The organism is Streptomyces sp. SID5464, from assembly GCF_009862985.1.
In the GTDB taxonomy this organism is placed as follows: domain Bacteria; phylum Actinomycetota; class Actinomycetes; order Streptomycetales; family Streptomycetaceae; genus Streptomyces; species Streptomyces chartreusis_D.
The window spans coordinates 78508-123367 of the sequence record NZ_WWIQ01000044.1; the positions used below are offsets into that span (position 1 = coordinate 78508).

Here is a 44860-nt window from a genome sequence, read left to right on the forward strand (position 1 = left end):
CGCCGAAGGGGCCGGCTGCGGAGACCGCGTCGTCGAAGGGGACGTCCGCGAAAGGGTCCGGTTCGTCGTACGGAGGTTCGTCGTCCTCCGGAGGCGGCGGCCACTCCGGGTCGTCGGCCCTGTCCGGGTCATGCACGGCCGTGGAGTGCCCGTCCTCGTGGGACGCGAGGGCCTCCAGGTGCGCCAGGACGGTCGCGGCGGCCGCGCGGCGGCGGGCCAGGGCCGTCTCGTCCAGGGGCAGGGGCCAGACCTGGTCGGCGGTGGCCTGGTGCAGGGCCGGGTTCTCCTCGTCCTCGGCGGGTTCGTCCGCCCAGGCCTCGATCTCGCCGTAACCGGCCGCGCAGTGGTCGTAGAGCGCCTGGAGGAACGCGGACGGTCCGCGGCGCTTCTTCTGGGTGGGTCCCCACCAGTGGCCGGAGCCCAGGAGCAGGGAGCGCGGGCGCGTGAAGGTGACGTAGCCGAGGCGGAGTTCCTCGGTGTGCTGGTGGTCCTTCATGGCCTCGTGGAAGGCTCTCAGGCCCCTGGCGTCCCAGGACTCCACGTCGGGCAGGGTGTCGGCGTCGCCGCGCAGCCCGTGCGGCAGGACCTTGCCCTGGGAGGTCCACTTCTCGCGGCCCTGGCTGCTGGGGAAGGTGCCGGTGACCAGCCCGGGGACGACCACGACGTCCCATTCCAGGCCCTTGGACTTGTGGGCGGTGAGCACCTTGACGGTGTTCTCGCCGCCGGGGAGGGCGTTGTCGAGGCCCTTCTCGTACTGGGCGGCGGTGCGCAGGAAGCCGAGGAAGGCGAGCAGGCTGGCCTCGTTGTCGCCGGCGGCGAACGAGGCGGCGACGTCCAGGAAGTTGGAGAGGGTCTCGCGGCGGCGCGCGGCCAGGGCGTGCGGGGACGCCGACAGCTCGACCTCCAGGCCGGTGACGGCGAGGACGCGGTGCAGGACGTCCATCAGCGGGTCGGCCAGGGAGCGGCGCAGCTCGCGCAGCTCGGTGGCCAGGCGGGCGAAGCGCACGCGCGCGTCGGAGGAGAAGGGCAGCCCGTCGTCGTCCCCGTGGCCGTCCAGCGGCGTCTCCAGGAACGTGTCGAGGGCGTCCGCGAGCGAGATCACCTCGGCCGGGTCGACTCCCTCGACGGCCTCGGCGAGGCGGCGGTCCGGGTCGTCGCCGCCCTCCACGCGCGCGTGCGACACGAGGAGCCGGGCACGCCGCCCCAGCAGGGCGAGGTCGCGCGGGCCGATACGCCAGCGGGGACCGGTCAGCAGGCGCACCAGGGAGGCGTTGGCGCCGGGGTCCTGGAGGACCTCGCAGACGGCGACGAGGTCGGCGATCTCGGGCAGGTGCAGCAGTCCGGACAGGCCGACGACCTCGACCGGGATGTCCCGGGCGACCAGGGCGCCCTGGATCTCGGCGAAATCGGTCGCCGTGCGGCACAGGACGGCGATCTCGCCGGGTGCCGTCCCGGTCCGTACGAGGTGGGCGACGGAGTCGGCGGCCCAGTCGATCTCCTCGGCGTGGGTGCGCAGCAGGGCGCAGCGGACCATGCCGTCGCGTTCGGCGCCGGGGGCCGGGCGCAGGGCCTCCACGCCCGCGTGCAGGGCCCGCAGGGGCTCCGCGAGGCCGTTCGCGAGGTCGAGGAGACGGCCGCCGCTGCGGCGGTTCTCGCTGAGCGCCTGCCGGGTCGCCGGGCGGCCGTCGGCGTGGGCGAAGTGCTCGGGGAAGTCGTCCAGGTTGGCGACTGAGGCGCCGCGCCAGCCGTAGATGGCCTGGCAGGGGTCGCCGACGGCGGTGACGGGGTGACCGGTGCCCTCGCCGAACAGGCCGGCCAGGAGGACGCGTTGGGCGACCGACGTGTCCTGGTACTCGTCGAGCAGGACCACCCGGAACTCGTCGCGCAGCGCGCGGCCCACTTCGGGGATCTTCGCGAGCCGGGCCGACAGGGCGATCTGGTCGCCGAAGTCGAGCAGGTCCCGCTCGCGCTTGGCGGCCCGGTACCGGGTGACCAGTTCGGCCAGTTCGCGGCGGGCGGCGGCCGCTTCGGGCACCTTGCGCAGATCGGCGTTGGTGAGCTTGGCGCCGCGCAGGGTCAGCAGCAGTTCGGCGTCGTAGGCGCGCAGCGCTTCCGGGCGGACGAGGTGCTCGGCGAGCTCGGCGTCGAGGGCGAGGAGGTCGCCGACCAGATCCGGGAAGGACCGGGTCAGGGCCGGGTAGCTGCCCGGGGCCTCCCGCAGCACGCGCGCGGCGAGCTGGAACCGGGTCGCGTCGGCGAGCAGCCGGGACGTGGGCTCCAGACCGATGCGCAGGCCGTGGTCGGTGAGCAGGCGGCCCGCGAAGGCGTGGTACGTGGAGATCACCGGCTCGCCCGGCGGGTTGTCCGGGTCGATGGCGTCCGGGTCGGTGACGCCGGCCTTGACCAGCGCCTTGCGGACGCGCTCGGCGAGTTCGGCGGCGGCCTTGTTGGTGAAGGTGAGGCCGAGCACCTGCTCGGGGGCGACCTGGCCGGTGCCGACCAGCCACACCACGCGTGCCGCCATCACCGTCGTCTTGCCCGAGCCGGCTCCCGCCACGATCACCTGCGGGGCGGGCGGCGCGGTGATGCAGGCCGTCTGCTCAGGGGTGAACGGGATGCCGAGGAGCTCCTTGAGCTGCTCGGGATCAGTGATACGGGCGGGCACGTCAGAGAGGCTAGCGGCGGCCACTGACAGCGGCGGCCGGATCGGCTGCCCGGGCGAAGGAAGCGCAGGTCAGCGCACCTGGTGCGATAGATCACTCGACGACATGGCGGCCCTCCTGCCGCGCGCTGCACGAGGCCCGGAACGCGCAGTGCGCGCAGTGCTGGCCGGCGGTCGGTGTGAAGCGCTCGTCGAGGACCTTGCCGGCCGCGGTGGCCAGCAGGTCACCGACCCACTCCCCCTCCAGCGGCTCCTGGGCCTGCACCTTGGGCAGGGTCTCGCCGCCGTCGCGCTGGGCGGCGCCCTGGCGCAGATGGACCAGTTCCGCGCCGCCCGGCTGGGGGCGCACACCGTCGAACAGGTCGTCGACGGCGCCTTCGCGGACGGCCAGCTGGTAGACGGCGAGCTGCGGGTGGCGCTCCACCTCCTTGCCGGTGGGTGCCTGTTTGCCGGTCTTGAAGTCGACCACGTAGGCACGGCCCTCGCCGTCCGCCTCCACCCGGTCCATCTGGCCGCGGATGCGCACCTGGTAGTCGCCCGCTTCGAGGGTGACGTCGAAGTCGTGCTCGCTGGCCACCGGGGTGCGCCCGGTGCGGTCCATGACGTGCCACTTCAGGAACCGTTCGAGCGCCACGCGCGCGTTGTCCTTCTCCTGGTCCGACTTCCACGGCGCGTCGAAGGCCAGGGCGTTCCACACGGAGTCGAGGCGTTCCATGAGGACGGAGAGATCGGCCGGGGTGTGCCCGGAGGCGACCTCGTCGGCGAGAACGTGCACGACGTTGCCGAAGCCCTGGGCGGCGGTCGCGGGCGCGTCGGCCTTCACCTCGCGGCCCAGGAACCACTGCAGGGCGCAGGTGTTGGCGAGCTGGTCGAGGGCGCTGCCGGAGAGCACGACGGGCTGGTCGCGGTCGCGCAGCGGCACCTTGGACTCGGTCGGCTCGAACATGCCCCACCAGCGGTAGGGGTGCGCGGAGGGCACCAAGGGGCGGCCGTCCTCGTCGGCGAGGGCGGCGAGCCGGGCGAGGCGGTGGGCGGCGGCCTCCCGGAGGGCGTCGGAGACGCGCGGGTCGACGGTCGTGGCACGCAGTTCGGCGACGAGGGCGGCGACGGACAGCGGGCGGCGCGGGCGCCCGGTGACGTCCTTGGGTTCGACGCCGAGTTCGGTCAGGAAGCGGGAGGGCTGGTCGCCGTCGTCCGCCGGGGCCTTGACCGCGGTCACGACGAGGCGTTCACGCGCGCGCGTGGCGGCCACGTAGAACAGGCGGCGCTCCTCGGCGAGCAGCGCGCCGGGGGTGAGGGGTTCGGCGAGTCCGTCGCGGCCGATGCGGTCGGCCTCCAGCAGGGAGCCGCGGCGGCGCAGATCCGGCCACAGGCCCTCCTGGACGCCCGCCACGACCACGAGGCGCCACTCCAGGCCCTTGGAGCGGTGCGCGGTCATCAGGCGGACGGCGTCGGGGCGTACGGCACGGCGCGTGAGGGTGTCGGCGGCGATGTCCTCTGCCTCGATCTCCTCAAGGAAGTTGAGGGCGCCCCGGCCGCCGGTGCGCTCCTCGGCACGGGCCGCGGTCGCGAAGAGTGCGCAGACGGCGTCCAGATCGCGGTCGGCGTTGCGCCCGGCCGCGCCGCCGCGGCGAGCGGCCCGCTCCAGCCGGGTGGGCCACGGCGTGCCCTCCCACAGGTCCCACAGCGCCTCCTCGGCACTGCCGCCGCCCGCCAGCCGCTCCCGCGCCTTGCGCAGCAGCGCGCCGAGGCGCTGGGCGCCACGCGCGTACGCGGGGTCGTGCACGGCGAGGCGCTCCGGCTCGGCGAGTGCCCGCGCGAGCAGCACGTCGGAGGGAGGCGGCAGCGGGTTGCCCGCGGCCCGCTCCTCGTCGCGCAGGGCACGGCCGAGGCGGCGCAGATCGGCGGCGTCCATGCTCGCGAGCGGTGAGGTGAGGAGAGTGAGGGCGGTCTCGGTGTCGAGCCAGGAACTCTCCTCGGATTCCCCGGAAGCCGGCTCTCCTCCGGCGGCCTCGGCCTCCCCCGAAGCCGCCTCCCCATCGGTCCCCGTCGCCTCCCCATCGGTCCCCGTCGCCTCCCCATCGGTCCCCGTCGCCTCCCCATCGGTCCCCGTCGCCTCCGCGGCGGCCACCGCCCGCAGCGCCGTCAGCAGCGGTGCCACCGCCGGTTCGTGACGCAGGGGCACGTCGTCCCCGTCCACGTCCACGGGTACGCCCGCCGCCGTGAGGGCGCGGCGGACCGTCGGGATGGTGCGGGATCCGGCGCGCACCAGGACGGCCATCTCGCTCCAGGGGACGCCGTCCTCCAGGTGGGCCCTGCGGAGGATGTCGGCGATGTTGTCCAGCTCCGTCCCGGGCGTCGGGTACGTGTACGCCTCGACGCGGCCGCCGTCCCGTACGGGCGCGAGTTCTCGGTGGGCGCGCACCTTCTCGGCGGGCAGGCGGGTCAGCGGCATGCGCTGGGTCAGCAGCCGGGTGGCGGCCAGCAGGGCGGCGCCGGAGCGGCGGGAGGTGCGCAGCACCGCGACGGGGGCCGGGCGGCCGTCCGCGCGCGGGAAGGCGTGCGGGAAGTCGAGGATGCCGTTCACGTCCGCCCCGCGGAACGCGTAGATCGACTGGTCGGGGTCACCGAACGCGACGAGCGTGCGACCGCCGCCGGCCAGGGCGTGCAGGAGTCGTACCTGAGCGGGATCGGTGTCCTGGTACTCGTCGACGTAGACGGCGTCGTAGCGGGCGGCGAGCGCCGCGGCGACCTCGGGCCGGCGGGCGAGGAGCACCGCGCGGTGGACGAGTTCCGCGTAGTCGATCACGCCCTGGAGGTCGAGCACGTCGAGGTACTCGGCGAGGAAGGCGGCGGCGGCGCGCCAGTCGGGGCGTCCCGAGCGGCGGGCGAAGGCGTCCAGGGCGTCCGGACCGAGACCCAGTTCACGCGTGCGGGCGAGGACCGCGCGGACCTCGTCGGCGAAACCACGGGTGGTCAGGCAGGCGCGCAGGTCGTCCGGCCAGCGCACGTGCGAGAGCCCGAGCCGCTCCAGGTCCACCTGGCCGGCGAGCAGTTCCCGGACCGAGACGTCCTGCTCGGGACCGGACAGCAGCCGCAGCGGCTCCACGAACAGGTCGTTCTCCTGGTGGGCGCGGACCAGGGCGTAGCAGAACGAGTGGAAGGTGGTCGCCTGGGGGGCGTGGGCCGCGCCGCTCCGCAGGGCCATGCGGTCGCGCAGTTCTACGGCCGCCCTACGGCTGAAGGTGAGCACGAGGACGCGCTCGGGGTCTGCGCCCCGGGCGATGCGCTCGGCCACGGACTCGACGAGCGTGGTGGTCTTGCCGGTGCCCGGACCTGCGAGAACGAGCAGCGGGCCGGTGGTGTGGTCAACCACGGAGCGCTGCGAGGCGTCCAAACGAGGGGGGTCCAGCCGGTCAGGAGGGGTACGTACCAGTCGGTAAGCGCCACGGCTCCCCCGCCGCACCCGGGGGTGCGACAGGCCGTTGGTGGAGAAAGAGGAGCTCACGTGGTTCGCCGGTCCTGGTGGAAGTGCTGGTTGGCGGGCCACCGCGCGTGGCGGGCGGTGACCGCGGGGGTGACGGGGACGGGTGCAGCCGACGCTACGCCGACGGACGAGGCGGAAGCAGGGCTTCCTCTTCTTCCCGCCAGCCACTCAGGTCGCCCACGGCAACCGCGGCCCCAACGGCACCCGGGCCGCACATTGCTCTCCTGGCGCTCAAGGCACTCCAGACGCTCCTGGCACTCATGTCCCTCACCTCACGAACGTACGTCATGCCGGCGGAGTGTCCCGATTCCCCCGTCCGGATCAGGGGTCACACGGGAGGGCGTCCGATGCCGGAAGCTGTCAGGTGTGACCCTCCGCGCGTTCACCGCCGTCCCAGCGCGCCCGTCTCATGTCGAGGCGCGGCAGGTGGCCCTCGGCGGCCCGGCTCGCCTCCTTCAGGGGCGTGCCCTCCGCGCGGTAGTGGCCGAGCGCCCGCTGCTCGTGCCCCGGCAGGAGGACGCCGTCCGCACGGACGACCCGCCACCACGGAACGGCTCCGCCGTAGAGAGCCATCACACGGCCGACCTGCCGTGGACCGCCCTCCTCCAGCCACTCGGCGACGTCCCCGTATGTCATGACACGGCCCGGCGGGATCAGTTCGGCGACGTCCAGGACCCGCTCGGCGTACGCGGGCAGCGCTTCCCCGGGGTCCTCACGGGTGTCGTCGTACCCCGTGCGGGCGTCCCGCGCGCCGGCGTCCTGCGGAAGGCTCTCCTCGCTCATCCGTCCCATCCTGCCCCACCCCACCGACAACGGGACGGGCGTGCTCCGGAGCGTTTCCCTCACCCGGCGGGAGCGAGTCGGGCAGACTGTGCGCCCCCGCATGTGCACCCTGATGCCCCCGTGTGTCGGTGCGGCATGCCACCATCGTGCGGGCGGTGACCGGTGATACGAGACCAAGAAGAGACGATGAAGCAGCAGGGTGCGCACCCCGAGGACCCGGAGGGCACCTCTGACGCTTCGTCGCGCCCGGGCACTCCGGACGACAGCCCGAAACCGGCCGGTGAGCAGAACGGGGCGGCTGCGGACAAGTCCGGCGACAAGGCTCCGACGGCCGCTGATGACTCCGGCGCCAAGGGCCCGACGGCCGCCGAGCAGTCCGGCACCCAGGGCCCGGCGGCCGCCGAGAAGTCCCGCAGGAAGGCCCCGGCGTCCGCCGAGGACGAGGAGACCGTGCACATCGACGAGGTGGAGGGCGACGAACCGCTGCTCCCCGCGCGCGTGCACCGCCCGTCCGACCTGATGCGGCTCCTGGTGGGCATGCTCGCCGTCGCGCTGCTGATCGGAATCGCCGCGTTCGCGCACGGCACGACCTCGGGCCTCGAACAGGACATCAACAAGGGCACGGGCCAGGCGCCCGATCTGCTCATCAAGATCGCGGGGCTGGCCTCCAGCATCGCGATCCTGCTGGTGCCGGTCGCCTTCGCCATCGAGCGGCTGATCAAGCGGGACGGGCTCAGAATCGCCGACGGCGTGCTCGCGGCAGTCCTCGCCCACGGTGTGACCCTCGCCACCGACCTGTGGGTCGCCCGCGCCGCCCCCGACTCGATCCAGGAGGCGCTCACCCAGCCCTCCCCCGGAGACGTCCACGCACTGACCGACCCGGTGCACGGCTATCTGGCGCCGGTCATCGCGTACATGACCGCCGTGGGCATGTCGCGCAGACCCCGATGGCGCGCGGTGCTGTGGGTCGTGCTGCTCCTCGACGCCTTCTCGATGCTCGTCACCGGGTACACGACACCGTTCTCGATCATCCTGACGGTGCTGATCGGCTGGACCGTGGCCTACGGCACGCTCTACGCGGTGGGCTCGCCCAACGTCCGGCCCACCGGGCAGACCCTGATGGCGGGCCTGCGGACCGTCGGCTTCCGCCCGGTCAGCGCGTCCCGCGAGGACACCTCGGACAACCCGGACACCGGCGACCGGGGCCGCCGCTACTTCGTCACACTTGAGGACGGCCCGCCGCTGGACGTGACGGTGGTCGACCGGGAGCAGCAGGCCCAGGGCTTCTTCTACCGCGCGTGGCGCAACCTGACCCTGCGCGGCTTCGCCACCCGCAGCAGCCTCCAGTCGCTGCGCCAGGCCCTGGAGCAGGAGGCACTGCTGGCGTACGCGGCGATCGCGGCCGGTGCCAACGCGCCCAAGCTGATCGCCACGTCCGAGCTGGGTCCCGACGCGGTGATGCTCGTCTACGAGCACAGCGGCGGCCGCACTCTGGACTCCCTGCCGGACGAGGAGATCACCGACGACCTGCTGAGCGACACCTGGCACCAGGTGAAGGCTCTTCAGTCCCGGCGCATCGCGCACCGCAGGCTGGTCGGCGACGCGATTCTGGTGGATCGTTCCGGCACGGTGATCCTCACCGACCTGCGCGTCGGCGAGATCGCGGCCGGCGACCTGCTGCTGCGCATGGACACGTCCCAGCTGCTGGTGACCCTCGGCCTCCGGGTGGGCGCCGAGCGGGCGGTCGCCTCGGCGGTGGAGGTGCTCGGACCCGACGCGGTGGCGGACTGTCTGCCGATGCTCCAGCCCATCGCGCTCAGCCGCTCCACGCGCGCGACGCTGCGCAGGCTGGCCCGGGAGCGGGCACAGCGCGAGCGCGAGGCGGTCCTGGAGGCGTCCCGGCAGGCCAAGCAGGCACGCCTGGAGGACGCCTCGGACGAGGCCGTGCCGGTCCTGGAGAAACCCGACAAGAAGGCCGTACGGGCGGAACAGCGGGCCGAGAAACGGGCCATCGACGAGGCCCTGGACGAGGCGCGCGAAGAGGACCTGCTCACCCAGATCCGGCACCAGGTGCTGCGCATCAGGCCGCAGGCGCCCGTCGAGCCGGCCCGGCTGGAGCGGGTGCGGCCGCGCACGCTGATCAGTTTCATGGCCGGCGCGATCGGCGCGTACTTCCTGCTGACGCAGCTCACGCACATCGAGTTCGGGCCGCTCATCGCGAACGCCGAGTGGGGCTGGGTCGCCGCGGCCGTGCTGTTCTCCATGGGCAGCTACATCGCGGCGGCGATGGCTCTGCTGGGGTTCGTGCCCGAGCGGGTGCCGTTCGTGCGGACCGTGGCGGCGCAGGTCGCCGGGTCCTTCGTGAAGATCGTCGCCCCGGCGGCGGTGGGCGGTGTGGCCCTCAACACGCGCTTCCTCCAGCGCGCGGGGGTGCGGCCGGGGCTCGCGGTGGCGAGCGTCGGAGCGTCGCAGCTGTTCGGGCTCGGCTGTCACATCCTGATGCTGCTGTCGTTCGGCTATCTGACCGGCACCGAGAAGACGCCGTCGCTGTCGCCGTCCCGGACGGTCATCGCCGGTCTGCTGACGGTGGCGGTGCTCGTGCTCGTGGTGACCTCGGTGCCGTTCCTCCGGAAGTTCGTCGTCACGCGCGTGAGGTCGCTGTTCGCGGGCGTCGTGCCGCGCATGCTGGACGTGCTCCAGCGGCCGCAGAAGCTGGTCACCGGCATCGGCGGCATGCTGCTGCTGACCGCCTGCTTCGTGATGTGCCTGGACGCGTCGATCCGCGCGTTCGGCGACGAGTCGACCTCGATCAGCATCGCCAGCGTCGCCGTCGTCTTCCTCGCGGGCAACGCCCTGGGGTCCGCGGCGCCGACCCCGGGCGGTGTGGGCGCGGTCGAGGCGACCCTGACGGTCGGTCTGATCGCCGTCGGACTGCCGAAGGAGGTCGCGGCACCGGCGGTCCTGCTGTTCCGCCTGCTGACGCTGTGGCTGCCGGTGCTGCCGGGCTGGCTGGCCTTCAACCACCTCACACGCAAGCAGGCCCTCTGACCCGGCCGACCGGCCGGCCCTTCGGAGGACCAGCTGAGCACTCCAGCCCCTCTTACCTCATACGGCACGCGTCCCGCGCGCCCCGCTCCGTGCCGCCGCAGGATGGAACCATGCCGTCCCTCCTCCGGCTGCGCGCCGCCGCCCTGACCGCCACCGCCGTGCTGCTGTCCGCCGTGCTTGCCGGCTGTGGCGACGACGCCGAGGACCAGGACCTGACGCAGCAGGAGCTGAGCTGGAAGGACTGCCCGACCCCGTCCGACGCACAGGGAGGAGGCGCCGCGCCCTCACCGCTGCCGGACGGTGGCGCATGGCAGTGCGCCACGATGAAGGCGCCTCTCGACTGGGACGCCCCCCAGGGCGACACGATCAGCCTCGAGCTGATCCGAGCCCGGACCACCGGTGACGCCGGCGAACGCATCGGCTCGCTCATCTTCAACTTCGGCGGCCCCGGCCTCTCGGGCGTCACCACCCTGCCCGGCTTCGGGGACGCGTTCGAAACCCTGCGCACCCGCTACGACCTGGTCAGCTTCGACCCGCGCGGAGTCGGCCGCAGCAACCCCGTGCTCTGCGAGAACGACCAGCAGCTCGACGCGTACTTCCAGCAGGACGCCACGCCCGACGACGGCGCCGAACGCACCGAACTCCTGGAGAGCACCACGGAATTCAACGACGCCTGCGAGCAGAACTCCAAGAAGATACTGCCGCATGTGCGCACCACCGACGCGGCCCGTGACCTGGACCTGATGCGCCAGGTCCTCGGCGACGGCAAGCTGCACTACTTCGGCTTCTCCTACGGCACCGAACTCGGAGGCGTCTACGCCCACCTGTTCCCCAAGCGGGTCGGGCGCGCCGTGTTCGACGCCGTCGTCGACCCCACGCAGAGCTCCGAGCAGGGCTCGCTCGGGCAGGCCAAGGGCTTCCAGCTCGCGCTCGACAACTTCGCCGAGGACTGCGTGTCGAAGACCGAGGAGTGCCCCATCGGCGACACCGCGCAGGACGTGAAGGACCGTATCGCCACGCTGCTCAGGGACCTCGACCGCAAACCGATCACGGGCGTCTTCCCCCGCGAACTGACCCAGACCGCGGCGACCAACGGAATCGTGCAGGCGCTGTACTCCCAGGACCTCTGGGAGTACCTCACCGAGGGCCTCCAGCAGGCGTACGACGGCGACGGCAGCACTCTGATGCTGCTGTCCGACTCGATGAACGGTCGCAGCGAGAACGGCGAGTACGACAACTCGTCCGCCGCCCACACCGCCATCAGCTGCGCCGATGCCAAACCGCGCTACGACACCGCCTACGTGCAGCGGAAGCTGCCCGAGTTCCGGGCCGCGTCCGCCCTGTTCGGCGACTACTTGGCGTGGGGCATGATCGGCTGCACCGACTGGGCCGTGGCGGGCGCCGCCGACCACCCGGACGTGAGCGCGCCGGGCTCGGCGCCGATCCTGGTCGTCGGCAACACCGGCGACCCGGCCACCCCGTACGAGGGGGCGCGGGCGATGGTGAACGCGCTGGGCAAGGGCGTCGGTGTCGAGCTGACGTACCGGGGGCAGGGGCACGGCGCCTACGACAGCAAGAACAAGTGCGTGCAGGGCGCTGTGAACGGCTATCTGCTGGACGGCAAGGTGCCGCGGACGGGGACCGTCTGCACCTGAGGACAGCAGCGGACCGGTGAACCCGCAGGTCAGGAGGTTATCCACAGGCTGGAACGGCTAGCGCGCGATCTGCCTACCATGGCCTGACCGCCATCCGCGGCACGGTGCGGACGGCCTACGAGGGGGGATGGGCCCTTGACGCGCTTTCCACGGTGGACCGCTCTGGCGGTCGCCTCGGCACTGCTGGCCGCGGGGTGCGGCAGCGGTTCGTCCGACGACAAGGACGGCGGGCTCTCCTGGGGCCGCTGCAAAGCCACCGCCGACGCGCCCGCACCCAGCAGCGACTGGCAGTGCGCCACGCTCAAGGTGCCGCTCGACTGGTCGGATCCGGACGGCGAGACGATCGGACTGGCGCTGATCCGCGCCAAGGCCCGCGGCGACGACCCCGCCGGCTCGCTCCTGTTCAACTTCGGCGGCCCCGGCGCCTCGGGCGTGTCCATGATGCCGTCGTACGCCCCGACGGTCTCCAAGCTCCGCGAGCGGTACGACCTGGTGAGCTGGGACCCGCGCGGGGTGGGCGCCAGCGAGGGGGTGCGCTGCCGCGGCGACAAGGAGATCCAGGCGGCCGAGTCGGTGGACGCCACCCCGGACACACCCGCCGAGGAGAAGGCGTACCTCGCGGACGCCACCGACTTCGGCGAGGGCTGCCGGAAGGACGCCGGGAAGCTGATGGCGCACGTCTCCACCGCCGACTCGGCCCGCGACATGGACCGCATCCGCCAGGTCCTCGGCGACGAGAAGATGCACTACTTCGGCATCTCCTACGGCACCGAACTGGGCGGCACATACGCCCACCTGTTCCCGGAGAACGTGGGACGCATGACGCTGGACGCGGTCGTCGACCCCGGCGCGGACACCGTCGGTCACGCCAAGAACCAGGCCCGGGGATTCCAGCGGGCGCTGAACGACTACCTCGAGTCCACGGGCCAGAACCCGGAGGAGGGTACGCGGCGGATCGCGGACCTGCTGCGGCGGATCGACACCCGGCCGCTGCCGGCGGGCACGCCCGGTCGGAAGCTGACCCAGACGCTCGCGGTCACCGGCATCATCCTGCCGCTGTACAGCAAGGACAGCTGGCCGACGCTGACCAGCGCCCTCGACGCGGCCGAGCGGGGCGACGGCTCGGAGTTGCTGTCCCTCGCCGACCGCTACAACGAACGCGGCCCGTCAGGGCGGTACGGCACGACGACCCATGCACAGCGGGTCATATCGTGCCTGGACGACAGGCAGCGGCCGACCCCGGCCGAGACGAAGAGGCTGCTGCCGGAGTTCGAGGAGATCTCCCCGGTCTTCGGGACGTTCCTCGGCTGGGACACGGCCGGCTGGTGCCACGACTGGCCGGTGCCCGGGCAGCACGACACCCCGGAGGTGAGCGCCCCCGGCGCGGCGCCGGTCCTGGTGGTCGGCAACACCGGCGACCCGGCCACCCCGTACGAGGGCGCCCGGAAGATGGCCGACGAGCTGGGCAAGGGTGTCGGAGTGATGCTCACCTGGCGGGGCGAGGGACATGGCGCGTACGGCAGCGGGAGCGACTGTGTCGACTCCACGGTGGACGCGTATCTGCTGGACGGTTCGGTGCCGAGGGACGGCAAGGTCTGCTCATGACGACGGCGGGGGCTCCGGGCACCCGTGGTGCGCGAAGCCCCCGCCGCTCACGAAGGGAGACCGGAGACGGCTCGGTACGCCGGCGTCTCCGGTCAGTACACCGGCTTGTCCGGCTCGATCTGGTTGACCCAGCCGATCACGCCGCCGCCGACGTGGACCGCGTCCGAGAAGCCCGCGGACTTCAGGACCGCGAGGACTTCCGCACTGCGGACACCCGTCTTGCAGTGCAGGACGATCTTCTTGTCCTGCGGGAGGCTCTCCAGGGCGGTGCCCATGAGGAACTCGTTCTTCGGGATCAGCCGGGCGCCCGGGATGGAGACGATCTCGTACTCGTTCGGCTCGCGGACGTCGATGATGTCGATGCTCTCGCCGTCGTCGATCCACTCCTTGAGCTGCTTGGGAGTGATCGTGGAGTCGGCGGCCGCCGCCTGGGCCTCCTCGGACACGACGCCGCAGAAGGCCTCGTAGTCGATGAGCTCGGTGACGGTCGGGTTCTCGCCGCAGACCGCGCAGTTCGGGTCCTTGCGGACCTTGACCTGGCGGTACTGCATCTCCAGGGCGTCGTAGATCATCAGGCGACCGACCAGCGGCTCGCCGATGCCGGCGAGGAGCTTGATGGCCTCGTTGACCTGGATGGAGCCGATGGACGCGCACAGCACGCCCAGGACGCCGCCCTCGGCGCAGGAGGGGACCATGCCGGGGGGCGGGGGCTCCGGGTACAGGCAGCGGTAGCAGGGGCCGTGCTCGGACCAGAAGACGGAGGCCTGGCCGTCGAAGCGGTAGATCGAGCCCCACACGTACGGCTTGTTCAGCAGCACGCAGGCGTCGTTGACCAGGTAGCGGGTCGCGAAGTTGTCCGTGCCGTCGACGATCAGGTCGTACTGGCTGAAGATGTCCATCACGTTGTCGGCCTCGAGCCGCTCCTCGTGAAGGATCACGTTCACGTACGGGTTGATGCCCTTGACGCTGTCACGGGCGGACTCCGCCTTGGGGCGGCCGATATCGGCCTGGCTGTGGATGATCTGGCGCTGCAGGTTCGACTCGTCGACCTCGTCGAACTCCACGATGCCGAGGGTGCCGACGCCCGCGGCGGCCAGGTACATCAGCGCCGGCGAGCCCAGGCCGCCGGCGCCCACACACAGCACCTTGGCGTTCTTCAGCCGCTTCTGCCCGTCCATCCCGACGTCGGGGATGATCAGGTGGCGGGAGTACCTGCGGACCTCGTCTACGGTGAGCTCGGAAGCCGGCTCGACCAGGGGTGGCAGCGACACGGGGACTCCGTTGGTCGGTCAATCACTACGGTTGTTCTCCCCGTAACACTGCCACGTGCTTTTTCATTCCGAGACACCTGTTCCGATACGCGAGACGATTTCGTCCCAGTAGCCGGGCATGGTCTCCCAGGGGTCGGTGCGGCCGCCGTGGTCCGTGTGGTCGGTGAACCAGATCGTCGCGGCGCCCTGCCAGCGGGCGATGCGCAGTGCCTCCTCCAGGTGCGGGCGGGGCACCCCGTGGACGAAGTGGCAGAAGCGCTCGGGCGGATGGTCGGTGGTCCACTCGGCCACCTGCGACCAGCGGTAGTCGCTCCACGGGCCGGAGAAGGTGACCAGCTGGTCGGCGAGCCCGGCGTAGCCCGGGTGCGGGTGGATGCCGTGGCCGAGGACGATGTGGGCCTCGTCACGGATCACGCGGAGCGTGGCCACCGTGCGGCGTACCTCGGGCAGCCCGGCGTGGTCCGCCGGGCAGCGGTCCAGGAGGAAGCCGTCGACCTGGTACCAGTCGACGAACCGGTGGGCGTCGGAGATCAGCTCCCCGAAGTTCCGGGTGCCGTACCGGGTGTCGAGACGGCCGAGGACGCGGACACCGGCATTGCGCAGGCGGCCGGCCGCCTCCAGGCAGTGCGGGTCGGGGCGGGCGCCGGGGCCGTCGGCCACGTTGAGGACCACCCAGTGCAGAGGGGTGCCGGGGCGGGCGAGTTCGCTCCATTCGGTGGGGGCGATGAGGGGGTGCGCGTACCCGGGGACGCCGACGCCGGGGCGGAGTTCCGTGCCGGACGTGCGTGGCCGGGTGCTGGTCAGATGCGGCATGCCGCCTCCATCCAGATGTCGGCGAGGGACTCCTCCAGGCCGATGCGGGGACGCCAGCCGAGCCGGTCGCGGGCGGTGCGCACATCGGCCTGCTGCCAGCTGCCGCAGCCGTCCGGGTACGGGTACGCGACCGGGGGCGCGTGGTCCGGGTCGGGGCGGGGGTGGCCGATGGCCGTGCGCAGGGCGCCGGGAGGGCCGTCGAGTTCGTGGAGGGCGCCGCCGTATCCGGCCACGCGGGCGAGGACCGCGGCGGCGTCACGCAGGCGGACGGCGCGGCCGGAGCCGATGTTGATGACGCCCTGCGCGGCGGAGAGCGATGCTGCGTGGACGGCCCGGGCCACGTCCCGGACGTCGACGAAGTCGCGCTGCGCGCCGAGGCCGCCGAGTTTCAGCTCGCCGTCGCCGGACTGCATGGCGCGGCGCATGGCCTCGGCGAGCCGGCCCAGCGGGGAGCCGGCGGGGGTACCGGGCCCGGCCGGTGAGAAGACGCGCAGGACGACGGCGTCCAGGCCGGAGCCGAGGACGAGTTCGGTGGCGGCGAGCTTGCTGACGCCGTACGGGCCACCGGGCCGGGGGACGGCGTCCTCCGCCGTGGAGGAGCCGGGCTGGCTGGGGCCGTACTCGGCGCTGCACCCGATCTGCACCAGACGGGCACCGCAGCCGCTGCGGCGCAGGGCTTCGCAGACGGTGGCCACGGCGACGGTGTTGTGGCGGGTGAGCTCGCGGGCACCGCCCCTGGTGGCGCCGGCGCAGTTGACGACGACGCCCGGGTGGACCGCGTCGAGGAAGCGGGTGAGGGCGCCGGGGCTGCCGGACGCGAGGTCGAAGCGGACGTCGGCGTCGTCGCCCCGGCCGAGGGCGGTGAGCTGCACGGCCGGGTCGGCGAGCAGGCGGTCGGCGACGAAGCGCCCGATGTAGCCGTTGGCTCCGATCAGCAGGACTCTCATCGCGCGTCTCCCGGGGCGGCCGGGGCTGCTGGGCGGGTGGTCATGCGGGTTCTCCTTGAGGCGGAAGGGAGGGATGTGACGGGGGCTGCCGGTGGCGGCGGGGCCGGTGGCAGGGTCGGGTCACCGGGAGCCCGGCGGTGCGTGGGCCGAGGCCCTGGTCAGCTTGCGGGTGGCGTGGACCAGGAGGGCCAGGGCCGCCGTACCGCAGGCGAGGGTGGGGACGCTGCCGGCACCCCAGGTGGTGACGAGGGTCTCGACGGGGGTGGCCAGGAAGCCGCAGCCGGGGAGGCGGGAGGCGAAGACCGCGGCGAGGGCGGCCGCCTGGAGCGTGGCCGTGGCGGTGAGGACCACGGCCGGGGCGTAGGCGAAACCGTGCGTGGTGAGGAGGCGGGCCAGGAAGAGGAGGGCGCCCAGGGTGAGGGTCTCGGCGTGGGCCGCGGGCTCGTCGACGACCGCGGCGCAGAGGGTGAGCAGGGCCACAAGGGCGCCCAGGAACAGGACGAACGTGCCGAGCAGGAGCGGTCGTACGGCGGCGGCGAAGTCCTCCAGGCCGCGACTGGCCGCGAGTTTGCGGCGGGCACGCGCGGCGAAGAGGTGGGCGGTCCAGGCGGCGGGCGCGCAGGCCAGGGTAAGTGCCAGGACGGGGGTGGCGGTGAGGGGCCAGGGGCCGTCGGCCGTGCCGGTGGGCAGGCTGTCGGGGCCTCCGGTGACGGCCCCGTCGAGCAGGCCGTTGCCCAGGAGGGCGTAGGCCACGAGCCAGGTGGTCCCGGTCGTGGCCCTGCCGGGGGCTGTGCGGTCGGGTCTGCTCAGGGGGCCTCGGCGCAGGGCCGCGCCCAGGGCCAGGGTCACGGCCAGGGCGCCCGCTGCCGCGGCGAACAGGCGCGACTGGCCGTGGGTGAGGTGCACGGCGGCGACGGCGGCGGCGCACAGCGTGCCCGGCAGGAGCGTCAGCAGGGCCCAGTCGGCGCGTGCGCGTGGAGCGGTGGGCGCCGCGGGCGGGGGCGCGGACCCGTCCCGGGAGACCCGCGCGTACATCTCCTCCGCCAGGGAGAAGACGTCCCGGTGGCGGAAGCGGGCGGCGGTCCGGTCGGTGATGCCGTGCGCCTCCAGGCCCGCCGCGATCTCCAGGGGATCCACCGCGCGTTCGCAGAGTTCCCGGTGACGGTGCATCAGCGCCTTCACGGGGTCGGCGGCACCGCGACGCGGGGCGGCGGGCTTGCGATCGGCGGCGGCCTCCGGGGCGGGCGCGGGCGTGGTCGCGGGGGTCGGCTCCTGCTCCGGGCGGGCGTCCCACAGTGCCCCGGGCGCCGCCGGGCCGGTGGGGGGCTCCGGGCGGTCCAGTTCGTCCAAGTCGCTCATCGTGCTCCCTCCGGGGCGGGGACGGGAGTGGTGGCGCGTACGGGTCTGGCCGTCGCCCCGCCGGGGCCGCCGCGGACGACGAGGCTTGGTGACGGGGCGGCCCAGCGGATCGGGACGTGGGCCTCGGCGGGCACCGCGAAGGGCAGTGGGGCCCCCGCTTCGTCCAGGACCACACGGCGGATCGGCGCGCGCGAGACGATCTCCAGGTAAATGCCGTGGAATGCCTGGATGTTCTGCTCGACCGTGAACAGTTCCAGGGCACGGGCGCGGGCGGCGGCACCCAGGCGCGCACGGCGCGCGGGGTCGCGCAGCAGCGCCACGCACGCCTCGGCGAGCGCCCGCGGATTGCGCGGCGGTACGACGAGCCCGGTGCCGCCGATGACCTCCACGACCGCGCCGACGTCCGTCGACACCGTCACGCGTCCGCAGAGCATGGCCTCGACGAGGCTGATCGGGAAGCCCTCGACGACGCTGGAGAGGACGGTCACGGCGCCCGAGGCGTAGGCGTCAGCGAGGGCCGGGAGTTCGGGCCCGCCGATCTCCTCGAAGGACACCGGGTTGTCGCCGGTGGCGTGCGGGCCGTCGGCCTCGTCGGGGAAGAGCTGGGCGGCCAGGGTCCGGCAGTGGCCGAGGTAGGCCGTGCCCTCGGAACCGGCGGGCCCTCCGACGATGCGCAGGCGGGTCTTCGGCTGCCGCTTGCGGATCTCCGCGAAGGCGTGCAGCAGCGAGACCAGGTCCTTGGCGGGCTCGACGCGTCCGACCCACACGAGCGTGTCCGGGTCGGCGCACTCGGGGGACTCGCCGACCTCGGCGAAGGGCCGGGCGTCCATGCCGGGGTAGACCGTGCGGAGCTTCCCGCGGTCGGCGCCGCACCGCTCCTGCCAGCGGCGGGCGTGCGTGTTGCCGGCCGTGACGACCTCGGCCCGGGCGTAGGCCTCGGCCGCGAGCCTGCCGTGGAAGGCCGCCAGCAGCGACCGTACGGCGGGTGGGGCGTCCGGAGCGGTGAGGTAGTGGGTGCGCAGGCGCACGCCGTACTCGGTGACCAGCAGGGGGACGCCGGTGAAGTGGCGGGCGAGCAGGCCCGGCAGGGCGGCCGGGCCGCCGGACGCGGCGTGGCAGAGGTCGACCGCGCCGAGGCCGTCGTCCTCGTACCAGTCGAGGGAGAGGGGGCGCAGGGCGCGTTCCAGGTGTGCGGCCACGGCGAGCAGATCCTGTACGCGCGCCTCACGCGCCGCGCGGTGGGCGCCGGGCGCACGACAGGCGCGTTCCAGTGTGCGTACGGCGGTCTCGGAGCGGAGAGCCCCCACCAGGCCGCCCGCCTCGCGGGCGAGTTCGGCGAGCCCGTACAGAGCGTTGGCGAAACGGTCCGCCTCGGGGGTCGACACACCCTCGGAGGGCCCCTTGGCTCCCGACGTTCCCGCCAAGGACCCCGTGGCGGCGGCCGGCAGACCCCCGGACGTCCCGCTCAGCACGGCTGCCAGTTCGCCGAAGCACTCGGTGAACCGCCGGCGCGCGCGGCGGCCCAGGGCCACGTCGTCGTCCTCGGCTGTCCACATGGGCGCGGTGCGCACCCTGCGGACGTTCGGCGGCAGCGGGATCCAGCCCTCGTCCTCCTGGTGTTGGCTGCGGCTGAGCGCGTAGACGTCGAACTCGTGCTGTGCGAGCCCGCGCACCAACCGGTCGCACCAGAGCCTGGCGTCACCGCTCACGTACGGATAGCCACCCTCCGTAAGCAGTCCGATGCGCACGAGTGCACCCCCGATCTCCCGTATCAGGAGCCGCCGTTGTCCGGCGGCTCGCAGCGGGACGAACGTATGCGGACAAGGCGGTGGCGCGACGGACGGTTGTCCGTCGCGCCACCAAAAGGGGTGAACGGTCGTAACTTTCCCGTGCGGATCGCGTTCTGTCGCGCTAGGAGATCAACCGGACACGGATCGTCATGCCGCGGCCAACTCCCGTCGCTCCGCCCGGCGTCGCGCGGCGGCGTCCGGGTCGAGCGCCGGTACGGCGGCGAGCAGCTGCCTGGTGTACGGGTCCCGGGGCGACCCGTACACCTGGTCGACGGGTCCTTCCTCGACGATCCCGCCCTGCCGCATCACCGCGACCCGGTCGCTGACCTGGCGCACGACGGCCAGGTCGTGCGCGACGAAGACCAGCGCGAGGCCGAGTTCGCGTTGCAGCTCCCCGAGCAGGGCGACCACGTGCGCCTGGGTGGTGACGTCGAGGGCCGACACCGGCTCGTCGCAGACGATGACGCGCGGGTCGGCCGCGAGCGCCCGGGCGATACCGACGCGTTGGCGCTGCCCTCCGCTGAACTCGTGCGGGTAGCGGTCGTAGTGGGCTCCTTCGAGCCCGACGCGCTCCAGCAGTTCCGCCACGCGCTCCCGGATGCGCCCCTCATCCCGCTCACCCCGCGCGCGCAACGGGTCGGCGATGGACTCGCCCACGCTGCGGCGGGGGTTGAGGGAGGAGACGGGGTCCTGGAAGACCATCTGCACGGCCGGGTTCACGCCCGTGTGCGGGCGGCCTTCGTACCGGACCTCCCCCGCCGTCGGCTCCAGCAGCCCGACGAGCATGCGCCCCAGGGTCGTCTTGCCGCTGCCGCTCTCGCCGACGATGCCGAGGGTCTCGCCGCGGTGCAGGGTCAGCGACACGTCGCGCACGGCCGTGAACGCCCGCTTGCCCCGCCCGAACTCGCGCCTCAGGCCGGTCGCCTCCAGGACGACCTCCTCCGGGGCAGTCGAGCCGGCCCTCGGCGCGTCCAGCCGCGGGACCGCGGCCAGCAGCTCCCGGGTGTACGGCTGGGCCGGCGCACCCAGCACCCCGGACACCGGGCCGTGCTCGACCTCGCGCCCGTGCCGCATCACCAGCACCTCGTCGACGCTCTCGGCGGCGACCCCCACGTCGTGCGTGACGAGCAGCAGGCCCATGCCCGTCTCCTCACGCAGCGTGTGCAGCAGGTCGAGGACCTGGGCCTGGACGGTCACGTCGAGGGCGGTCGTCGGCTCGTCGGCGATCAGCAGACGGGGCTCGCAGGCCAGCGCCATGGCGATCAGGGCGCGCTGGCGCATGCCGCCGCTGAACTCGTGCGGCCGGGAACGCGACCGCCGGGCCGCGTCCGCGATGCCCACCCGGTCGAGGACGTCGACCGCACGCGCGCGTGCCGCCCGCCGGGACACTCGCGCGTGGACGCGGTACACCTCGGCGATCTGGTCACCGATCGCGTAGTACGGATCGAGGGAGGACAGCGGATCCTGGAACACCATCGCGGCCTGGCCGCCGCGAAGCCGCCGCAGTTCCTCGTCGGAGGCCCGCTGTACGTCGGTGCCGGCCACCCGGACCGATCCCCCGACCCGCGCTCCCGTGCCGTGGTGCAGGCCGAGCAGGGCGGACGCCACGGTCGACTTGCCGGAGCCGGACTCGCCGACGAGGGCCAGGGCGGCGCCCTGTTCCAGCCGGAAGGAGAGGCTGTCGACGGCACGCAGCTCGCCGAAGTCCACGGAGAGGCCGGTCACTTCGACCAGGCTCATGTCAGCACCACCCGTCGGTCGGCCACCGCGTACAGCACGTCCGCGACGGCGTTGGCGAGGACCACGAAGAAGCCGATGACCAGGACCATGCCGACCACGACCGGCAGGTCGACCACGTTGACGGCATGCACGAGTTCCTGTCCGATGCCGGGCAGGCCGAACAGCGTCTCGGTGAGCACCGCGCCGCCGATCGCCGAGCCGACGTTGTTGGCGTTCAGCGCGATGACCGGCGCGAACGCCCCACGCAGCGCGTGCCGCCCGACGATGGACCGCTCGCCGACGCCGTACGCACGGAAGGTGCGGATGTGGTCCTCGGCCAGCGTCTCCAGCATCGACGCCCGGGTCAGCCGGGCGAACGCGGCGGCCTCGATGAGGGCCAGCGACAGCCAGGGCAGCAGCAGGTTCCACGCCCACTGTTCGGGGTCGTCGGTGAGGGCGACGTACTGCGGGAAGGGCAGCAGCCGCAGCTCCCCGCAGACGACGATCATCAGGACCAGACCGATCACGAAGACCGGGGTGGCCGTGCCGGCGAGGGTGACGCCGGTCAGCACCCGCTCGGAGAACCGCCCGCGCCGCCAGGCGGAGAGCACGCCGGTCCCGACGCCGAGGAGCAGCCAGAGCACCATCGCGCCCGACACCAGGGACAGACTGGCCGGGAGCTTCGCCAAGATCAGCTGCGTGACCTGCTGGTCGCTCTGGTACGACAGGCCGAGGCAGGGCGCGGAGCAGTGCTGCACGGACGTACCCGTCGAGTAGTCCTGGCCGGCGACGAGGCCCTGGAGGAAGTGCCAGTACCGCAGGAACAGCGGGTCGTCGAGGTTCAGTTGCCGGGCGACCTGGTGCACCTGTTCCGGTGAGCAGCGCGGGCCGCAGGTGATCTGGGCGACGTTCCCGGGTGTCACGTAGAAGACGACGTAGACGATCACCGAGATGGCGAGCAGGGTGACAACGGCGCCGACGGCCCGGCGCAGTACGAACGCGGTGAGGCCGCCCCGCCCGCTCATGCCGCACCTCCCCGTGCCGTCCTCGACTCCCGCCCGGGCCGCTCGTCCGGCCGCGATTCCCGCTTCCGCCCCGTCCCGATCCGCAGCCGTGAGGACACGCGCGGGTCGAGCGCGGTGCGGATGCCGTCGCCGAGGACGGTGAGCGCCAGCACGGTGACGAACAGCGCGCCCGCGGGCAGCAGCAGATACTGCGGGGCGGCCTGGTACCAGACGTCGGCGGCGGTGAGCATCTGGCCCCAGGAGGGCGTCGGCGGCTTCACTCCGACGCCGAGGAAGGACAGTGCGGCCTCGACGGTGATGTTCGTCGGGACGAGCAGCGCGGCGTAGGTGATGACGGGCGCGGCGATTGCGGGCAGCAGCTCGCGGCGGGCGATGCTCCAGGTGCCCCAGCCGCTGAGCCGGGCGGCGGAAACGTGGTCGAGTTCCTTGAGGGTGAGCGTCTGCGCGCGCACGATCCGGGCGATGTTGCCCCAGCCGATCAGGCCGACGACGAGCGCGACCAGTACGGGCCGCGGAAAGCTCGACGGCACGATCGCGAGCAGCGCCAACGACATGATCATGAGCGGCATGGCCACGATGATGTCCGTGAACCGGCTCAACAGTTGATCAAGCCAGCGCTTCCCGAGTGCGGCGGCGACACCCAGGGTGACCCCGATGGTGACCTGCACGACGGTCGCCGCCAGCGCGACGCCCAGCGACACGCGCGCGCCGTACGTCAGTCGTGCGAACAGGTCGCGCCCGGTCTGCGGTTCGACGCCGAGCCAGTGTTCGCCGCTGATGCCGCCGAGCGGCCCGACGGGCACGCCCCCACGCGCGGAGTCCACCAGGGAGGGGTGGTAGGTGGTCGGGTCCTGGCCCTCGACGGCCGTGAGGAGCGGCGCGGCGAGCGCCACCAGGACGAGCAGCGCGACGACGGCCGCCGCGGCGAGGGCGGCACGCTGCGCACGCAGCCGCCGCCAGAACTGACGGGCCCCCGAGACCGCCGGGACGAACGCCTCCGTCCCGGCGGCCCGCGAGGCCAACAGGGTCTCACTCATGATTGCTTGACCGGCCCATTGACTACTTGACCGCGACCTGCGAGATGTCCAGCACGCCGGTCCAGTCGCTGATCACGATGTTCTTGACGTCCTCGCCGTACAGGCGCTTGTAGACGGGGTGGAACAGCGGGACGGTCAGGGCCTTCTCACCGATCCTCTTGTCCAGCGCACCCCACCTCTTGGCGGCCTGGTCAAGATCCGTCAACTTGTTGATCGCATCAATCTCGGCATTGACCGACTTGTCGTTCAGCAGGCCCGTGTTGAAGTTCGCGCCGTCCTTGACGATCTGGCGGCCGTCGAAGATCGGGGCGAGGAAGGGACCGCCGGAGGGCCAGTCGGCGCCCCAGTGGGCGAGGAAGAAGCCCGGCTCGGTCTTCACGTCGTGGATCTTGTCGGAGTAGTCGTTCTCCTCCAGGCCCTGGAGCTTGACCGTGATGCCGGCCTTCTTCAGCGCGTCCTGGACGGCGGTCGCGATCTCCGGGCTGGTCTCGAAGTCCTTGGCGTTGGAGTGCGTCAGCGTGACGGTGAGCCCGTTCGGGTGGCCGGCCTCCTTCAGCAGCTGCCTGGCCTTGGCCGGGTCACCGGCCTTGCCCGCCGGGAAGAGGTCGTACGGCGTGTACCCGAAGGACTTTTGGTCCGGCAGGAAGGTGGTGGCGGGCTCGGCCAGCGCGGACCCGCCCGCGGCGTTGACCACGGACGACCGGTCGATGGCGTACGAGATCGCCTGCCGCACCCTGACGTCGTCGAACGGCTTGATGGTCGGGTTGAACGCGATGTAGTTGGTGTAGCCGAAGTGTCCGGTGCCGACGCGGGACGCGAGGTCCTTGTCGCCGGTGACCTTGGCCAGTTCGGCCGGGCCGAGGTTGGTGTCCGTGGTGACGGCGGCGGCGTCCGCTCCCTGGGACGCGGACAGCCGCTGGTTGATCACGGACGAGTCGAGCCCGGACCGTACGTCGATCCTGTCCGGGTAGGCCTTGCGTTCGGCGTCGGTCGAGGCGGACCAGTGCGGGTTGCGCTCCAGGATCAGCCGCTCACCGTCGTTCTCGTTCCTCACCACCCGGTACGGCCCGGACGAGACCGGGTGCTCCTCGTACTTCGTGCCCGTGTCCTTGCTCTTCGGGACGGGCGCGAACTGCGTCTGCGTGGCGAGGTACGGGAACTCGCCCTCGGGCTTGTTCAGGTGGAAGACGATGGTCCGGTCGTCCGGCGTCTCGATCGCGTCGAGGCCCTTCTTGTCCTTGTACGGGCCCTGGTAGTCGGCGGCCCCGACCAGCCAGTCCCGCAGGTAGGGGGCGCCGCCGGAGAGTTCGGGGGCGAAGGAGCGCTCGATGCCGTACTTGATGTCGGCCGAGGTGATCGGCGTGCCGTCCTCGTACCTGAGCCCCTTCTTCAGGGTGTACGTCCACACGGTGGCGTCCTTGCTGGGGCGCCCGGTGTCGGTGGCGAGATCGGGGACGACCTTCGTGCCGGCCGCGCCGTTCTCGCGGTTGCGGGTGGTGAGCGTACGGAAGACCAGGGACGGGACGTTGCCGCCGCCGGAGGTGTACAGGCGGGCCGGGTCGAAGTCCTGCTGGGGATCGGCGTTCAGGACCGTGAGGGTGCCGCCCTTGTGGGGCGTGGAGTCGCCGCCGCCCTTGGCATCGTTGTCCTTCGGCCCGCAGGCGGCGGCACCCGCTGCCAGGACCAGGCTGACGGATGCCGCGGCCACGCGGCGCGCTGTGACGGACGGTTGGCGCATCGGAATGACGACCTCTCGGACGAATGACATCTCGGATCGCGAGACGAATTGACGAAGGGTGAGACGAAGCTGGACACACGTCTGCCCGGGCGCCGGGTCGTCGAAGAAGCCGTGTCAGGTCACGGAGAACTGACAGGGTCACCGGGAAGGTGGGAGTTCGCGACACGCGCCTGGGGCGGGCGTCAGCAACAGTGGATGTCGGCCACGCAGAGCGGGGTCACGCCGATGAGCGCCAGCTCGATGGCGGCGCGAACGGAGACATGACGGGGCGACATGCCAGAAATATGAACGAACTTTCTGCGCATGTCAACGCGGTACGTCGGCTCACCCCTGTGACGCCTGTCAACTCCCGGGATACGGCCAGGGGTTGGCGCGGCAGTGGATGCCGTCGTGGTCGAGGAACTTGGTCTGCTGCTGCATGACCGGCGCGAGGTCGCCGTCCTTGTCGCAGGTGACGTGGCCGTAGCCGAGGCGGTGGCCTACCTCGTGGTTGATCAGCATCTGCCGATAGGCGTGGATCTTGCTGTCACCGTAGGTCTCCGAGCCCTGTGCCCACCGGTAGGCGTTGATCATCACGCGCTCGGTCGCTGCCGAGTCGCAGGAGACGTTGTCCTCGGTAGTGTCCAGACCGGACTTGGCACACCAGTCGGCGGTCGTGCCGGGGCTGGCGAGCGTGATCACGAAGTCGGGCCGGCCGGAGTAGATCCGCTCGAAGGTGCGCGCGCCGTTGTGGGCCCAGCTGCGCTGGTCGTTGAGCGTCTTCTGTACGGCCTCGGCGAACAGTTCGGCGTCGAGCCCGAGCCCCTGCTCCACGTCCACGCGATAGGTGAACTTCTGCCCCAGACCCGGTGCCTCGGCGATGCCGGGCACGGCGTCGAACTTCCCCGAGCCCCTGAGCTTGGCGCCGAGCGGGTACGTCCTGCTCATCTTCTCGTCGTACGTCAGCGGCTTCACGTCGGACCCCGGTGCGGGCGCCCGCCCGTTCGCGCGGGACGACGAGTCCCGCAGGTCGCGGGCCCGGTCGGTGGCGGACGGTGACTGCACGCCGGAGCCGCCGGGGTCGTTGGCGACCTGACCGGCGACGATCACGGCCAGCACGGTGGTGACGGCGGCGGCCGCGATGCCTGTGAAGGTACGGCCCTTGGCGCCCCTGACCGGGGCGGGCGTGCCCGTCGGCGCCACGTCGTCATCGTCGTCGGAGCGGATTCCGGCCGGGGCACCGGCGTTCCAGTCCGAGACGGATGCGTAGGCGTCCGCGTGCGCGGAGGGGGGCGTACGGGGTGCGAAGACGTCGTCCTCCTCGTCGAAGGCGTCGAGATACTCCTGCCGCGGCCCGGGCCCGGGGGCCCGTCGCTGTCGCGGTATGGGAGCACCACCACTGCCCTTCAACTCACCCCAGCCACCCCCGGCTTCCCGCTGCTCGGGGTGCCCTCCCCGGGCTCGGGGGGATGCGTGCGCGGGAGCGCCGTCGGGAACCCGTGGCACCCCGCGCGCGGGGGTACCGTCCGGAAGCCGCGGCACCCCTCCCTCAGGGGTACCGTCGGGAAGTCGCGGAACGCCGTGCGCGGGAGTCCCGTCGGGCAGCCTCGGAACACCATGCGCCGGAGTCCCGTCAGGAAGCCGGGGTGCGCCGTGCGCCGGAGTCCCGTCGGGCAGCCGGCCACCTGGCGTCGGAGTCCCGTCAGGGAACCGCGGAACGCCCTGCGCCGGAGTCCCGTCAGGCAGCCGCGGAACACCGCGCGCCGGCGTGCCGTCAGGAAAACGCGGCAGCCCGCGCGCTGGTGTGCCGTCGGGCAGGCGCGGAGCGCCGTGCACGGGCGTGCCGTCCGGCAGCCAGCCGTCGGGAAGGCGCGGCATCCCATGCGCGGGCGTCCCGTGTGAAGGCGTCCCGTCCACCGTCGCGGGCCGCGGCCCCGGCACCCGGCGCGGACCCGCACCCGGCTGCGGCCGGCCACCCTGCGACGCGGCCCGGGGCGGAGCCGTCCGGCCTCCGCGGCTCGGGTCCGCTGCCTGGCCCGGCCCCTGTCCCGACCCGGCCCGGCCGTCCCGTACTGCGGTTGGGTCCGCGGTGTCGCCCTTGGCGACCGGCCCACGGCGGCTGTGGCGTCCCACGTCGCGCCTCAGCCCCCCATGCTCTCGTCGGTGCCCGTTTCGTCGACGGCCTCGTCCGCGCGAGCCCGCTTCGCTCGCCGCTCGCCCAACTCTCCCGCGTCTTCGAGGAGTTCACGAAACGCCATGGCCACCGTCTCCGGGTACTCCATCATGGCCACGTGCCCCGCGTCCGGCAACGTCACCAGCCGCGAGTCGCGATACGCCCGGGCCGCCTTCTGCGCCATCCGGAAGCCGACGAGCTGGTCACGGCCACCGTAGACGAGAAGGGTCGGCGCGAGAACGCGTTCGGCCTGGCGCCACAGTCCCTGCTGGCCGCCCAGTGTGTACGCGTTGACGATCCCGCGCGCGGAACGCGTCATGGCGTCCCAGAAGTACGGCAGCCGCAGCCGTCGCTCCATCTCCTGGACGGCGTTGCTGAATCCTTCCGGCGTCACCCGCCCCGGATCCCCGTAACACAGCGCCATCACGCCGCGGACGCGCTGCTCCGCCGTCCACTCCCGGGTCAGCCGGGTGAAGAGCGGGGCGACTCCGGGCACCGCCAGCAGTGCTGTGGGCACGGCGGTGCGCTGCACTCGGATTTCGGGCAGAGCAGGTGACACGAGCGTGAGCGTACGGACCAGATCGGGCCGTACCGCGGCGACACGGGTGGTGATGGCGCCACCGAGCGAGTTCCCGAACAGGTGCACGGGGCCGCGACCGGTGGCTTCGAGGTAGCGGATGACCGCGCGCGCGTGCCCCGTGACCGAGTAGTCGCCGTCGTCCGGCGGCGGGGAGTCGCCGAAGCCCGGCAGGTCGATGGCCTCACTGTCGACGACGTCGTCCAGCAGCGGCATCAGCGCCGACCAGTTCTGCGAGGAACCCCCGAGTCCGTGCACGTACAGCGCGGGAGCCAGCCCCTCGCGCGCGGGGCGCCTCGACCGCACCGCCAGCGTGACCCCGGGCAGCTCGACGGAGCTGAGCCGCTCGCCCTCGGCGACCCTGACGGCCGACACCTTCGGCAGCACATTGGCGGGCGGCACGAACGGCAGCTCGGTCGAAGACATGCGGCAATGTTACGAGACGATCACGTAGTGACTCATGTGTTCGCCGTCACAGGAATCGGCCATGTGAGACGGGCACATGACACCAACACGGGGAAGGCGCGGAGAAGGAAGCCGAGAGCGAAGCGGAGAAGGAAGCCGAGAGCGAAGCGGAGAAGGAAGCCGAGAGCGAAGCGGAGAAGGAAGCCGAGAGCGAAGCGGAGAAGGAGAGGGACCCGAGAACGGGGAGGCACCTGGGAGAGGCAGGGCATATGAGAAGCAGTCAACGGGATGCGCACTGCGTCACGTCCCGGACGCGGATCGCATAGCGTCCGGATCGGGTGTCTCCTAGGCTCGTAGAGAGGGCACCCGCGTGTGGCCCCTGCATTCCCAGGGACGTTCGTAGGAAGGGAGCCCAGCATGGCCGTAGACCCCACCGACCCGGAGACCTTCGAGGCCGAGGAGGAGTCGGAGACGCCGGAGTACGACGTCGAGGCCCCCGAGGTCGACGCGGCCGAGCAGCGCACGGACGTCGCACCGGACCGCGACGATCCGCTGACCGGTGTCGACCCGGACCGCGCCAATGAGGCCGACCTCGTGGAGCAGGCCCGGATCGTCTCGCTCGACGAGGACGACTACCGGTGACGCACGCTGTCGGGTGGCGACGAGGAGCAGCACCGAGCAGGAAAGGAGCCGCATTTTGCCCGCTCTGACCCTGTTTGAAACCTTCTCAACCGCTTTCGTAACCGTCCGGTCCGTGAAATTCTGCGCTCTCACCGCGCACACCACGGTTACCGAAAAGTACGATGGCGACGCGGCCAGATCCGCACGTGGACGACTATGGGAGGCGGCGTGACAGCCATCGAGCAGACAGAGGCGGTTCGCCCGCGGGGCACACGCCTGCCACGCCGTGCCCGACGCAACCAGCTCCTGGGCGCCGCCCAGGAGGTCTTCGTGGCCCAGGGCTACCACGCGGCCGCGATGGACGACATCGCCGAGCGGGCCGGCGTCAGCAAGCCGGTGCTCTACCAGCACTTCCCGGGCAAGCTCGACCTGTATCTCGCGCTGCTGGACCAGCACTGCGAGTCGCTCATCCAGGCCGTGCGGAACGCGCTGGCGTCGACGACCGACAACAAGCAGCGCGTCCGCGCGACGATGGACGCCTACTTCGCGTACGTCGAGGACGACGGCGGCGCCTTCCGCCTGGTCTTCGAGTCGGACCTGACGAACGAGCCGGCCGTGCGCGAGCGCGTCGACAAGGTGACCAACGAGTGCGCGGAGGCGATCTGCGACGTCATCGCCGAGGACACGGGCCTGTCGCGGGCGGAGTCGATGCTGCTCGCCTCGGGCCTGGGCGGCCTCGCCCAGGTGGTGGCCCGGTCCTGGCTGCACAGCGACCGCACCGTGCCACGCGACCAGGCCGTACAGCTGCTCGCCTCGCTGGCGTGGCGCGGCATCGCGGGCTTCCCGCTGCACGGAACCGACCAGCAGCACCACTGAGGGCCGCTTTGTTCCCGCCCGCTGTTCGCTCGTGGCGTTCTCGGGCGGAGCATGCCGGTCCCCTCACCGGGCTAATGTGTGCTGCGTACGGCGCGGAAGGTCGCGCACATCACTGACCGTCGGAGGGACATAGCCGTGGAGGTCAAGATCGGCGTGCAGCACGCGCCCCGCGAGATCGTTCTGGAGAGCGGTCAGAGTGCCGAGGAGGTCGAGCGGGCGGTGTCCGAGGCGCTGGCCGGGAAGTCGCCGCTGCTGACCCTCGTGGACGAGCACGGCCGCAAGGTCCTGGTCCCGGCCGACCGTCTCGCGTACATCGAGATCGGCGAGCCGGCCCCGCGCAAGGTGGGCTTCGGCGCTCTGTAGGCGCATGCGTGGAACGGGGCGGGGCGGCTGTCGGCCGACCCGCCCCGTTCGCGTTGCCTGCTCCCGTCCATGAACCTCTGGGGCACCCCGTGCGGCACACGGGTTCCTCCACGGACAGAGCACGGTTCACCCACACAAGTGGGTTGGATTCCGCAGGTCAGGGGTAAGACGGGCTACGACCGATGTGGGCAGCCGGCCATGTGGGAGGGACCCCGACATGCTCCTGGAAGCGCTGAGTTCCGCGATTCTCGGCCTGGCTCTGTCCTGGGCGGCCACGCATCGCCTGGCGCACCGGCTCCCGGCCCGCCCCCTGGTCCTGTCGACCGGCGTCGCGGGCGCCCTCTGCGGGGCCTTCGTCATGCACAGCGCGCTGGAAGCCGGCCACCTGCTGGTGGTGCTGCTCGGCGCGGTGATCGTCTCGGTGGCCTCGCTGTCGCTGCTGCTGCGCCCCGCGGGCCGTCTGCGCCGACGATCAGCGACGGCGTAGCCGGAGCCGTCAGGCGCGCGGGGACCCGCGCGCCCGGTCGGCACCGACCCGCAGCCGCGCCCCAGCGGGAGCCACCGCGCGGAACGTCACGCGAGGGGAACCACCCCGGCGCGGAGCGCCACGCGGCGGACGAGGGGAGCGTTACGCGGCCAAGCCCAGCGCAGCCATCCGCTTGGTGTGCGCCTCGGTGATCCGGGAGAACATCTTGCCGACCTCGGCGAGGTCGAAGCCGTCCGCGACCCCGCCCACCAGCATGGTCGACAGCGCGTCCCGGTCGGCGACCACCCGCTGGGACTGCGACAGGGCCTCGCCCATCAGCCGCCGCGCCCACAGCGCGAGCCGCCCGCCCACCCGCGGGTCCGCGTCGATCGCGGCACGCACCTTCTCCACGGCGAAGCCACCGTGCCCGGTGTCGTCGAGAACGGCCAGCACCAGACTGCGGGAGTCGGAGTCCAGCCGGGCCGCGACCTCCCGGTAGAAGTCGCTGGCGATGGAGTCGCCGACGTAGGCCTTGACGAGGCCCTCCAGCCAGTCCGAGGGGGCCGTCTGCTTGTGGAACCCGTCGTAGGCCGCGACGAACGGCTCCATCGCCCGCGTCGGCTCCTCCCCGATCTCGGCGAGCCGGTCGCGCAGCCTCTCGAAGTGGTGGAACTCGGCCGACGCCATCTTCGCCAGCTCCGCCTTGTCCTCCAGCGTGGGCGCCAGCTTGGCGTCCTCCGCGAGCCGCTCGAACGCCGCCAGCTCGCCGTACGCGAGCGCTCCGAGCAGGTCCACGACCGCGGCGCGGTACTGCGGGTCGGCGGAGGCCGTCGCCCAGTCCCGGGCAGCGACTCCGGTCGGTTCGGCCGGGGTGGCGGTGGTGTCCGAGGCGTTCTCAGGCTTGTCAGAGCTCGTCATGAAGCGCACAATAGCCCGCCCGCCGGGAGGCGTAAGGCCCTGGTCAATCAGTGTGACGACGACTACGTGACCGAATCGGCCATCGCGTGTGCGGGATTCCGGGGTATGGTGGTAATGCGCCTGCTGGTACGTCGACGTACCTCGACAGGCCGCACGTATGAGGATGCCCGGTCGGTGGCCCGATCGGCTCCGACCCGACAGACCTCCCGTCCATACGGCACAGTGCGTACGGATGCCGGAGGGACACCCTCAGCGGCATGAGCGCTAGAGCGTCGGCGCGGTCCCGTGCTCTACGGCCCGCCCGTAGGCAGCCGACGTCCCCGGCACGGTCCGACAAGACCCCCGCGCTCGCCTCGCGCCGCCCACACAGAAGAGGCAGCACCCTGACTACGACGTTCCGAGAGCTCGGGATCCTTCCCGAGACCGCCGAGGCCCTGGAGGCCGTCGGCATCATCACCCCCTTCCCCATCCAGGAGATGACGCTCCCCGTGGCCCTTTCGGGCTCGGACGTCATCGGCCAGGCCAAGACCGGCACCGGCAAGACGCTGGGCTTCGGCCTCCCGCTCCTCGAGCGCGTCACCGTCCCCGCCGACGTCGAGGCCGGACGCGCCAAGCCCGAGGACCTCACCGACGCCCCGCAGGCGCTCGTCGTCGTCCCCACGCGCGAGCTGTGCACTCAGGTCACCAACGACCTGCTGACCGCGGGCAAGGTGCGCAACGTGCGCGTCCTCGCGATCTACGGCGGCCGGGCCTACGAGCCCCAGGTCGATGCCCTGAAGAAGGGCGTCGACGTGGTCGTCGGCACCCCGGGCCGGCTGCTCGACCTCGCCGGGCAGAAGAAGCTGAACCTGAAGCACGTCAGGTGCCTGGTCCTCGACGAGGCCGACGAGATGCTCGACCTGGGCTTCCTGCCCGACGTCGAGAAGATCATCAACATGCTGCCGGTCCGCCGCCAGACGATGCTGTTCTCGGCGACCATGCCGGGCGCTGTCATCGGACTGGCCCGCCGCTACATGTCGCAGCCCACGCACATCCGCGCCACCGCGCCGGACGACGAGGGCGCGACGGTCGCGAACACCAAGCAGTTCGTCTACCGCGCGCACAACATGGACAAGCCCGAGATGGTGGCGCGCATCCTTCAGGCCGAGGGCCGCGGGCTGGCCATGGTCTTCTGCCGCACCAAGCGCACCGCGGCCGACCTCGCCGACCAGCTCAAGCAGCGCGGCTTCGCCTCCGGCGCGGTCCACGGCGACCTGGGCCAGGGCGCCCGCGAGCAGGCCCTGCGTGCCTTCCGCAACGGCAAGGTGGACGTGCTCGTCTGCACCGACGTCGCCGCGCGCGGCATCGACGTCGAGGGCGTGACCCACGTCATCAACTACCAGTCGCCGGAAGAGGAGAAGACGTACCTGCACCGCATCGGCCGTACGGGCCGCGCGGGTGCGAAGGGTACGGCGATCACGCTCGTCGACTGGGACGACATCCCGCGCTGGCAGCTGATCAACAAGGCGCTGGACCTGGGCTTCAGCGACCCGCCGGAGACGTACTCCACTTCCCCGCACCTCTTCGCCGACCTCGGCATCCCCGAGGGCACGAAGGGCGTCCTCCCGCGCTCGGAGCGCAAGCGCGCCGGGCTGGACGCGGAGGAGCTGGAGGATCTGGGCGAGACCGGCGGCCGGGGGCCGCGCGGGGGCCGCGGCCGCGGCGGCCGGGACGAGTCCCCGTCGGCAGAACGCGAGCGTTCGGCCCGTACGCCGCGACGCCGCCGCCGTACGCGCGGCGGGACGCCGCTGGACGGGACGCCGGAGTCCACCGGCACCGCCGCTCGGGACACCACTGCCCCGGGCGCTTCCGCCGAGGCGGAGGCCGTCACGGCTCCTCGCACCCCGCGTCGCCGTCGCCGCACCCGCGGCGGCACCCAGGCCGCCGAGCCGGCGCCGGTCACGGCGGCCGAGTCCGCCGCGTCCGCACCGGCGGAGAACGCCGTGGCGACGGCCGAGGGCACGAGCACGGCGGCGGCGAAGCCGCGCCGGCGCCGTACGCGCAGGTCGGAGACGCCTGCGGTGGAGTCCGCGGTGACGCCGTCGGCTGCTGCCAAGACCCCGGCGGAGTCGGACGCGGATGCCGCACCGGTGACCGAACAGCCCGAGGCGCCTGCGGCCGAGCAGGCGGTCGACACGGCCGAGGGGACCACCGAGTCCGCACCGGAGCCTACGGAGACGAAGCCGCGGCGCACCCGCAAGACGGCTGCCAAGTCCGAGGCCGCAGCCGCGGCGGAGGACGCCGTCGACACGGCCGAGACCGCCCAAGCCAAGCCCAGGCGTACACGCAAGGCCACGGCAGCGACCGAGGACGCCACCGGCGAGGCACCGGCCACCATGCCCAAGCCCCGCCGCACGCGGAAGACCACCGCAGCAGCCGAAACCGCCGCCGACACCGCCGAAGGCACGGAGACCAAGCCGCGCCGCACCCGCAAGGCCGCAGCCGCGGCGGAGGACGCCGTCGACACGGCCGAGACCGCCCAAGCCAAGCCCAGGCGTACACGCAAGGCCACGGCAGCGACCGAGGACGCCACCGGCGAGGCACCGGCCACCGAGCCCAAGCCCCGCCGCACGCGGAAGACCACCGCAGCAGCCGAAACCGCCGCCGACACCGCCGAAGGCACGGAAGCCAAGCCGCGCCGCCGCACCCGCAAGGCCGCCGGCACCGCCGAGTCCGCCGCCGCCGGGATCCCGGCCCAGACGGCTCAGGAGCCGGAGGCCGCCGAGGCCAGGCCGCGGCGTACGCGCAAGGCGACGGCCAAGGCCGAGGCGAGCGTCGACACGGCCGAGGCGACCGAGGCGAAGCCGCGTCGTACGCGGAAGACGGCCGCCGCGGCCGCGGATGCCGAGACCGCCGAGGCCAAGCCCCGCCGCACGCGGAAGACCACCGCAGCGGCCGAGGCCGCCGCCGACACGGCCGAAGGCGCGGAGGCCAAGCCGCGCCGCCGCACCCGCAAGGTCACCGAGCCCGCCGACATCCCGGCACAGGCCGGGCAGGACCCGGAGGCCGCCAAGCCGCGTCGCACGCGGAAGTCGGCAGCGGCCGCCACGGCCTCCGCCGAGGTCGCGGACGACGCGATCGAGGCGAAGCCGAAGGCCCGCCGCACCCGCAAGGCCACGGCCGCCGCGGAGCCCACGGAGGGCTGACACTCCCTCGATGGCCCGGCCCCACCGCGTGTGGGGCCGGGCCATCGGCGTTCCCCGAGCAGGGCCCCCACCGCGCCTGCGCCGTCCGCCACCCACCGGCGCACCCATCGCCGGCCCGCCGCCCCACTCCCACCCGCTACCCTCACCCCGTGACCAGGCAAGCCACCTTCACCCCACCCCCGGGCGCCCGCGCATACCCCCTGCGCACCACCCGCGGCGAGTTCGCCGTCGTCGACTCGTCACCGAAGCCGGAGTCGGGGCCGGGGCCGGAATCGGGGACGGCGTCGGGGGTCAAGGGAGTCGCCCTGATGCTGCCCGGGTTCACCGGCAGCAAGGAGGACTTCAGGCTGCTCCACGAGCCACTCGCGGAGCGCGGGTACCGGGTCGTCGCCGTGGACGGACGGGGGCAGCACGAGTCGGCCGGCCCGGTGGACGACGAGTCCGCCTATGCCCAGCGGGAACTGGCCCGGGACGTGCTCGCGCAGGCCGAGGCGCTCGGCGGGCCCGTGCACCTCGTGGGGCACTCGCTCGGCGGGCAGATCGCGCGGGCGGCCGTGCTGCTCGACCACTCCACCTTCCTCTCCCTCACCCTGGTCTCGTCCGGCCCGGCGGAGATCTCCCTCTCCCAGCAGCAGCGTGTGAAGCTGCTGCGGGACGCGCTCGCCGTGCTGTCGATGGAGGAGGTGTGGGAGGCCATCCAGGCCATGGGACCGCCGGAGGAGGTGGGCGGGCCCGCTCGCGGCCTCGGCGACGCTGAGCAGCTGCGCCGCCGCTGGCTGGGCAACAGCCCCGCCCAACTTCACGCGACCGGCCGCCAGTTGTGCACCGAGCCGGACCGTGTCGACGAACTCGCCGCCGTGCCACTGCCGTTCCACGTCCTGTCGGGCGCGCACGACGACACCTGGCCGGTGGCCGTCCTCGACGACATGGCCGTACGGCTGAACGCGCACCGCACGGTCATCGCGGGAGCCGAGCACTCCCCGGGCGCCGACCAGCCCCTGCCTACCGCGCACGCCCTCGCCGACTTCTGGGACAGCATCGGCGGCGACACCCACACGGCCTAATACTGCGTCTGGAGGTGCTCCCAGAAGCCGTCCCGCAGTACGCGCCGCAGGTCCGCCTGGCCGCGCAGCGAGTACTGCAACAGGCCCTCCGCCTCCACGAGCAGGTCCTGGTCCACCGAGCCGGGCAGGTAGGGGTGGCCGGGCAGCAGCTCGACCAGCGTGTCCCGGCCGCGGGCCGCCAGCCACTTCGCCGCGATCTGCGCGCCCACGAACCGCACGTCCTCACGCGTGGGCCGGCCGGCGGTCGCCTCGTAGGCGGGGGCGGCGCGGCGGGAGACGTAGGGCTTGAAGAAGTCGAGGTCGAAGGTGCGCTGGCTGTCGACCTCCCACAGCAGGGGCTCCGCCTGGTTGCGGCCCTCCGGCGCCTCGATGCCCCAGAGGTGGACGCGGGCGCCGTACCCCTGGGCCGCCTCCACGGCCGACACCAGGTCCTCGTCGCCGCCGAGCAGGGCCGCGTCGCTGATGGCGCGGTGCCGGGCGAGGGACTCCAGGTCGGTGCGGATGAGTGAGTCGACGCCCTTCTGCTGGTTGTTGGAGTTCAGGTTGCCCAGCCGCACCTTGACGTCCGGCAGTTCCGCGATGCTCTGCTGCTCCGCCGTGTGGATGCGGCGGCGGGCGCCGTCGTACCAGTAGACGCGCAGCAGCCGGCTGTCCGCGAAGATCGTGCGGGCCTTGTCGATGAGCGCGTCGATCAGTCCCTCGGCGTCGAGGTCGAAGGCCCGGCGGTCCTCCGTGCCGGCGACGAGCCGTCCCGCGGCCGCGTACAGGTACCCGGCATCGACGAAGATCGCATGGGTCGAGGGTGTCTTCGCCACCTCGGCGAGCATGCGCTGGAGCAGCTCGTTGGTGCGGTCGATGCGGGCGCTCAGGGCCGCGAGGTCGTCGTTCATCGCCTCCATTGTCCCGGCGGTCACGCTGCGAACACAACCGGTCCCGGTCGGTCCCGTAACGACAGTCTTACGACTCAGTAATTAGCCGTTCGAAAAATTTCCTTAGCGTAGGGAATGTTTCAACCGCACCGTGCCGTTGACTCATACGGAACACCGGGCACCGCTGCCTCGTGGGCCGACCACCAAGTAGTTCTCCTCAGGAGGATGACCAGACGAAGGGAGAAGCCCTTGCGCTTCGAAATCATGCACCTCGACGACGTCGACGGCACGCCCGTGGACACGACCGTCGTGGACGCCGCCTCCGTCAACCGCATCGTTCAGCAGGCCGCCGCCACAGGGCAGCGCCTCTGGATCCGCCCGGCCGGGACCACGGCCTCGTAACGCGCGCCGCTCTCCCACACTTCGCAGCCCCCGCACGGCATCGGCCGTGCGGGGGCTCCGCTGTTGCGGGCCTCCGCGGTGGGGGGCGTACTGGCTGAGGGGGACGGTCAGAGCGAGAACGGGACGGTGGACACATGTCCGTGACGGGCCGGTCGAACGAGGAACTGCACGAGCGGGCGGCGGCCGAGGCCGCGCAGCGGTACGAGGACTCCGCCGCGGAGCGCGAGCGGGTCGAGGGCCGGATGGCGGCCGGTGTGCGGTTCCCCGACAACCCGGACGCCCTCGCCGTGCGCGCCGACCGGATCCTCGACCGGGGCGGCCTGTCGCCCTCGGCCGTGGTGGCGGACATCCGTGGGGAGGCCATGGACCTGCCCCAGGCCAACGAACGCATCATCGACCTGTCCAACGAACTCCAGGCCTGGAGCTTCCTGCCGCGCGGGGTCAGGGCCGGAGCCACGGTCGCCCGGATCACCCTGCGCCGTGACGGCCGCGAGCTTCCGCACGGCACCGGCTTCCTGGTCTCGCCGCGGCTGCTGATGACCAACCACCACGTGCTGCCCGACGAGGCCTTCGCCCGCCAGTGCTTCGCGGAGTTCAACGCCCAGGTCACGGTCGACAACGTGCCCGACACCGCCGTCCGCATGGAGCTCGACCCGGGGACGTTCTTCACCGCGGACCAGCGGCTGGACTTCGCCCTCGTGGCGGTCGTGCCCACCCAGGACGGTCGCAAGCCGGGTGAGGTCTTCGGCTGGAACCGGCTCAGCGTGCAGCTCGGCAAGCTGGTGCTCGGCGAGAAGGTGAACATCATCGGTCACCCGGACGGGCGCCTCAAGGAGATCGTCCTGCGCGACAACGCGGTGCTGGTACGGCTCGACGACTTCGTCCAGTACCGGACCGACACCCGCCCCGGCAACTCGGGCTCCCCCGTCTTCAACGACCAGTGGGAGGTCGTGGCCCTGCACCACAGCGGCGTCCCGAAGAAGGACGACCAGGGCCGCGTCCTGCGGAAGGACGGCCGGCCCTGGAGTCAGGGCGACGGCGACGACGCGATCGACTGGGTCGCCAACGAGGGCGTCCGCATCAGCTCGATCCTCAAGCATCTGGCCCGGCTGGACCTCGACGCCGGGCGCCGCGCGCTGCTGGCCGAGATGGGCCCGGACTCCGGCCTGGACCAGAGCACGGCCGCCCCCGTACCCCAGCCGGAGGGAGCCACGCCGGCCGTACCCGGCATCACGACCCCGTCGGTCCCGGGCACCCCTGTGACCGTGGCCATGACCGCGAGCGAGACCCGGACGCGGACCCCCGAGAAGGGACGCCCGGCCCGCAGCACCGCCTTCGGTGGCCGTCGGCACCTGGTCTTCCTGCACGGCAGGGACCAGCAGGGCAAAAAGCCCGACGACCTCCGTCGGCAGTGGACGTCCGGCCTGAACCACGGCCTCACGCTCGCGGCACTGCCCACGGTCGACCCGGAGGACGTGTGGTTCCCGTTCTACGGCACGAGACTGGCCGACCTCGTGGCCGGGCGGGAGAGCACGGCGCAGGCCGTCGGACTCGACGAGGTGAGCGCCGCCGCTGCCGCCGAGGTCTTCGCCGCCGAATCACCCACCGGCTCCTACGAGCAACTGCTCTACGAGGCTGCCGCCCGGGCCGGCATGCCCCAGAACGGCCCGGCGGCCACCGAGGGCTTCGGGGCGGGGCTGGTCGGCGCACTGCACCGGCCGCTGAGCTGGCTCGCCGCCCGGTCCGACCTGGACGAGTGGACCATCGCCACGTTCCTGCGGGACGTCGACCTGTACCTGGGCGACAGTGCCGTACGGCAGGCCGTGCTGGACAGCGTCCTGGAGACGATGCCCGCCACCGGCGAACTGGTGCTGGTCACGCACAGCCTGGGCACGGTCGTCGGCATGGACCTGCTGACCCGGCTGCCGCAGGGCCTCGACCCCGTGCTGCTGGTCACCGCGGGCAGCCCGCTCGGGCTGGACGGCGTCAACGAGCGGCTCCTCGCCCGGGGCCCGCACCGGCCGCCCAAGGTGCGCGACTGGGTCAACGTCTGGTGCCCCACCGACGCGGTGGCCGTCGGCTGTCCCCTGGCGGACGAGCGGTGGGGCAAGCTCACGCAGCTGGCCGTCCAGAACGGCCGGGACCGTGCGCACAAGATCGAGGAGTACCTCGCCCACACGGGACCGGCCAAGGAGATCGGCACCGTACTGACCCGCCCCTTCTGACGCGGCGGCGCGCCTCAGCTGCCCTGGACCACCTGCGTGACCCCGTTGATGATCTGCTGCACGGCGATCGCGGACAGCATCATGCCCGCGAGCCGCGTCACCAGGACGACACCGCCGTCCTTGATGATCCGGATGATCACCAGCGAGTAGCGCATCACCAGCCACAGCACGACGTGGATGGCGAGGATCGCCGTCCACACGGAGACCTGCGTGGCGACACTGTGGGCCTTCTGCACGGCGAGGATGACCGACACGATCGCCCCCGGCCCCGCCAGCAGCGGCATGCCCAGCGGCACGAGAGCGACGTTGACGTCCTTGGTCTGCTTCGGCTCGTCCGTCTTGCCGGTCAGCAGATCGAGCGCGATCAGCAGGAGCAGCAGCCCACCCGCGATCATCAGCGCGGGCACGGACACGTGCAGGTAGTTCAGGATCTGATGCCCGAGCAACCCGAACACGGTGATCACACCACCGGCGACACAGACGGCCTGGAAGGCCATCCGCTTCTGCACCTTGCCGGGCCGTCCGGCGGTGAGCGCGAGGAAGATCGGGGTGATCCCGGGGGGATCCATGATGACGAAGAGGGTCAGGAACAGGGAGCCGAAAACGGCGAGGTCGAACATGAGCGTGATGGCCTTGCGGGAGTACGGGAGGGTGGGCACAGCCGGCAACGCCGGGTGCCTTCAAACGGACCTACGGGACAGAGACCTCAGACCCCGCCGGCTCCCGGCACGGGAAACGCCCCGAAGGCCCGCCGCGTGATCTCCCCGTACACCTCGGGATCCGTCGTGTACTCCCCGAGCACACAGGTCTTCCGGCTGCCGTGATAGTCGCTGGACCCGGTCACCAGGAGCCCCAGCTCCTTCGCCAGCCCCCGCAGCCGCGCACGCGTGTCCGTGTCGTGGTCCATGTGGTCGACCTCGATGCCGTCCAGCCCGGCCGCGGCCATCTCGGCGATCGCGGCCTCCGGCACCGTGCGCCCCCGCTTGCTCGCCCCGGGGTGCGCGAACACCGCGACCCCGCCCGCGCCCTTGATCAGCCGGATCGCCTCGAAGGGGTCGGTCTCGTGCTTCTCCACGAAGGCCCGGCCGCCGTCGGCCAGCCAGTCCTGGGTGAACGCGTCGCCGACGGTCGGCACGACGCCCAGCTCGACGAGTGCGGTCGCCACGTGCGGACGCCCGACGGAGCCGTCACCGGCGATCCGCGCCACCTGCTCCCAGGTCACGGGCACGCCCAGCTCCTGAAGCTTGGCGATCATGCCCCGCGCCCGGGGCACCCGGTCGTCCCGGACCAGCTCGCGCTCGGCGAGCAACCCCGGTTCCTCGGCGTCGAAGAGATACGCCAGCATGTGCATGCTGATGCCGTCGAGCCGGCAGGAGAGCTCCGCTCCGGTGACCAGCGTGAGCCCCTCGGGCAACGCGGCGATCGCCTCGGCGTGCCCGCGGGTGGTGTCGTGATCGGTCAGCGCGACGACGTCCAGCCCGGTCGCGGCGGCCTTCCGCACCAACTCCGCCGGAGCGTCCGTACCGTCGGAAGCGGTGGAGTGGGTGTGCAGATCGATGCGCACGACGCGGACTCCAGACACTGACGGGACGAGCAGGGCTGCTCAAGGATAACCGGATTTTCGACACCCCTGTCACACCCGAACCCAGGAAGCGCCCCCTACAGTCAACGCTGAAGGGGCGCGGGGAACTGCGCGACGAGCCACCGACCCCCGCAGCCGCCCGCACACCCGAAGCCCCGCTCCCTGGGCGCTACGGCTGAAGCAATCGCGGCGACAGAGCCCCACACGGCACCAGCTCCACCTCGGCGCCCGCTTCCCGCAGATCCGCCAGCACCAGCTCGTCGTACATCAACAACCCCGACTGCTCCGGCCACACGACCGCCCACAGCCACATCCCGAGCGCCTCACCGGCGAACACCGCACGATCCTCCGGCGCACCGGACACATGCCACAGCGGCGTCGGACGCCCGGCGGCGAGAACCTTCGCCTGAGCCGGCTTCCCGACGTCCATGTACGGCCCCGGATCCGGACCGTCCATGCCCGCGTACCGCGCGCCGAGTCCGACGCCGAGCTCCTCCGCCACCAGGATCAGCTCACCCATCCCGCCGAGCGGCCCGGGTCCCGTGCAGGCCACGGCCGTGGCGCGGCCACCCGTGCGGTCGTCCCCCGCGCAGGCCACGCCCGTGAACAGCCAGCCGACGGGCAGCGGCCAGGGCATCCACACCGGCACCCGGGTGCGGTGCACCACGACGTTGAGGGCGTCGACGCTGGGCGGTATCACGGGCTGCACCGGGTGGACGGTGCCGTGCACATCACACTGCCACGAGTCGGAGAAGAGGCCGGGAGCCCTGACCCGGCCACCGCACTTCGGGCAACTGGGTTCGCCCCTCATAGGGCCCCACGGTCCTACCCCCGCCCCGTCGCGTCAAGGACGATCACCCAACCGGACGGAACCCTTCACCCCCACACCAGGTGTAGCTTGCATTAATTAGCCTATCTAACTTAGTGTGTGTATATACCAACTACTTTCGTTCGGGAAAGGGAGCAAGCAATGGACCCCTTCGACGCCGGAGCGGGCGGCCTCCTGAAGCAGCCCAAGTCCGTGTGGGCGACCGCCGGGGCGTCGGTCGTCGCCTTCATGGGCATCGGACTCGTCGACCCGATCCTGCCGTCCATCGCCCAGGGTCTGCACGCCACGGCCAGCCAGGTCTCCCTGCTCTTCACCTCGTACTTCCTGATCACCGCCGTCGCGATGCTGGTGACGGGCTTCGTCTCCAGCCGGATCGGCGGCCGCAGGACACTGCTGCTCGGCCTCGCGTTCGTCGTCGTGTTCGCCGGGCTCGCGGGCACCTCCGGATCCGTCGGCGAACTGGTCGGCTTCCGGGCCGGCTGGGGCCTCGGCAACGCGCTGTTCGTCTCGACGGCCCTCGCGGTCATCGTCGGCGCGGCGGCCGGTGGAAGCGCGGCGGCGATCCTGCTGTACGAGTCGGCCCTCGGCCTCGGCATGGCGTGCGGTCCGCTGCTGGGCGCCCTGCTCGGCGACGCCAGCTGGCGCTACCCGTTCTTCGGCACGGCGTTCCTGATGGCGGTCGGCTTCCTGTGCATCGCCGTGTTCCTGAAGGAGCAGCCGAAGCCGGCCCGCAGGACCTCGCTCCTGGACCCGGTCAAGGCGCTGGGCCACGGCGGCCTCGCCTCGGCGGCGGCCTCGGCGTTCTTCTACAACTACACGTTCTTCACCGTGCTGGCCTTCACCCCGTTCGTGCTGAACATGAGCCCGTACCGGTCGGGGGCGGTGTTCTTCGCCTGGGGCGTGCTGCTCGCCGTCTTCTCGGTGATCGTGGCGCCGCGGCTCCAGAAGCGGTTCGGCTCGCTGAAGGTGCTCGGCGGTTCGCTGGTGCTGCTCGCGGCCGACGTGCTCGTGCTCGGCTACGGCGACCACACGACGGCCGTGGTCTGCACGATCCTCTCCGGCGCCTTCATCGGTGTGAACAACACCGTCTACACCGAGCTGGCCCTCGGCGTCTCGGACGCGCCCCGGCCGGTGGCGAGCGCGGGCTACAACTTCGTGCGCTGGTTCGCGGCGGCGGCCGCCCCGTACTTCGCGCCGAAGATCGAGGAGTGGACCGACCTCCACATCCCGTTCGTGGTGGCGGCGGCCACCGCCGTCGTGGGCGCGCTCGTGGTCGTCGTACGGCGCAAGGCGCTCACCCACGAAGCGGAGGAGCCGGAGACGAAGCACGCGACCGAGGACGGGGTCACCGTCTTCGCCAACTGAGCTTTCATGGCCACAGGTTGGTGAGCTTCCTCACTCCAGCGGGACGGACTTCCGGGACGGATCCCGGAGGTCCGTCCCCTGGTTCAGCCACCTCTCCTGGAGCGCCTGGGCGCCGTGCACGCGCTTCCAGGCGGCCTCGTTGGGGGTCATCGGCAGCAGCGGCAGGAACCGCACCGGGTCGAGGGGCTCGTCGAGCTCCAGGTCCTCGACCAGACCGCCCGGCTCGGCGACCAGGACCGAGGTGAAGGGGGCGCCGGGCCACAGCGGTTCGCCGACGTCGAGCGACGCCCCAGGAGCCACGACCAGGCCCTCCACCTGCGGTGACGCGGCGAGCACGGCGAGCGGGCGGAGCGCCTTGTCGGTGTCGGCCAGCCCGGCACGCACGGAGAGGACCAGCTCGGCGCGCGGACCCTTGACCGGGTCGGCGACCACCGTCGTGGGGTCCGTCATGGGGTGCGCGGACATGCCGAGCGTGGCGTAGCGGACGATCTCCCCCTCCTGGAAGCGGAGCACCTCGATGCGGTCCGTGCCCAGGAAGGTGACCGCCGCGCGCCCGTCCGGTTCGCCCAGCGCGGTACGCAACCGGGCCTCGACCAGAGGAAGAACATTTGCCATGCGGCGAGCATAGAACTCGTCAGTAGCGGGCAAACAAGGGCCTTGACACGTCGGGCGGCTGATACTCTTGCCCGGTGGTTCGGGGCAGCACGCAGAAGCGTCGCGATCAAGCCCCGACGCCGAAGGAACTCCCTTACGAGGGACCGGCCGGAGGAGGTGGGACTGCAATGGACCGAAGTCGACCGTGCAGTAGCACCACGCTCTTCCCGCCGCTGACGTAGCTGTTCTGGCTCTGGCTGGTCGCCACCTCTCGCACTCGCTCCACGCGGAAGAGCGCTTCGTTTCGCTTTGCCTGATCTGCCTCAGTAGCTGAATCAGTAACGAGACTCGCCACCGCGACGGTGCGGTGCTCCCCGCTTTGTGGACGTGCCAAACATCATCAGTCCCAACGTCCTCATTCCGGGTAGTTCCACCTGTCGGGTCCGGCGCCTTTCGTTGCCTGTCGCGAAGGAGCCCGCCATGTCGATGATCCGCGACCTGCGCGCCGTCGTCCGTCCGTCCCGCGTGTCGCTGCGCAAGGAGGGCGGGACGTACGACGCCACCCGTAGCCCCGCGACGGCCTCCGCCGTCGTCGACTGCGCCATCTACCGGGACGGCCGCCGCATCCAGACCGAGAACCCGCTCACGCCGCACGAGGCGGTGCGCCTGGTGCGCCGCGACGGCGGCTTCGTGTGGATCGGCCTGCACGAGCCGACCGAAGCCGAATTCTCCGGCATCGCCAGTGAGTTCGGGCTGCACCCGCTGGCCGTGGAGGACGCCGTCCAGGCCCACCAGCGGCCCAAGCTGGAGCGCTACGACGACTCCCTCTTCACGGTCTTCAAGACCATCCACTACGTCGAGCACGACCAGCTCGACGCCAACAGCGAGGTCGTCGAGTCCGGTGAGGTCATGTGCTTCACCGGGCGGGACTTCTTCATCACCGTCCGGCACGGCGGGCAGGGATCCCTGCGGGCCCTCAGGCACCGCCTCCAGGACGACCCCGAGCTGCTGGCCAAGGGCCCCTCGGCCGTGCTGCACGCCATCGCCGACCACGTCGTCGACGGCTACATCGCGGTCGCCGACGCCGTGCAGGACGACATCGACGAGGTCGAGACCGAGGTGTTCTCACCGGGGCGCAAGGGATCCCCGCGCGGCTCGGACGCCGGCCGGATCTACCAACTCAAGCGCGAGGTGCTGGAGTTCAAGCGGGCCGTGTCGCCGCTGCTGCGGCCCATGCAGCTGCTGAGCGAGCGGCCGATGCGGCTCATCGACCCGGACATCCAGAAGTACTTCCGGGACGTCGCCGACCACCTGGCCCGGGTCCAGGAGCAGGTCCTCGGCTTCGACGAGCTGCTCAACTCCATCCTCCAGGCCAACCTCGCGCAGGCGTCCGTGGCGCAGAACGAGGACATGCGGAAGATCACCTCA

34 protein-coding genes are annotated in these 44860 nt (G+C 72.2%); 13 read left to right on the forward strand and 21 right to left on the reverse strand.

The genetic code is table 11. The features are described 5' to 3' along the window. The 3 genes from GTY47_RS21560 to GTY47_RS21570 all read right to left on the reverse strand — a co-directional run. Positions 1-2665: ATP-dependent helicase (locus GTY47_RS21560; protein WP_010047674.1), on the reverse strand; the 2665-nt coding region annotated here is incomplete at its 3' end. Positions 2666-2756: 91 nt separating this feature from the next. Next, entirely contained in the window at positions 2757-6170 is a 3414-nt protein-coding gene (locus tag GTY47_RS21565; RefSeq protein WP_078602986.1) for an ATP-dependent DNA helicase, read from the reverse strand. A 339-nt stretch (positions 6171-6509) separates the two neighbouring features. Further along, entirely contained in the window at positions 6510-6932 is a 423-nt protein-coding gene (locus GTY47_RS21570; protein WP_010047678.1) for an MGMT family protein, read from the reverse strand. 186 nt (positions 6933-7118) lie between these two features. On the opposite strand from GTY47_RS21570, the gene GTY47_RS21575 reads away from it, so the two are divergent. The 3 genes from GTY47_RS21575 to GTY47_RS21585 all read left to right on the forward strand — a co-directional run bounded on the left by GTY47_RS21575 (position 7119) and on the right by GTY47_RS21585 (position 13240). Beyond that, positions 7119-9980, forward strand: coding sequence for a lysylphosphatidylglycerol synthase domain-containing protein (locus tag GTY47_RS21575; protein ID WP_010047681.1), 2862 nt, complete (start codon positions 7119-7121; stop codon positions 9978-9980). Between the two features lie 110 nt (positions 9981-10090). Next, positions 10091-11635: an alpha/beta hydrolase gene (locus tag GTY47_RS21580; RefSeq protein WP_010047683.1), complete on the forward strand. Its 1545-nt coding sequence runs from the start codon at positions 10091-10093 to the stop codon at positions 11633-11635. A gap of 135 nt (positions 11636-11770) precedes the next feature. Continuing rightward, a complete protein-coding gene (locus GTY47_RS21585) occupies positions 11771-13240 on the forward strand; it encodes an alpha/beta hydrolase (protein ID WP_010047684.1) in 1470 nt (489 codons plus the stop codon). Positions 13241-13332: 92 nt separating this feature from the next. On the opposite strand, the gene moeZ is transcribed toward GTY47_RS21585, so the two are convergent. From moeZ to GTY47_RS21640, 12 genes are all read right to left on the reverse strand, one after another. Next, positions 13333-14511: an adenylyltransferase/sulfurtransferase MoeZ gene (gene moeZ, locus GTY47_RS21590; protein ID WP_010047685.1), complete on the reverse strand. Its 1179-nt coding sequence runs from the start codon at positions 14509-14511 to the stop codon at positions 13333-13335. A gap of 63 nt (positions 14512-14574) precedes the next feature. Further along, on the reverse strand, positions 14575-15324 hold the full coding sequence (locus GTY47_RS21595) for a spherulation-specific family 4 protein (RefSeq protein WP_010047686.1): 750 nt from the start codon (positions 15322-15324) through the stop codon (positions 14575-14577). Beyond that, complete coding sequence (locus GTY47_RS21600) at positions 15312-16271, reverse strand: NAD-dependent epimerase/dehydratase family protein (RefSeq protein ID WP_010047687.1); 960 nt, start codon at positions 16269-16271, stop codon at positions 15312-15314. The genes GTY47_RS21595 and GTY47_RS21600 overlap by 13 nt, the downstream gene beginning before the upstream one ends. A gap of 120 nt (positions 16272-16391) precedes the next feature. Continuing rightward, positions 16392-17630 carry a hypothetical protein gene (locus tag GTY47_RS21605; RefSeq protein WP_010047688.1) on the reverse strand — a complete coding sequence of 413 codons (1239 nt, stop codon included), beginning with the start codon at positions 17628-17630 and terminating at the stop codon, positions 16392-16394. After that, a complete protein-coding gene (locus GTY47_RS21610; RefSeq protein WP_010047689.1) occupies positions 17627-19378 on the reverse strand; it encodes a DUF3492 domain-containing protein in 1752 nt (583 codons plus the stop codon). The genes GTY47_RS21605 and GTY47_RS21610 overlap by 4 nt, the downstream gene beginning before the upstream one ends. A gap of 189 nt (positions 19379-19567) precedes the next feature. Further along, a complete protein-coding gene (locus GTY47_RS21615) occupies positions 19568-21160 on the reverse strand; it encodes an ABC transporter ATP-binding protein (RefSeq protein ID WP_010047692.1) in 1593 nt (530 codons plus the stop codon). After that, positions 21157-22164: an ABC transporter permease gene (locus GTY47_RS21620; protein ID WP_010047695.1), complete on the reverse strand. Its 1008-nt coding sequence runs from the start codon at positions 22162-22164 to the stop codon at positions 21157-21159. The genes GTY47_RS21615 and GTY47_RS21620 overlap by 4 nt, the downstream gene beginning before the upstream one ends. Next, positions 22161-23201, reverse strand: a complete 1041-nt coding sequence (locus GTY47_RS21625) for an ABC transporter permease (RefSeq protein WP_010047697.1) — start codon at positions 23199-23201, stop codon at positions 22161-22163. The genes GTY47_RS21620 and GTY47_RS21625 overlap by 4 nt, the downstream gene beginning before the upstream one ends. Positions 23202-23223: 22 nt before the next feature. After that, positions 23224-24939: an ABC transporter substrate-binding protein gene (locus tag GTY47_RS21630; RefSeq protein WP_010047699.1), complete on the reverse strand. Its 1716-nt coding sequence runs from the start codon at positions 24937-24939 to the stop codon at positions 23224-23226. A gap of 182 nt (positions 24940-25121) precedes the next feature. Beyond that, the gene (locus GTY47_RS41665) at positions 25122-25214 is read right to left on the reverse strand and encodes an Ms4533A family Cys-rich leader peptide (RefSeq protein ID WP_311774658.1); all 93 of its coding nucleotides are present in this window, start codon (positions 25212-25214) and stop codon (positions 25122-25124) included. Between the two features lie 67 nt (positions 25215-25281). Next, positions 25282-27051, reverse strand: a complete 1770-nt coding sequence (locus tag GTY47_RS21635; RefSeq protein ID WP_040904323.1) for a DUF3152 domain-containing protein — start codon at positions 27049-27051, stop codon at positions 25282-25284. 8 nt (positions 27052-27059) lie between these two features. Then, positions 27060-28094, reverse strand: a complete 1035-nt coding sequence (locus GTY47_RS21640; protein ID WP_010047704.1) for an alpha/beta hydrolase — start codon at positions 28092-28094, stop codon at positions 27060-27062. Positions 28095-28490: 396 nt separating this feature from the next. Between GTY47_RS21640 and GTY47_RS21645 the strand changes: the two genes are divergently transcribed. From GTY47_RS21645 to GTY47_RS21660, 4 genes are all read left to right on the forward strand, one after another. Next, complete coding sequence (locus GTY47_RS21645) at positions 28491-28715, forward strand: hypothetical protein (protein ID WP_010047706.1); 225 nt, start codon at positions 28491-28493, stop codon at positions 28713-28715. 207 nt (positions 28716-28922) lie between these two features. Then, complete coding sequence (locus tag GTY47_RS21650; protein WP_010047709.1) at positions 28923-29570, forward strand: TetR/AcrR family transcriptional regulator; 648 nt, start codon at positions 28923-28925, stop codon at positions 29568-29570. A gap of 135 nt (positions 29571-29705) precedes the next feature. Next, positions 29706-29933: a DUF3107 domain-containing protein gene (locus GTY47_RS21655; RefSeq protein WP_010047710.1), complete on the forward strand. Its 228-nt coding sequence runs from the start codon at positions 29706-29708 to the stop codon at positions 29931-29933. Between the two features lie 217 nt (positions 29934-30150). Next, entirely contained in the window at positions 30151-30420 is a 270-nt protein-coding gene (locus GTY47_RS21660) for a hypothetical protein (RefSeq protein WP_010047711.1), read from the forward strand. A gap of 141 nt (positions 30421-30561) precedes the next feature. On the opposite strand, the gene GTY47_RS21665 is transcribed toward GTY47_RS21660, so the two are convergent. Further along, positions 30562-31317: a ferritin-like fold-containing protein gene (locus GTY47_RS21665; RefSeq protein ID WP_010047712.1), complete on the reverse strand. Its 756-nt coding sequence runs from the start codon at positions 31315-31317 to the stop codon at positions 30562-30564. Positions 31318-31793: 476 nt separating this feature from the next. Here GTY47_RS21665 and GTY47_RS21670 point away from each other — a divergent pair, with 476 nt between their 5' ends. Further along, positions 31794-34502, forward strand: coding sequence for a DEAD/DEAH box helicase (locus GTY47_RS21670; RefSeq protein ID WP_029181730.1), 2709 nt, complete (start codon positions 31794-31796; stop codon positions 34500-34502). 149 nt (positions 34503-34651) lie between these two features. Beyond that, the gene (locus GTY47_RS21675; protein ID WP_029181731.1) at positions 34652-35566 is read left to right on the forward strand and encodes an alpha/beta hydrolase; all 915 of its coding nucleotides are present in this window, start codon (positions 34652-34654) and stop codon (positions 35564-35566) included. On the opposite strand, the gene GTY47_RS21680 is transcribed toward GTY47_RS21675, so the two are convergent. Further along, positions 35563-36456, reverse strand: coding sequence for an NYN domain-containing protein (locus GTY47_RS21680; protein WP_010047717.1), 894 nt, complete (start codon positions 36454-36456; stop codon positions 35563-35565). The genes GTY47_RS21675 and GTY47_RS21680 overlap by 4 nt on opposite strands. 228 nt (positions 36457-36684) lie before the next feature. Here GTY47_RS21680 and GTY47_RS40340 point away from each other — a divergent pair, with 228 nt between their 5' ends. Together GTY47_RS40340 and GTY47_RS21685 are read left to right on the forward strand one after the other, a co-directional pair. Further along, positions 36685-36837, forward strand: coding sequence for a hypothetical protein (locus tag GTY47_RS40340; protein WP_010047718.1), 153 nt, complete (start codon positions 36685-36687; stop codon positions 36835-36837). A gap of 134 nt (positions 36838-36971) precedes the next feature. After that, positions 36972-39062 carry a serine protease gene (locus GTY47_RS21685; protein ID WP_010047719.1) on the forward strand — a complete coding sequence of 697 codons (2091 nt, stop codon included), beginning with the start codon at positions 36972-36974 and terminating at the stop codon, positions 39060-39062. Between the two features lie 14 nt (positions 39063-39076). Here GTY47_RS21685 and GTY47_RS21690 read toward each other — a convergent pair whose 3' ends face one another. From GTY47_RS21690 to GTY47_RS21700, 3 genes are all read right to left on the reverse strand, one after another. Continuing rightward, positions 39077-39682 (reverse strand): MarC family protein, encoded by a 606-nt coding sequence (locus GTY47_RS21690; protein WP_010047720.1) that lies wholly within the window; start codon positions 39680-39682, stop codon positions 39077-39079. Positions 39683-39768: 86 nt separating this feature from the next. Then, positions 39769-40626 carry a PHP domain-containing protein gene (locus tag GTY47_RS21695; protein ID WP_010047722.1) on the reverse strand — a complete coding sequence of 286 codons (858 nt, stop codon included), beginning with the start codon at positions 40624-40626 and terminating at the stop codon, positions 39769-39771. A gap of 187 nt (positions 40627-40813) precedes the next feature. Beyond that, positions 40814-41455 carry a DUF6758 family protein gene (locus tag GTY47_RS21700; protein WP_029181732.1) on the reverse strand — a complete coding sequence of 214 codons (642 nt, stop codon included), beginning with the start codon at positions 41453-41455 and terminating at the stop codon, positions 40814-40816. A 159-nt stretch (positions 41456-41614) separates the two neighbouring features. Here GTY47_RS21700 and GTY47_RS21705 point away from each other — a divergent pair, with 159 nt between their 5' ends. After that, positions 41615-42838 (forward strand): MFS transporter, encoded by a 1224-nt coding sequence (locus tag GTY47_RS21705; protein ID WP_010047733.1) that lies wholly within the window; start codon positions 41615-41617, stop codon positions 42836-42838. A gap of 30 nt (positions 42839-42868) precedes the next feature. On the opposite strand, the gene GTY47_RS21710 is transcribed toward GTY47_RS21705, so the two are convergent. Further along, on the reverse strand, positions 42869-43453 hold the full coding sequence (locus GTY47_RS21710; RefSeq protein ID WP_010047736.1) for a suppressor of fused domain protein: 585 nt from the start codon (positions 43451-43453) through the stop codon (positions 42869-42871). Between the two features lie 459 nt (positions 43454-43912). Between GTY47_RS21710 and GTY47_RS21715 the strand changes: the two genes are divergently transcribed. Then, positions 43913-44860 (forward strand): magnesium and cobalt transport protein CorA (locus tag GTY47_RS21715; RefSeq protein WP_010047737.1); only part of this gene is annotated, 948 nt, incomplete at its 3' end.

Bases quoted from the DNA above. Each gene is read 5' to 3' on its own strand.
- GTY47_RS21570 (WP_010047678.1), bottom strand. From the start codon at position 6,932: ATGAGCGAGGAGAGCCTTCCGCAGGACGCCGGCGCGCGGGACGCCCGC.
- GTY47_RS21575 (WP_010047681.1), top strand. From the start codon at position 7,119: ATGAAGCAGCAGGGTGCGCACCCCGAGGACCCGGAGGGCACCTCTGAC.
- GTY47_RS21580 (WP_010047683.1), top strand. From the start codon at position 10,091: ATGCCGTCCCTCCTCCGGCTGCGCGCCGCCGCCCTGACCGCCACCGCC.
- GTY47_RS21595 (WP_010047686.1), bottom strand. From the start codon at position 15,324: ATGCCGCATCTGACCAGCACCCGGCCACGCACGTCCGGCACGGAACTC.
- GTY47_RS21600 (WP_010047687.1), bottom strand. From the start codon at position 16,271: ATGAGAGTCCTGCTGATCGGAGCCAACGGCTACATCGGGCGCTTCGTC.
- GTY47_RS21605 (WP_010047688.1), bottom strand. From the start codon at position 17,630: ATGAGCGACTTGGACGAACTGGACCGCCCGGAGCCCCCCACCGGCCCG.
- GTY47_RS21615 (WP_010047692.1), bottom strand. From the start codon at position 21,160: ATGAGCCTGGTCGAAGTGACCGGCCTCTCCGTGGACTTCGGCGAGCTG.
- GTY47_RS21620 (WP_010047695.1), bottom strand. From the start codon at position 22,164: ATGAGCGGGCGGGGCGGCCTCACCGCGTTCGTACTGCGCCGGGCCGTC.
- GTY47_RS21625 (WP_010047697.1), bottom strand. From the start codon at position 23,201: ATGAGTGAGACCCTGTTGGCCTCGCGGGCCGCCGGGACGGAGGCGTTC.
- GTY47_RS21630 (WP_010047699.1), bottom strand. From the start codon at position 24,939: ATGCGCCAACCGTCCGTCACAGCGCGCCGCGTGGCCGCGGCATCCGTC.
- GTY47_RS41665 (WP_311774658.1), bottom strand. From the start codon at position 25,214: ATGTCGCCCCGTCATGTCTCCGTTCGCGCCGCCATCGAGCTGGCGCTC.
- GTY47_RS21640 (WP_010047704.1), bottom strand. From the start codon at position 28,094: ATGTCTTCGACCGAGCTGCCGTTCGTGCCGCCCGCCAATGTGCTGCCG.
- GTY47_RS21645 (WP_010047706.1), top strand. From the start codon at position 28,491: ATGGCCGTAGACCCCACCGACCCGGAGACCTTCGAGGCCGAGGAGGAG.
- GTY47_RS21660 (WP_010047711.1), top strand. From the start codon at position 30,151: ATGCTCCTGGAAGCGCTGAGTTCCGCGATTCTCGGCCTGGCTCTGTCC.
- GTY47_RS21665 (WP_010047712.1), bottom strand. From the start codon at position 31,317: ATGACGAGCTCTGACAAGCCTGAGAACGCCTCGGACACCACCGCCACC.
- GTY47_RS21670 (WP_029181730.1), top strand. From the start codon at position 31,794: ATGACGCTCCCCGTGGCCCTTTCGGGCTCGGACGTCATCGGCCAGGCC.
- GTY47_RS21680 (WP_010047717.1), bottom strand. From the start codon at position 36,456: ATGAACGACGACCTCGCGGCCCTGAGCGCCCGCATCGACCGCACCAAC.
- GTY47_RS21685 (WP_010047719.1), top strand. From the start codon at position 36,972: ATGTCCGTGACGGGCCGGTCGAACGAGGAACTGCACGAGCGGGCGGCG.
- GTY47_RS21690 (WP_010047720.1), bottom strand. From the start codon at position 39,682: ATGTTCGACCTCGCCGTTTTCGGCTCCCTGTTCCTGACCCTCTTCGTC.
- GTY47_RS21700 (WP_029181732.1), bottom strand. From the start codon at position 41,455: ATGAGGGGCGAACCCAGTTGCCCGAAGTGCGGTGGCCGGGTCAGGGCT.
- GTY47_RS21705 (WP_010047733.1), top strand. From the start codon at position 41,615: ATGGACCCCTTCGACGCCGGAGCGGGCGGCCTCCTGAAGCAGCCCAAG.
- GTY47_RS21710 (WP_010047736.1), bottom strand. From the start codon at position 43,453: ATGGCAAATGTTCTTCCTCTGGTCGAGGCCCGGTTGCGTACCGCGCTG.